Raw genomic sequence first — 57671 nt, 5'->3', positions numbered from 1 at the left:
TTCGCTTAATCGCATTTTATATGCCGCGGCTTCATCAATAAGAAGCAGCGGCACTTTTTACAGTAATAATCTCAACGGAGAATGTTGTAATGAGTTTTAAAAATTTCAAATGTGTACCAAAAATGATTTTTGGACGTGGATCTTTCGCACAATTAGATACCGTTCTTGCTGAAGAACGTAGCAGCGAAGATGATTTTGTCGTTTTCTTGGTAGACGATGTTCATCAAGAAAAGCCTCTCGGTGCACGTGTTCCAGCTAAAGCACACGATTTGGTGGTTTACGTTAACGTTGACGATGAGCCAACAACTAAACAAGTTGATGCATTAACTGAACAAGTACAAGCATTTAGCACTAAGCTACCTGTAAGTGTGATTGGTCTTGGTGGTGGTTCTACTCTTGATTTAGCCAAAGCAGTAGCTTTGATGCTAACCAACGAAGGTGGCAGTGCCGAGTATCAAGGTTGGGACTTAATCAAGAATCCAGCAGTTCACCATATTGGGATCCCAACTGTATCGGGAACCGGTGCTGAAGCGTCTCGTACTGCAGTACTATGTGGTCCAGTTCGTAAGCTAGGTCTAAACTCTGATTACACAGTATTTGATCAGATCATCATGGACTCTGAACTCATCGCTGGCGTACCGACAGACCAATGGTTCTACACGGGTATGGATTGCTACATCCACTGTGTTGAATCATTAGAAGGTACTTACCTTAATGAATTTGCTAAAGCCTTTGCTGAAAAGTCGATGGATCTTTGTCGTGAAGTCTTTATCGATAACCATGAAGAGAAAGATGACAAGTTGATGATGGCATCTTACATGGGCGGAATGAGCATTGCTTATAGCCAAGTTGGTGCATGTCACGCTGTTTCTTACGGCTTAGGCTACGTACTTGGTTACCATCACGGTATTGGTAACTGTTTAGCATTTGATGTACTTGAAGAGTTCTATCCAGAAGGCGTTGCAGAGTTCCGTAAGATGATGGAAACCCACAACATCGTACTTCCAAAGAACATCTGTCGTGACTTACCTGACGAAACTATCGCTAAGATGGTTGCTGTGACTAAGAGCATGGGCCCACTATGGGACAATGTTTATGGCGAAGGTTGGGAAGAAAAAGTCACCGACGAAATGCTAACTAAGCTATTCCGTCGTATCTAAACTCGCTTTTAGATGCTAAATGGGCTTCTATAAAGGAGCCCATTAATTTTATTATTAGGTAAATTGAATGAATGTAACCTTGTTAATCCCTGCTCGATACGGCTCAAGCCGTTTTCCTGGTAAGCCACTGGCTCCAATCAACGGCAAACCAATGATCCAGCATGTTTACGAGCGTGCATCGCTTGCAAAAGGGTTGACTGATATCTACGTCGCGACCGATGACGATCGCATCAAAGATGCCGTTGAAGGGTTTGGCGGAAAAGTTGTCATGACAAGTGCAGAAGCTGCATCAGGTACCGACCGCATTGAAGATGCGATTACCCAGCTAGGGTTAGCGGAAGATGACTTAGTCGTGAATCTGCAGGGCGATCAGCCGCTTATCGACCCTATTTCGATAGAACAAATTATTAGTCTTTTCGAACGTCATCCAGGTGAGTTCGGAATGGCAACACTCGGTTTTCAAATTACCGAAGAGGAAGAACTTAACGATCCTAAGCACGTAAAACTCGTGTTTGATAATGAGTTCAATGCGTTATATTTCTCACGTGCACGCATCCCTTTTGGCCGAGATACAGATGACTACCCAGTGTACAAGCACTTAGGTGTTTACGCTTATACACGAAAATTTGTACACACGTTTGCCAAGCTACCACTCGGTCGCCTAGAAGACCTAGAAAAACTTGAACAACTACGAGCATTAGAGCACGGTCATAAAATCAAAGTTGCCATCAGCGCATTTGATTCCCCAGAAGTTGATACACCAGAAGATATTCGCATCTGTGAATCTCGCTTAGCGGTTGATTAATTAAGGGGAAGTTTATGTCTGATCTTGAAGTTGGCCTCATTATTTTATTAGTTATTGGTGTTATTGCCAGCAACCTGGCCGTACTGAAATACAGTGCAAAGTTTAAAATGCCACAATTTGGTAAAGATCAGAAAAAAACTAGCAGTTCAAAAGCTCCTGAGTCTACAGATAAAGGTAAGGAAGATGGTTCAGATAAGCATGATGAAAGTAACAAAGAGCAGTAACATCTCACATAAACTTTTATCTAGATCATCTCGTAATTGTCATCCAATAAAAAAGGCGCATTTAGCGCCTTTTTTATTGTTTAATTAACCATGTCCTATAAACAAAATCATTCCGCTAACTCTTTTTCAAGCTGCTGGGCAACCAGTTCAGGTGAACCAGAGTTCTTAGCCAGCAATGAGTAAGCCACTGGAATAACAAACAAGGTAAAAAATGTCGCTAAGCTAATGCCTGACAACACCACAACACCAATAACAAAGCGGGTTTCCGCGCCAGCTCCTTGTGCCATCACTAAAGGAATAGCGCCTGCTGCGGTTGTAATGCCTGTCATTAAAATAGGGCGTAGTCGCTGACTTGAAGCTTGGATAATTGCATCTTTAAACTCTACGCCTTTATCACGTAACTGGTTAGCAAATTCAACAATTAAAATACCATTTTTGGCTGCAAGACCAACTAGCATAATGATCCCAATTTGGCTGTAAATGTTGAGGCTTTGACCTGTTACCCATAGTCCGATTAAGGCACCTAAAGTAGCTAGTGGCACCGTAAGCATTATCACTACCGGATGCACATAGCTTTCAAACTGGGCTGCCAATACCAAGAACACGATACCTAGCGCTAAGATAAACACAAAGTACATCGAATTGCCTGAGTCTTGATAATCTAATGATTGGCCTTTATAGCTCACTATCGCCTCAGCAGGCAGATACTCATGAGTTAAATCATTGAGGTAATCAAGCGCCTCACCTAAGCTATAGCCATCAGCAAGGTTCGCCTCAATGGTAATCGCTCGCATGCGGTTATAACGGTTTAACTGACTCGCATCGGCAAACTCTTCCACACTAACAAGGTTTGATAATGGAATAAGCTCCTGAGAACGATCTGAGCGCACATAGATATTTTCTAGATCGGTTGCAGTATTTTGGTTTTCTCGGTTACCTTCAATGATGACGTCGTACTCCTCACCGTCACGCATAAAGGTAGTGACTAATCGAGAACCAAGCATCGACTCCAAGGTGCGGCCAATATGAGAGATAGATACGCCAAGATCCGATGCCCTGTCTTTATCTATCACTACTCTTAATTGTGGCTTAGTCTCTTTGTAGTCATGATCTAATCCAACGAGATTTGGATTCTCTTTAGCCTTTTCTAGAATAGTATCGCGCCAGCGAGCTAGTTCATCATAACTTGGGCCACCTAATACAAACTGTACTGGTTTACCTACTCCACGACCAAATGCTTGCCGCATCACCGGGAACGCTCGCACTCCAGCGAGATCTGACAACCGACCACGAATATCGCCGATGATCTCAAATGCACTGCGTCTAACCGCCCAATCTTCCAATACAATAATCGCCATACCATTAGAAAAGTTTGCGCTACGACCAAATCCACGTGGCGCTCGGATAAGTAATCGCTTAATCTCACCGGCTTCAACTAACGGCATCAATCTGTTTTCAATCTCGTCCATGTAAGATTCGATGTATTCGAAACTCGCTCCTTGAGGGCCATTGACGATAAGGAACATCGATCCCCTGTCCTCTCTTGGCGCAAACTCTTGCGGCACTTCTTTAGCAAGGTATGCACTACTCACCAAAGCGATAAGAATCAGCGATGAAACCAAGAATGGGTGTGACATTGCTTTTCGAAGCCATGCTCGGTAACCCGCAGACAGTTTATCCATACCGCTGTCTATCTGTCTAACTAACCAAGATGACTGCCCAGCAGGTTTTAACACTTTAGAGCACATCATCGGACTTAGGGTTAATGCAACGATACTAGAAAAGATAACCGCCGCGCTCATGGCAACCGCAAACTCTTTGAACAGTTTACCCAAATCGCCTTCTAGGAAAGTGATCGGCATAAATACCGCTACCAGCACTAAGGTTGTAGCGACAACCGCAAAAGCAACTTCTCTTGCGCCTAAAAATGCTGCTTTAAGAGGGGAATCCCCCTCCTCGATGCGGCGGTGAATATTTTCTAAAACTACAATAGCGTCATCAACCACCATACCGATGGCTAAAATCATTGCCAGAAGTGTTAGCAAATTAATGGTATAACCCAATGCATAAAGTACGATAAATGTCGCCATTAACGACACGGGAACCGTTAACGCAGGGATCAACATCGCCCGAACGCTTCCCAAAAACAGATAGATCACCACGATAACCAAAAACATCGCAATAAACAGAGTTTGGTATACTTCTTTGACGGATGCTTCAATAAATACAGAGCTATCGTATGAGCGCTTAATCTCCATGCCAGCAGGCAAGGTTGGATTGATTTTATCAACCAATTCATTAGCAGCTCTGGCAACATCGAGAGTATTGGCTGTTGATTGCTTAGAAACACCGAGTCCAATCATCGCCTCACGGTTACCTCTAAAGGTAATACGTTCCTCTTCAGAACCAATCTCAACTTTAGCAACATCGCCTAGTTTAATAAGGTAACCATCATCTCCTTCAGCCAGCACCAAATTGGCAAAATCGTCCGAAGTTCTAAAGCTTCTTTCAAGTCTAACAGTAAAATGACGCTCCTTTGATTCAACGCTACCGGCAGGTAGTTCAACGTTTTCAGAGCGCAGTGCTTTTTCAATATCAGCCACGGTGAGATTACGTGCAGCGAGTGCTTGTCTATCGATCCACACTCGCATGGCATAAACTTTACCGCCACCGAGTCGCATATTCGCCACACCATCAATGACTGAAAAGCGATCAACCAAGTAGCGCCTTGCATAATCCGTTAACTGCAACGTGTTCATCTGATCAGAGACTAGGTTTAGCCACATAATCACTTCATCACCACCGTTGGCTTTTTGCACCTCTGGTGGTTCAGCTTCTTCCGGTAAATTATTCAATAAACCAGAAACTCTATCGCGTACATCGTTTGCCGCAGCCTCAATATCTCGACCAACATCAAACTCTAGGGTAACGCGTGAGCGACCATCACTGCTTGAGGAACTAATATGTTTAATGCCCTCTACACCACTAATGCGATCCTCAACCAGTTGAGTAATACGGCTTTCTACGACAGCTGCACTAGCACCTCGATAGTTGGTTTGAATTGAAACCACTGGAGGATCAATATTTGGATATTCTCGCAGCGGTAACTTTTCAAATGCTACAAGACCAAAGACGATTAACAGAATACTGATAACCGAAGCGAAAACCGGCCGCTTAACCGATATATCAGTTAAGATCATACTACTGGCCCCACATTGGCTTGTTTAAGAAAACTAAACCTTTCGCTAAAAGTCACCTTAACTGAATCACCGGGTCTAACTTTTAGGATCCCGCGGATCACCACTTGTTCATCAAGTTCAATGCCGTCTAGAATCTCAACCCAGCCACGTTTACGTAAACCAAGCGTCACCTGTTTTTGCTCCACCACACCTTCGTCATTAACCAGATAAACATAGTGCCTATCCTGTACAGGTATAATGGCCGATTCAGGCAGAATAAGCGCTTCTCGGCTTTGTTTGATAAGTTTTACCTTCATCAACATACCAGGTAGTAAACGATGTTTCGGATTTGGGATCTCTGCTCGAACAATTACGGCGCGGGTTTGTGGATTAATGCGGCTATCTATAGATGTCACCTTGCCAATGAACATTTCACCGTCGAAGGCTACAGCAGTTGCTTCTACTGTCTTTCCAATCTCTAATGATTGCAAGAAACGCTCAGGCACTGAGAAATCAAGTTTGATGACAGAGATATCATCGAGTGTTGTAATTGCTTTGCCGGGTGTGACTAACGCCCCGACACTCACTTGACGTAAACCTAACGCCCCTGAAAAGGGTGCACTAATACGTCTATCACTAAGCGCAGATTGAGATTGTACTAATTCAGCTTTAGCGGTATCGATAAGAGTTTGCAATCTATCTCTTTCAAGCTCTGCTATCGTTTGACTAGTGACGAGAGTCCGTATTCTATCTAACTCTCGCTGGTGATCTTTGACTTTGACTTTGGCAACCGTGACTCGTGCTCTTTGCTCACTATCTTGTAATTGTACCAGCAAGCGCCCCTTCTCAACTAAGTCACCATCGTCAAAATTAACCTTGGTAACCACTTCAGAAACTTTTGGGGTAACGGTAATCGATTCGTTGGCTTTACTGGTTCCTAACGCCTCAACTTCATCGCGTATAGGTTGAATAGCGGCTTTTGCTACGACAACATTGGGCGTAGGCCTGGACTTTTTGGCTTTGGTTACATTATCAGCTTTAAGATATTGGTAACCAAAGGCGGCAGCTAATGCAATTAGTATAATTATTGTTATTTTTTTCATGGTTTCCCTAACAAACTGCGTTATTCAATTGGGGGTAGTTTACCTAGCTAAAACCAAGCATCAATACGTTTTACCTTTTCTTACAATTAACACATTTCATTCACACACTTACACGCAGCAGATAATAGCGTTTTATCGGCTATTCAAGTCAATAACACATCAACCTACCTATATAACAGTTTTAGCTGTTTACATTTCAAAACAAACAAGCATAAACGTTTTGAACATCTAGATAAGAGGCATTCAAGCAATATACTGTGAAAAAATAGCTATCAAGCTAGTGGTATCAAAAAGGCAATAAAAAAGGAGCCGTATAGGCTCCTTTCGTTGCAACAGTTATCGACTAACGAACTTTACGATCTTCTTCCATTAGCTCTGAGAAACCTTCATAGACAGCGATAACAACTTCGCTTTCTAATGGTTGATTGTCAGCACCAAGTAGGTGGATCTGCGTTTTATCGTCAGCGCTATCATCTTTAAGCTCTATACGGTAAGAGCCTTCATCTAGACTCAGTTTTTTCTCACCCCATAAAGAGCTCCAAAATCCAGAATCATCAACCACGTTGATATAAAGCAGACCTTTGTTACTGTCCATATCTACAATTTCAAAGCCCATCTCAGGTAAAACGATACGTAAGCGATCCCACGTACGTTTGAACTTAGCATTGGCAAGCCAATAAGCTTGTTCATCTTGCTCAGAGATCAAGTCTACATCAATACCAAGACTTTGCTTAAGACGTTTAGCTTTCATCGCTTGAGCACGTTTGATACTCATGTAACTAATAGAATCGTTCAAGATGTCAATCGTATAACGACGCTTATCTTCACCACTGAGCACAATATCTTGTTGTTCACCGTCGTACGATTCTTCGTGCTCAATCAAATCAATTGTCACACTACCGCTACGACCATGTGGACGAATATCAATATTGTATTTGTAACGCTGACGTAGTGTATAGACTTTGTCGCTACCCCACAGGCTTGACTCTACGACTTCATTGCTTTCAATCCAATCTGTTTCAAAAGTACCAGCTTCATAGTCTTCAGCACGTATTTGTACTGACTCACTTGCAAAGTACTCTTTTAAAACATCAAAAATCTCTTGCTTTAGGTCAGAGTCATTATCAATCGACTCAACCATAATTTTGATATTGTCATCACCCTCTTCGACACGCGTTCCCGCCGCCATAGGCAATACTTGCAGCGGAGGACGAATATCTAAGTTGCTGCCGACCAGAGTCTTATCAACTTTAGCGCCAACCTCAGGGATATCATATTCTTTACTATATGTAGGTTGGTTAAGTCCATCAGGAATAACCAGTTTAGGCGCAGATGCTAGATCTTGATATTGCTGATCAACGTCATTCGCTTGCCTTCTATCAATTGGTGTACTGCACGCTGTTACAGCCGCAATCAGTATTAATGGTGATACTTGCTTTAGCATTTATTATTAAACCTCAATTCGGGCATTTTTCATTGCTTCTAGCAACAGACCATGAAACTCACTAGAAAGTTCAGTTAAAGGCAAACGAATTTCTCCTTTACTGATAAGTCCCATTTGATGAGCTGCCCATTTTACAGGGATTGGATTGGCTTCACAAAATAAAGCGCTGAATAAACTTTGCATCGACTTTTCAACAGCAATCGCTTCTTCTGTATTGCCAGCAAGTGCAGCATCACACATCGCTTTAAATGCTTTAGGGACGATGTTGTTAGCAACCGAAATGATACCATTACCACCCAAAGTTAAAAATTCGCGCGCTGTAGCGTCATCGCCACTGTAAAGCATAAAATCGTCGCCGCACAAACTTCGGAGCTTGTTAACACGAGAAAGATCGCCAGTGGCTTCTTTTACGCCAATAATGTTACTAACGCTTGCTAGCTCTGCTACCGTTTCAGGTAACATATCAACCGAGGTGCGCCCTGGTACATTGTACAGTATCTGCGGAATATCAGTGCTTTGCGCTACAGCTTTATAATGTGCTATCAAGCCTTTTGGAGACGGCTTATTGTAATACGGCGTGACGCCAAGCATGGCTTCAACACCAACACTAGAAAGACCTTTTGTTAATTCTATCGCTTCAGCGGTGGCATTTGCGCCATTACCACCAATAATTGGAATGCGGCCAGCGGCGAAACTTACTGTCTGTTGGACGACTTGAATATGCTCTTTCGCAGGCAGTGTTGCTGACTCACCAGTAGTGCCAACTGCAACGATGCCATCGGTACCTTGGGCGATATGGTACTCAACTAAGTTCTCAAGACTCTTATTATCTACTGTGCCATCACTATTCATTGGTGTGATTAAGGCAACGATGCTTCCGTTTATCATGTGTATTCCCCAAGGGTTCAGGACTGGCTATGGTACTGATGGAATCAGCTAAAGACAAGCACTAGTACACAACTCATTCCAGATTAATTATCAACTTGAAACATATTAAATATCTGAATTTGTAACTACGACAAGGATCGCAAATAGAGCAACATGTGGTAGCATTGCTGACCATGTAAAAAAAGCACCATGAAACAGCTGTTTTTTTGGGCTAATTGATATAAAAATGGGGTATTAAATGTCCAACCACTTGGTCGTTACTGCAATGGGGGCCGACCGTCCAGGTATTGTGAGTAAATTTGCTCGACTAGCAAGTGAGTGCGACTGTGACATAGTCGACAGTCGTATGGCGTTGTTCGGCAATGAATTCACTTTAATTATGATGTTATCTGGCTCATGGCCTTCTATCACCAAGATGGAATCAACCTTACCTAGTTTAAGTGTTGAGCTAGAACTGATGACAGTCATGAAACGGACAGCTAAACATACACCGAAAAATTACATTTCTCGCTTAGAAGTTAACTTCAGTGGTTTTGATCAACGTGGAACCATGAAGAAAATCACTCAGTTTCTTGCCGATCGTTCATTAGATTTGGGGGCAGTAAAGTCCCACGCAGAAGAAGACGACACTGGCGAACCGACTCAAAACATCTCATTGACCATAAATGTCCCTGAAAAAGTCGACCTCGAAAAGCTTGAAGTCAGTATTCATGAACTCGCGAAAGAATTGTCACTCGAGTGTACCTTGGAGCATATGCAAGGCATAGACAGCTAACATTATAAGGAAAGGATATGCATACCTTAACAGTAGGCGATAAAGCGCCGGAGTTTACTCTACAAAATCAAAATGATGAGGCAATCAGCTTATCAGAAGCATTACAGTCAGGCCCAGTGTTGGTTTATTTTTACCCAAAAGCGTCAACACCTGGGTGCACAGTGCAAGCCTGTGGCTTAAGAGATAGTCAGCCACAACTTAATGACCTATCTGTTACTGTATTTGGTGTTAGCCCGGATCCAGTCGCAAAGCTTGCGAAGTTCTCAGATAAGCAATCGCTCAACTTCTCTCTTCTAAGCGACGAAGACCACGCCATAGCCGATGCATTTGGTGTTTGGGGTGAGAAAAAATTTATGGGTAAAATTTATGACGGTATTCACCGTTTAAGTTTTTTAGTTGGGCAAGATGGAAATATTGCCCACGTATTCAATAAATTTAAAACCAAAGATCACCACGAAGTGGTACTTGCCTATTTAGCAGAGTAAACAACACTTACTCAATAAAAAGGAGCCTCGATGGCTCCTTTTTTATTGTTTTATAAGTATGGATATAATAACGCTAAAGCAATAGACCACATTGTCATACAGATGAAGCGGTCGAGATAGCACCACGCCTTAGGTTTCTGAAATATAGGACTTAGGTAACGAGCACCGATACTTAAACTAAAAAACCAGACGAATGATGCTAACACTGCTCCAGCTCCAAACCATTGTTTGGCCGTACCTTCAAACTGCACACTAATGCTTCCAAGCAGCACCACGGTATCTAAATACAAATGTGGATTAAGAAAGCTAATTGCTAATGTGGTAATGACTGCTTTTTTGAGACTATCAGCGGCCAACTCCTGCTCACCTTCCATTTTTTGCTCTGTAAAAGACGACTTCAGTGCGCCATAACCATATATAAACAGAAAAATAGCACCACCAAAACTGGCAATATCTTTGATCAGTGGAAAGGCAAGTATAAGGTGCCCTAGCCCAGCAACGCCTGCTGTAATCATAATTGCATCAATAAAAGAGCACAGCGCAGCAATGGGCAACGAATGTGATTGCTTCAAACCCTGTTTTAGTACAAATGCGTTCTGTGCCCCAACCGCCATGATGAGACTACCACCGATTGCCATTCCCTGAATGAATGCTGTTTGCATGAAATTACCTAAAATGTGAAGACGACGAATTAGCGTGCAGAATATTCTTCAAACAAAAATAAGTACAACTAATTTAATTTATGTATCATAAGTAAAACTTATCAAGGAGTGTATTGTAACCAATGTTTGATTACGCCCACCTAAAAGCATTATCGATAGTGGTTTCACAAGGGGGCTTTGATAAAGCAGCTAAACAGCTCTACATTAGCCAATCTGCAGTTTCACAGCGGATAAAACAGCTCGAAGACAAGGTAGGACAAGCTTTAGTAGTTCGAGCTTCCCCTGTTTATGCAACGGAATTGGGAAAGCGACTGCTGAGGCATTATGCTCAAGTTCAATTACTTGAGAGTGAACTGCGCACTGAAATGAATGTTGATGACCCGTCGCTGCCGACAATTGTGCGTATCGCCGTCAACGCAGATAGTTTAGCGACTTGGTTCTTACCCGCGTTGACAGAAGTTTTTAAACGTCACAAATGGTTATTAGAACTAGTCGTTGATGATGAAGCCTATACCCATCATTTGCTAAAAAGTGGTGATGCTGTTGGCTGTGTTACCACTAGTCAATCTCCAATGGCCGGCTGCAGTAGCGAATATCTTGGCAACATGGAATACATGTGTGTGGCGACGCCAGAATTTATAACTCACCACTTTAATCAATTATCTCCGCAGCCAGATTCAATACTTAAAGCACCAGCGGTAGTCTTTTCCACCAAGGATAAGCTTCACGATAAGTTTCTCAATTTCTATTTTGGCATCAATGAAGGCAGTACACGAGAACATAAGATACCGTCGTCAGAAAGTTTTCTCGAAGCGATAACAATGGGTTTAGGATATGGTTTGGTGGCTCATCTACAAGCAAGACCATTATTGGAAAGTGGAGACTTAATTGAAGTATTCCCTGGAAAACGGATGCAGGTGCCTCTTTACTGGCAACATTGGAACATCAAAGCTAAACAAACGACTATCGTTTATCGCTCGTTAGCAGCTACTGCACGCCACTTGCTTGTCAAGCCTGAATAAAAAAGGGGCATCAGCCCCTTTATTCTTTCGATGTAGCGCCGATTTATTTAGCCAATGGAGCAGGCTCGATTTTTTCTTCCACCGCAGCACCATGAACGGGCCATGCGTTAATAACCGCTTTTACTAATGATGCTAAAGGTATGGCAAAGAAAACGCCCCACACGCCCCACAGACCTCCAAACACTAATACAGCCGCGATAATAAACACTGGATGCAGATCAACGGCGTCAGAAAAGAGAATAGGCACAAGCAAATTTCCGTCCAATGCTTGGATAATACCGTAGCCGATCATCAAGTAACCAAACTCTGAACTGATCCCCCACTGGAAAAATGCAACTAATGCAATTGGCAGTGTTACAAGCGTAGCCCCAACATAAGGGATCAACACTGAAAGCCCAGTTAATACGCCAAGCAAAGCCGCGTATCTAAGATCCATCACAGCAAAAAAGGCATAACTCACGACGCCAATGATTACGATTTCGATGATCTTTCCGCGAATATAATTGAAGATCTGCTGATGCATTTCGTTCCAAACCTTGCGCGCCAAATCACGATTGGAAGGGAAGAATCGCTTGCTACCCCGCAGTAGCTCATCTTTATCTTTTAAGAAGAAAAACACCAATAGCGGTACTAAAATTGCGTATACCATTAGCACTAACAATGAAGCAGAATAACCGAGTAATTGCTTACCGATATCCAGTAAGTGCTGAGTATCGAGCATTTTTTTCAGTTCTGCGACCATGGTGTCTAACTGTGTTGGATTAACAAACTGCGGATATTGATTAATAAACTGCTGCGCTGTAAATAGCCCTTTATCTATCATGCTTGGCAAATCACCTATAAGACTAACACCCTGCTTCCAAAGGCTTGGGATCAAACCAAAACTAATCAATAACATCAAACCGATGAACAGAATTAACACTAGCGAAGCCGCCGTAGTACGGTTAATACCAATGCGCGCCATCTGAGCGACTGGCCACTCCAATAGAAAAGCGAGCACGAGCGCGACTAATAACGGTGCTAGTAGGCCTCCGGCGAAATAGATAGCAAGTGCTAAACCTACAAGAATAAGCACCAAAGTTACAGCTTGGGGATCACTAAAACGTTCTTTATACCAACGACTTAAGATTGTTAACATTCATTTACCCTAATGCGACAGCTAGTATTTTGTACCACTATCGATAAAAAAGATGTTCTACATCTATAATGCAAAACAGTTTAAAGTCACTTTACTTAGTGATCTCAAGTGCTAAAACTGACTCTTTCGATTGTATTATTTGGTGATGATAACCGACTTTTTTTAAAAAACGGGGAACATCTTGCCTAGAACCGGGGTCTGATAACAAAACCCTTAGTTTTTCGCCAGTGTCGATCTGCTTTAAAGCTAATTTAACTTTTACGAGTGGCAATGGACAGCGAAAGGCTGTTAAATCAATAATAATCATAATCAACTTGCTATAAACAATCTAAGGCTATTATCCTAATAAGCAGTGCAAACCACAAGCAAGCATTGTGGCCTTACAACAAGAAAAGCATAGCCCAATTTAAGGATCCGCTTGAGCAAATTAACTTTTTCGAAATCTATTATTGCAGGGACATTGGCATTCACCTTAGCAGCCTCACCTGTTACCTACGCCAATAACGACCTTCCTGACTTAGGTACAGCGGCAGTCAATACATTCAGTTTAGAAAAAGAAACCGAATATGGTGATGCGTATATGCGCGTTATTAGGTCATCGGCACCGATGCTCAATGATCCAGTTTTGAATCAGTATTTAACCGAGCTAGGTAATAAACTCGTTGCCCATGCAACTGGTGTTAAAACGCCCTTCTACTTTTTCTTACTTCGAAACGATGAGATCAACGCATTTGCATTTTTTGGCGGTCATGTCGGCGTACATACCGGTTTGTTTTTAAATGCTGATACTGAAAGTGAACTCGCTTCTGTTCTTGGACACGAAATTACTCACGTTACTCAGCGTCACTTAGCGCGCTCTTTAGAAGCACAGCAAAAAAGCTCAACCGCAACAATTGCTGGTATGCTTGGCGCCATTCTACTTACGATTGCGTCACCACAAGCGGGTATGGCAGCACTAGCAACTACCCAAGCGCTGTCCACGCAGGCTAAAATTAATTACACCCGAATGCATGAAAAAGAAGCAGACCGAATCGGCATGCAAATATTGGTTGATGCAGGCTTTGATCCCAACGGTGCGGCAAATTTCTTTGGTAAATTGGCTTCGCGCTACAGATTCACTACCAAACCACCACAGATGTTGTTGACTCACCCATTACCAGAATCACGAATTTCTGAAGCGAGAATTAGAGCACAGCAATATCCATTACGTCATGTACCGGACAATTTGAACTTCCAATTGGCAAAAGCACGGATCCAAGTTAGGTTCTCAGGCTACAGCGAGGCAGCCGTATTATCGTTGTTTGAGAAACAATTGAAGCACCATCGATATACGTTTAAAAGTGCAGCTGAGTACGGCAAAGCCCTTGCCTATTTTAGAATGGATAAATTTGAAGAGTCTGAGAAAATCATCGATGAGTTGCTGGCTAACGAACCCAACAATCTGTTTTTTATTGATACCAAAACCGATCTATTGACTCAAAAAGGCGATTACAAGTCTGCTATTGCTCTGTTGTTAAACCAGCAGAAAATCAAGCCGACCTCAAGCGTTGTTAACACCAATTTGGCAAACGTTTATATTGAGAATGATCAAACCGAAAAAGCGATACCACTACTTGAAGATCTGATTTTTCTCGACAAGCAAGATCAACTTGCTTATTTTCTGCTGACTGAAGCCTATAAAAAGAATGGCAACAAAGCGATGGAACACTTTGTAAAAGCAGAATCTTTAGCACTTGCGGCGGATTATAAGACCGCCATTGATCAGCTGAATTTTGCTTATAAACAGTCGAAAGAGAATCCACTGCAATTAGCACGCATTGAAGCAAGGATCAGACAGTTTAGGCAAGCAGATAGAGCGATGGAATCACTGCAGTAAATGTGACTCACGTCACCATTTAAAGTATGATACTGGCAAAATTAGCAGAAGTATAAAATAACTATGACAAACGTAAGCATTATTCACAACCCTAGATGCTCAAAAAGCAGACAAACCCTTGCGTTACTTGAAGAGCAAGGCTGCGAGATTACTATCATTGAATATTTAAAAACGCCACTTTCAGCCACTGAAATCTGCAACATTCAAGCAAAGCTTGGGCTGACGCCAAGAGAAATGATGCGAGTGAAAGAAGATGAATACAAGCAGCAAAATTTAGCAGATATAAATGTCACTGACGCACAGTTAATTCAAGCGATGGTTAATACACCTAAATTAATAGAGCGCCCTATTGTATTGGCAAATGATAAAGCTGCAATCGGTCGCCCACCAGAAAACGTACTAACCATTTTATAAGAGAGCAAGTAAATGGAGTCATCCACCCTTTTTAAACTATGCCGTATTGGGTATCTGCTTTTGGTCGTTATGCTGAGCTACTGGTTTATTCAGCAAGGTGTATCGGGTGAATACTCGATGCTTTTTAGCCTGTTATGGTTAATCCCATTGTTGCTACCTTTAAAAGGGATCTTAACGGGAAAACCTTATACCTATGCTTGGGCAAGTTTTATTTTATGTTTATACATGCTGCATGCGCTTACGTTAGTATATGTTACAGAGACAAGCTTAGCTTTCGCTGTTATGGAATCCTTGCTAATAGGCGTGCTACTGATTGCTTTTCCTTTTTACGCTCGCATCCGTGGCCGTGAATTGGGACTTGGACTAAAGAAAAAGAAAAAGTAATCGACCGCAATCATAGGCTGGTATCTGCCAGCCTGTCTATTTAGTCAATCAGCCCTTATCCTTTACTCTCTTTAAAAAGTACCTTCGCCAGTCTTTTGCACAATAAAAGAGATGCTCGTCAGTCTATATAACAGACAAATATGTAGAAAAAACAAACTGCATGCTATATTTGATTAGCAACAACAGAATAATAACAATAAAGATTTGAGGTTGGGCAATGTTAAGCAAGAATCAAATAATATTACTAAGTATATTCTCACTTACCGCATGTGGTGGTAGCAGCGACAATGCTGATAGTGATTTAATTCCCCCGCCGATTACCGATCAACTTGTAAGATGTGAAGTGCAATCTAATCTCATAGAAGTATCGAGTTCATCTAATATAAACTTTCATGTTGAGCCAAGTTATCAGTCGTTACAGCCTGCAGTAATAGCTGCAAGCATAAACGGTGCAGATAGTTCTAATTACACCTTTAGCTGGACTCAAAAATCAGGAGAGGCACTGGTATTAAAGTCGACTCATAGCCCAATGCTAGCTTTTACAGCTCCAACAAGTGGTCGTTATCAATTTGAGCTCAACGCTATTAGTGATAATAATTCATATAGTGCTATTGCTACAATTGACGTTGTTGAAGGCCAAACAAACCAATTAGCGATAAGAGTGGATCATCAAGTAACGATGGGTAACGGAGTCAGTTTTAGAATCGATACTCCACCTTCAGCTGCTCCTGAAGGGATCAGTTGGTGTTTAGCAGCCGGACCAGACATAAATGTTGACCTTTCGAATATAGAAAACCCGCTATTTACTGCACCAAATGTTGACCAAGATACTTTTTCTATTTTAAGAGCATCAGCGGCGATTAATGGTCAACAAAGCTCTGATGACGTACATATTCTCATCACCAAAGAAGCTGCAATTACTTCTCAATATTTCGATTCGCCAGTCGCTAGAACATTCAGTTATCAAGGCAATTCACCATACAAAACGGTATTACGTGACTGTGTTTATTCAAATCAATTAGAGCAAAGTTGTACCATAGAGCAATTACCACTTATCGGACAGGAATCAAACAGTGGTAAACAACAAATACTAGATAGACTGTTAGTTTCACACCAATGGATGGGAGAAAACTTTGAATATTTTCTGGATAACTTAGATGCAGATAGCGACTTTGCAACCTTACTTCAATCAGTTACCGCGATTGTTATTAGCTACGATGTACGGCCGTCATTCTATTGGGTCGCCACAGGCGCCATCTACCTTGATCCTAACGACTTGTGGCTGCTTGCAGAAGAGAGAGATACTATCAATGAAGCGCCAGATTATCGCAGTGGTTTTGGCGGTGAGTTACAATTTCTAATGCCATGGCGTTATGTGAAAAACAATCAATATACTTCCTATATTACCCCACGCAGTACACGCGTTAATCGGACACCGGCAGAGATGCAGCCCGACTTAGCTTCCCTGCTCTATCACGAACTCGCTCATGCTAATGATTTTTTCCCTCGTAGTATTCATCCATATCTTCAGGGTCCGACACTTTTGGATGATTATGAAACAAGAAATAGTCAACAACTGCTTATTTCTGATCAGTTAACAGTTAAATACCCATTAAACAGCACTGAAATGACGAGCTTGGCAGATGTCAGTTTTAGAGGTGAGTCCGCATCAGATCAACAAAAGGCATACATGCCGAGTGACATCAGTAGCTTTTTTTCAGCTGATACCGCATCTGATTACTACGCATATTCAACGCGCAGAGAAGATGCGGCGATGTTATTTGAAGAGGCGATGATGAGTCACAGACTCGGTATTCAAAGGGATGTTGGTGTAACAGATAAACCTGATGTTATTTCTGCAGATACCATTAGAGTTGATTGGGGACAAAGAGGAAGGATTGGCGATGACTCTCTGCAAAATAGAGCAGCCTTTGTCATTAATGAAATATTTCCTGAGCTTGATGGGATAACACTAGTAAATAACCTACCTCAGCCTATTCCTATGGCGCAAGGAGCGACTTGGTCTGAAAACCTTGCTATTTCTCCCGCTATGAAGAATTCAGTTAATCGAATATCCGCAGCAGCTACAGCAAATACCCCAGCAGTAATGTTTAGTGGTAGCAGACACCTCTCAGCCAAAGATTAAACTGTTATACCAATTGCATTAAGTATTTGAGCAGTTCAGAGCCCCTCAGTCTTTTCAATTCAAAGCACATTGGTAAAGAAATGGTTATTCCCTTTTAAGCCAATGCAAAGCAGAAGTGGAAAGACTGAGGGGCTCACGTAGTGCGACTTAGGTGAAACAAATTGGCAAAACGCTATATGCTTCGCTATCGGATTTGGATATACGACTAAATGGTCTATTTTGTTCCATACAAAATAAGACATTCCGTCCGTCCTTGGCGGTCAGATTTAGGAGATAGAGCGACGCAGGATGCCAGAGCCGAGAATAACTATTAGCTCAAACCCCACTACTTGCCTACAGCGTTTTGAATTCCCGCTGAATGGTCAAACTTTTAATGCAATTGGTATTATTTGAGCTACAATCCAAAACTTTACAACAAAAAGCCCAGCATAAACTGGGCTTTTTGTTGCAAGACACTTCCACCACTAAAGCCGCAGCACCTCTTTAATAAACGGTATAGTCAATTTTCGTTGATGAACCATAGAAGCTTTGTCTAAACGATCGAGCACATCAAACAGTGTTCTTAAGTCTCGAGCTAAACGATTCAATAAGAAACGACCAACATCTTCCGAAAGCTGCAAGCCTCGCATTGCTGCACGGCGTTGTAATGCAGCTAGCTTTTCATCATCTGCCATTGGTTGAAGTTGATAGTTAAGCCCCCATTGCATTCTAGATATTAGATCAGGTAAAGCGAAACCGGTTTCACTCGGCGAGACACTAGCGCTTAATACTAATGAACAAGTCTTTTGTTCTGAGATCCTGTTATAGAGATCAAATATCGCTTCTTCCCATACGGGATGGCCTGCAATGGCATGTACATCGTCAATACATACCAAATCTATTTTCTCTAAGCCTTCTAATAATGCAGGAGAGATACTGGCATGGATCCCAAGTGGAATATAAAAACTACTGCGATTAAGGTCGTTAGCGTGAGCACATGCAGCATGCATTAAGTGCGTGCGGCCAGATTTCTCTGGGCCCCAAATAAACACAGCCCCTTCAGCTCTACCCTCGGCACAAGCTTGTAAACTCTGGATGAGTTCATCATTACCTGCAGCAGGATAATAACTATTAAAGGTCTCATCATCAGGAAGATGAACGGGTAGTGATAATTGTAATGGTGAGTTTGATTTCACTCAGGAGTATCTCGACAACGCAGTATTCAATTTAGGTGCACATACTAGCATGTGCACCCGTGAATTGGGAGTTATTGACCCTTCCAATAGTAGATCTGTGTCGGTTTATTGGCATTGTTCTCGCTGCCAAAGTTAGCGTACTCTATATTGTCACTTGTGATATTACCTATAGATTCAATGCGGGGGTCGAGTTTCATTAAACGGTGTAAGTCCTCTTCATTACCAAAAAGGCCTAGATTAAACTCAACAGTCATTCCCTCAATACTCGCCACAGCTACTGTTTTGATAGCGCTTAATTGATTCAAATATTTTTCTATTTCAACCAATTGCTTCATCTCACTAACATCAGTAAAGGTAATTTTTGTTGTTAGCTTTTCACCGGAGTCAGCAATTGCGTATTGGCTAACATAGTATTCGCTTGCCGCTGCAGTAATATCAACTACAGCTTGCTCTACACTCGCAGACTCACCACTTTGACTCGTTGATGGAGTGTATTGACTGGCACCAGCGGTTAACTCTCTTGGATACAGCGACATCTGATAACGATAAACGGCACCTTGTGGAGAGATCGTTGCCATTATAAAGTAGTTAGCCTGATATCTGAGGGAAGCATTTGCCACATTAGCGGTAAATTGGCCACGAATATCGTTAACCCCAACCTGCATAGCATCATCTAGATCCATTAAAGGAAACAATAAAGGCACACCACGATTGGATGATTGAGTATCAAATGATGTTCGGGCGGCTGATGTAGAGGCATCATTTAAAATCTTTCTCTCGCCTTCAACTTCTTCCACTAACCATACCAGTGTCAATGGCCGTTGTTTACCCCAGACTGGTAAGCCAGCTTGGCGTAGTAAACTAATAAGACGTTTGTGATCAAAACTCACTTTAATGAACAGTTTTCCATCCAAATCTTGATAACCATACTGTGTCATCAATGCGCTCGCATTGGCTAATTGCTTCACCACATCAGGGTGGGTTAACGCACTTTGAGTCCCTGTATTTTTAAGAACAACCTCTCTTAAGCCTTGCTTTATTGCTTGGCTTCTCAAATTTTTAGCCCTTGAGTCCACTGGTACTAGGCTTTCGTCTAAATTGTACACTTCAGCAGAAATGGCTGAAAAACAAAATAACAAGGGGAACATCATCAAGTAACGACAGACAGCTTTAAGCATATTTTAGGCTTCAACAAACGACACAGTTATTCAAATTGTACCACAGTCGACAGAATTAGGAATTTTATAGAGTCAAGTTTTCTCTCTTAAGATCAGTGTTGTTTGAACAAAATCGCTGTAAATTTTGTTTCATAAAGATATGATTGTTAAGTTTATTAAAATAAGAGAATAATAATGAAAAACCTTACACTCCCTTTACAAGGAGCCCAAATGCTATTTGTAGCATTTGGTGCACTCGTATTAATGCCCTTGTTAACAGGTTTAGATACTAATGTGGCACTGTTTACTGCAGGTATCGGGACTCTTCTTTTCCAATTGATAACCAAGCGTCAAATTCCAATATTCCTCGCATCTTCCTTTGCCTTTATCGCGCCAATTATGTATGGCGTACAAACATGGGGGATCCCATCTACAATGGGCGGACTGATGGCGGCAGGTTGCGTGTATGTAGTACTTGCGACGATTGTTAAAGTCAGAGGAGCAGGCTTCATTAAACGCCTGCTACCGCCTGTGGTAGTCGGACCCGTTATCATTGTCATAGGATTAGGCTTAGCGCCAGTCGCCGTTAATATGGCAATAGGAAAAACTGGAGACGGTAGCTTAGTATTAATCGAGCAAAATACTGCATTGATTATCTCTTTAGCTTCACTATTTACTACCATAGCCGTCGCTATCTTTGCAAAAGGTATGCTAAAACTGATGCCTATTCTAGCCGGTATATCTGTTGGCTATGGTCTAAGTTTAGCTTTTGGAATTGTTGATTTCTCGCCTGTAGCAAATGCCAGTTGGATAGCTATGCCGAACTTTGTGGCACCAGAATTTAACTGGCATGCGATTCTATTTATGATCCCCGTCGCAATCGCACCTGCAGTTGAGCATATTGGCGATATTCTTGCGATATCGAATGTAACCGGAAAAGATTTCATCAAGAAACCAGGTCTACATAGAACATTAGCCGGTGATGGTGTCGCGACAATTGCGTCGTCAGCATTTGGTGGACCTCCAAATACCACCTATTCTGAAGTGACCGGCGCAGTCACACTGACAAAAGCATTCAACCCGGTGATCATGACATGGACTGCTATTACAGCCATTTTATTAGCTTTTGTTGGAAAGTTAGGCGCACTAATGCAGACAATTCCAGTACCTGTTATGGGTGGAATAATGTGCTTACTCTTCGGCTCAATTGCTGCAGTAGGTCTCAATTCATTAATTAAAAATCACGTCGATATGAACGAGCCACGTAACTTGAGTATTGTCGGTGTTACGTTAGTGTTTGGTATTGGTGGAATGGCCTTTGGTATTGGCTCATTTAGCCTTACAGGGATAAGCTTATGCGGCATTATTGCCATATTAATGAACCTTGTGCTTCCTGATAATGCAGCGGCTCATGAAAAGATTGTTAGTGACGATCTAGACCAGATCTAAATAGAGTCTCCATGATTAGATTAATGTAGCAAGCACTTTTATGGAGTTTGGTTTAAATCTAGCCTCAAATAAAAAGCCCTGAATATCAATGATATTCAGGGCTTTTTTATAGAAGCTATAGACTAGCTGCTCGCTTGCTCGTCTTCAGTTTTATATTTTGCAGCAGTTTCCTTGATAAGGGTCTTTAGCTCACCCTTTTGGAACATCTCAGTAAGGATATCGCAGCCACCGATTAACTCGCCTTCGATCCATAATTGTGGAAACGTTGGCCAGTTAGCATATTTAGGTAGCTCGGCACGAATATCCGGATGCTGGAGAATATCAACAAAAGCAAACTGCTCTTCACAGTTAATCATGATCTGTGCGACCTGAGATGAAAAACCACAGCTTGGTAACTTTGGTGAGCCTTTCATGTATACAATAATTGGGTTTTCGGCTATTTGCTGCTTGATTTTATCAACTGTTTCCATTTTTCGTTCCTGGGTTATACAACATTGCGTTACTCTATTGTACGCCAGTATAGGTCAGAACAAAAACCTACTTTTAGCATGGATATTTACTAATAGAATTAATCGATTGAGTTAATCGACTGTTTCGAATAAACAATGATACACTTCACAAGTTTATTAGGTAAAATGACCCGCAGTGAGCAAGAACGCATAATACTACAATCAAGAGTTAACGGAGAAAACTAATGGCTTTCGAATTACCAGCATTACCTTACGCAAAAAACGCACTTGAGCCACATATCTCAGAAGAAACAATCAACTACCATTACGGTAAGCATCACAACACATACGTGGTAAAGCTTAATGGTCTAGTTGAAGGAACTGAGCTTGCAGAGAAGAGCCTAGAAGAGATCATCAAGACCTCTACTGGTGGTATCTTTAACAATGCTGCACAGATCTGGAACCACACTTTTTACTGGAACTGTCTGTCGCCAAACGGTGGCGGTGAAGCAACTGGCCCAGTAGCTGACGCTATCGTTGCTGCATTCGGTTCTTTCGATGCTTTCAAAGCACAGTTCACTGACTCTGCAGTTAACAACTTCGGTAGTGCTTGGACTTGGTTAGTGAAGAAAGCAGACGGCACTGTTGCTATCGTTAACACTAGCAATGCTGCTACACCACTTACTGATGAGTCTGTTACGCCAATCATGACAGTAGATGTTTGGGAACATGCATACTACATTGATTACCGTAATGTTCGTCCAGATTACATGGCTCACTTCTGGGAACTAATTAACTGGGATTTTGTGAACGCAAACTTCGCTGGTTAATATAACATCTGCAACCACAGAAGTGGTTGAGGATATTGATGTAAAAATCCGGTCTCTTTTGAGCCGGATTTTTTTGTAGTTGAATAATACCAATTGCATTAAAAGTTTGACCATTCAGCGGAAATTCAAAACGTTGCAGGCAAGTCGTGGGATTTGAGCTAATAGTTATTCTCGGCTCTGGCATCCTGCTTCGCTCTCGATAATTGCTCCTGCATTATTCTACCTTCGACCATCCTTGGTCTCGTACCTCCTAAATCTGACCGCCAAGGAGGGCCGGAATGTCTTATTTTGTATGGAACAAAATAGACCATTTAGTCGTATATCCAAATCCCATAGCGAAGCATACAGCGTTTTGCCAATTTGTTTAACCTCAGCCGCACTACGTGAGCCCCTCAGTCTTTCCACTTCTGCTTTACATTGGCTTAAAAGGGAATAACCATTTCTTTACCAATGCGTTTTGAATTGAAAAGACTGAGGGGCTCTGAACTGCGCAAATACTTAATGCAATTGGTATAAACTCAAATATCAATAAAAAATGCCAATAAGCAAAACTTATTGGCATTTTAACTGGTTTAAATTGGGACTATTTTAGAATTTATAAATCACTGGAGCCATTGCAGGAGTTTGTGATTCCGTCGCTCGGCCAGAAAATATAGCCTTGAAATAAAACCCTTTACCAATTTCTTTCGCTACATCAGCGCCTATACGAAATTTTACATTTTGAGTTTTACCTGCTGGCATGACTGTTTCTCTTAATGCCTGGGTAAACATCATCTCATTTGACCAAGCCCATACTTTTCTGCCCGCAGAATCAAACAGCCACAGATCTGCAGTCATACCAGAATTGAACATTAATGGTACACCGTATGACTGAGTATTCCTGTATTGCAGTGTCACGTTCATCGCAGACCCAAAATTATCTTCTACGATGAGTTTGCCTTCAAACAATCCCTTTTGAGCTAACTTAGCCCTCGTTTCCGCATCACTTTTTACCGGAGTCACAACTGCAGGTGAAGCTTTTACATTGTTATTTTTAGTCATATCAGTAACCTCACCCACGTTGCTGTTGCTTTGTGAGCAACCAGTAACTGCGAGTATCACCATGGCAAGTGCTGTTTTACTTAACATTAAAATCCTCCGAATTTTTTAAATAAACTGTCTTTAAGCTTATTCGTTTCATCTTTTAGCTTCGAATCTAACAAAGCCTTTGTATCAAGAGCAAATTTCGGTTCAGACATTGTGCCAGTTATCGCAAAAGGTATCTCAACACCGTATAGCGCATCCCGTTCGTTACCGCCCTGACCTTCAAGCGAACCCACTACAGAAGTCGTTAACTTATAATTAAGCGCTTCGTTGATAACATTGGCCGTTCCAGCCCCTGTCAGGCGAATAAGTGGCGATGCCATATTCAGATCTGGATTTGTAACGACACCTTTAGCCACCTTAAATGAGCCAGTCATACTGGTGAAATCCGTCTTTTTCTCACTAGAGCTACTTGATGACATATCACCGCCTAGCTTAGCTTTTGCATCTCGGATCATTTGTGGAATATTTACCCCATGAATAGCTCCATCAGCTATTTCAAACTTTCCGTTGGCCAATAAGTTCTTTTTAAGTTTATCAGGCAACAAACTGCTACCTTTACCCGCTACATTAAAGTTAGCGGTACCATCAAGCATATCAACTTCAGCAGCATCGATAAGCAAGGCACGGATATCGACCCCTTTTAAACGCTTATCAAACTCATATTTAGCGACTTTACTGCGACCATCTAATTTCGCTGAGGCCTTAATCGTTCCCCCATAAAGCGCTGCTGACAATTGGCTCACGTTGGCCACGCCTTGTTTCATCGCCATTTTAAAGACCCAGTTCTGAGTCTTCATATTAGCAACTTTCACTGATTTCACTTTAACATTAACGTCCAGATTAACAGACTTCATCGCCGTTAAATCAGGTTCAACAGAAGCCACAGTAGCAGTATCTGTTTGCTTAGAGTCCTGAGTATTTGCTGACTTTTCTGGTAGGAAACGGTCTAAGTCTACGTCGCCAACCTCAAGCATCGCTGCGATACTAGGTACCTTGTTGCCATAGGCAATATCTAGCTTTCCAGAAGCATCTATATCAGCCGCACTAAAGCTTGCTAGCACTAAACTCATCGTTTGCTTGTCTAATGCCATTTCAAGTGATGTTGTTAACTCAGCTTTGAGTTCACCGTTTGGCATCCCTTTACCCTTCAGCTGATTTGCCACAACAAAGTCATTAATCACAATATTTTGTAAGTTTTGCGAAACTTTAATTTGCCCTTTACCTGAGCTAGTCACATTAAGATCGGGTAATGATGCTGACAACTCATACTCAAGAGGTGCAAATTTATCTAATTGAAATCGTCCAAGTGTCAGGGACTTTAACGAAAGTAGCTGTTTGGTGTTTGATTGACGGTCTAGGTTACTAATCTGTGTATTAGTGATTGAGATCCCACCAATATCTAGCTTTGATAAACTAACGCTCGATGCGTCATTGGCTGGTGTTTTTGAAACTTCACTTGCCTTAGCATCACCTGTAAGCCCATCAAAGCTACTTCTACCATCCTTTTGTGTTTCCAAAGATAATGTCAGCCCATCTAAATTTAGCTGAGAGATCTCGACCTCTTTCGTTAGCAACGGCATGAGTGCCACCTCAGCAACGACTTCATTAACAGATACCATTGCAGCGCTTTCAAACCCATCTGGGTTAGACAATGTAATCCCACCCAACTTAATGCCTAAACTAGGGAAAAAAGTCCAAGACAGATCACTATTAATCGCTAAGTTTCGTCCGGTCTTTTCTTTAACTACCTCTACGATTTGTGGCTTAAAATCATTAGGATCAAAAATCAAGGTGATATACAACACTACCGCTGCAACCAAACCTAACATTGCTATAAAAAACCATTTCAATAATTTCATGACAGATTCCATCTGAATAACAAAAGCGAATACTATAAATTTAGCACGGATAAATCTAAAGCTTGATTAGATATTGCGATACCGTTTAGATCAGCATACACATATGAGTGGGGGGAAATGATGACACCGTAGATTTCAACTGCAACATTAAGTTCACCAAGCCCTTTTTTGACGGTTTTAATCGGGTTGACACCGATAGCCTGGATACCTATTTTCATGGTTTTTAATGCTGAAATATCTCTTACACAACCAAAAATGACAACTCCTTGCCAACCATTAATTTCGGCATTTTTTGCTATCATATCGCCAAGGAGTGCGCAATCAGTCACTCCTTGTCCATCAACAACAAGTACTTTCCCTTTACCATTTTTCGACAGTTCTTCTTTAACTAAAGAGTTATCTTTAAAACACTTAACCGTGACGACTTCTCCCCAAAAACAATCTTCGCGGCCAAACGATTTAAACATAGGGGGGAGCAACGATAATCTACCAGGGTATGAGTCGAACAAATCCGGTAATAAATCAAGCATAAGCATCTCCTTGCTGTAACGACAAATAATTATATCAACTAGATTGACAGGTCGCAGGTCTAAACCCAAGCAAATAGTTGACTTTTTAGCCTAAAAAACATGTTTTTCCTTTTACAGTTCTAGATTACAAACTATAATCTAAACCAGTATCTGTTATTCATCCTTAATCTTCTTTACCTCGGACTCCTATGAAAGAAAATCTTGATTTAGAAAATGCCATTGCTGCATTAGACCAATATGGTTATGAAAAGAAAACCAGCAGCGATCTTGAGCAGGCTAGAAATAAGCCGCAAATGATTAAATATATTGATTCTCTCGATTTTAATTTACGTCGTTTACTTATTTTACAAGAGGCTGTAAATGAACTAGTAGAGAACGAGAAAAGATTACTCGCACAACAAGAAAATATTCAAACTTATAAGACTAAAATTATCAACTTGTCTCGTCAGTTTAATATCTCATACGATGAAGTTTTACAAGTGATGAAACAACAAGAAGAAAACGCTACAAAATAAAACGATAAATAACATTAAATAGTTAAATGAGATAACTCCTCGTCCCATTGAAACTGCCTACGGAAGGGCTATTCATTGTCAAGCTAACAGCGGAACAGCAAAAGTATGACGACCTTATACTCAATCATTTTTTCCAATTAATCCTATCCTACAAAGCCTCTATTACTTAATGTTTTAATTAAAATAGCCACTCAGATACTTATTATCTAGAGTGACCACATAATATAAAATTAAAATTGAGTCACTAAATCGTATAAAACAAAGTAACAATCATACCCTTTCTTGCTTTGTAAAATACTTTACCGAATTCTTCTTCCACCAATTTGACTTCTTTGCCCGAACACCGAGTAACAATGCAATGAAGACGAGATACAATAACGGCTCAATAATTTCCGACTTTACTGACCAATAAAAATGAATTGGGACCAGTATCGCAATGAGATAAACACCATTATGTAATTTCTGCCAGCGCCGGCCCATTTTACGCATGACCTTTTTAAAAGACGTTAACGCTAAGGCGCTCAACAAAACGTAAGCAGCAGCTCCTACAAGTATGTAGGGTCGCTTAACAACCTCTTCAAAAAACAGTGACCAAGCAAACAGCAGATCCAAACTGAAAAAGGCCAATATGTGTAGGCTGGCATACGCAAAAACATAAAGCCCAACAAGACGCCTTGTTTGTAGCAACAGCCCTTGCTTCAGCTTCTTGGCTACCGGTGAGATCAGTAATGTCGCGACTAAAGCGTTTAGGGCGCCAATTCCGGTGAAGTGAATAATATACTGGACTGGGTCCCCCCCTGCTCTGTCATTTAATACTAAAAGCACTAAATAGATAATCGGCAGTAACCCTATCGCGTGCATTAGGCATTTGAGCCAAAATAGAGACCTTGCGGTTAATTTAAACGACTTCTTTTTCATACTTTCCCTAAAAGTTTCTTTTTAGATTTAAGCCCTGATAAAGGCCAGCCACTGATTCTCCATATCCATTAAAAGGAAGAGTTGGGATCCGTTTAGCTGAAAATAACCCGCCCTCTGCAATTCGTCTTTCAGAGGCTTGTGACCATCTAGGGTGATCTACGGCAGGATTTACATTGGCATAGAAACCATATTCACTGGGTGCCAACTCGTTCCAAGAAGATTTTGGCTGCCTATCTGTTACCCGTATACGTACTATCGATTTAATACTCTTAAAGCCATACTTCCAAGGCACTACTAATCTGATTGGTGCGCCATTTTGTGGTGGTAACGTTTTTCCATATAAGCCCACTGACATAAAGGTCAGATCGGTCATCGCTTCAGCAATGGTTAGTCCTTCAACGTATGGATAATTAATACCTCCGCCACTATAGCGATTCCTTTGGCCTGGCATTTGGTTTGGGTCATAAAGCGTTTCAAAAGCCACATGTGTTGCATTACTCTTCACGCCAGCTTTTTTTAATAAGCTAGCCAAAGAGAAACCAAGCCACGGAATAACCATCGACCAAGCTTCAACGCATCTAAAGTTGTAAATCCGCTCCTCTAAAGGCAACATTTTTAGTATGTCGTCATAATCAAGCGTAAGTGGCTTGTCCACTTCGCCTTCTATAACCAATTGCCAAGGGTTGACTTTCAAAGCTTGTGAATTTTCGACTGGATCCGTTTTACTGGTACCGAATTCGTAGAAATTATTATGTGAAATAACTTTATTTTCAGGAGTAAGGTCGCCATACAGCAGGTGATCATACTCAGTTTGCTTTGAGTGAGGCAGTGCAACCCTTGCAAAAGCGGCCTTTTCTTCGTCACTGGAAAACAGGTCAAATACACCCGCATTCGCCTGAGACGACAATAATGCTCCAGCACCAACAAATCCCATCTGTTTAAGGATACGCCTTCTGTCGTGGTAAACCTCTTCAGGGGTTACATCGCAATCTTTAAATTTATCCCATGCAGCTTTGTTAATTATTTTCATTGGCCGCCTACCTCTTCAATTTATTAATTTGGACACCTAACTAGTCAGACCGAGTTACTCTTAAAAAGATTTCGTTCAAGGCTAACATTTACATCTCATTAACAGCTGATTATGTCTTCATCATTTACTATTAAGAAGACATTGTTAAGCTTGCAGTGTTTAAGCCAGCATGCCACTCTACCGTTTCATTCTCCATGTTAAGAGCCGTCTCACATGCCGTTAAATATCGCATTTTCTACACCTGAAATCATTATCTTAGTCGCAATCGCATTTCTCTCTATCTTAATAGGTGCTCTTTTTAATCAGCGTAAAACAAGGGTCAAATGGGAATACGTTCGTAAACAGCTTTTAGATGACATGGAGCAAACAAAAAATGAGTTAAACGGTGAGATTTTGGAACTGAAAGAATCACTTCACCAAAAAGACGCGCAACTTGCCCTTTCTCAGGAAAAACTTGAACAACGCATCGAGCTTCTTGGTAAAGCACAAGCGCAAGCAGAAAGAAGTGCTGAGCTCGAACAAACTTTAGCGGATAATCAGCGAAAGCAGATGGAAACTCAACTTGCGCTTTCTAAATCAAATGCAATGCAACAAACCATAACAGCACGCTACGATGCAGAACAACAAGCGCTGAACGACAAAATTGAGTTACTAGAAAAAGCAGAGCTCCGTTTAAATAATCAGTTCGAAAATCTCGCTACTAAAATTTTTGAAGCCCGTAGTGAACAATTGCAGAACCAAAACAACCAGCAACTAGACAGTGTTTTAGCGCCTTTCAAGCAGCAATTAGAGGGATTTAGAGCCCAAGTACAATCCTCTTATGCCCATGAGCAGAGCCAACGAAGTGCATTAAAACATCAACTAGATTCCTTAACAGAACTCAATCTAAAAATGAGTCAAGATGCAATTAATCTGACAAAGGCGTTGAAAGGAGATAACAAGCAACAGGGGAACTGGGGAGAGGTTATTTTAGAGCGGGTATTACAAGAAAGCGGCCTGCGAGAAGGACATGAATATGACACTCAAACAGATCTAAAAAATGATGATGGTAAACGCTTCAAACCCGATGTCGTCGTACATCTACCAGAAAATAAAGATGTTGTTATTGATGCGAAAATGTCACTCATTGCATATGAGCGATACTTCAATAGCGATGATGACGAGGTACGTGCTCAAGCAATAAAGGAGCATATCATATCTGTACGAGCTCATATTAAGGGTTTAAGTAACAAGGATTACCAAAAGCTTCATGGTTTAACTAGTTTAGATTATGTATTGATGTTTATTCCGTTGGAGCCAGCATTTTTACTCGCTTTGGAGCACGACCCGAGTCTAGTGAACTTTGCCCTTGAAAGTAACATCATGCTAGTCAGTCCAACAAATTTACTCGTTGCGCTTAGAACCATTAACAATATTTGGCGTTATGAGTACCAAAATCAAAATGCGCAGTTGATTGCCAAACAAGCAGGAAAAATATACGACAAGCTTTGCGGCTACCTAGAAGACATGGAAAAAATAGGTCGTGCAATTGAATCCGCAGACAAAAATTACCAAAACGCAATGAATAAACTGGCATCAGGAAAAGGTAACGTTATTCGTCAGGCGCACCAAATGCAGCAGTTGGGGGTAGAAACCAGTAAAAAAGTTGACTCCCAGTTACTGGATAAAGCGCTAAACTTATCTGAAGGTGAAATCATCTCACAATAATATCGTAAGCAAAACTCGCAATAGGGACATTGGTAGAGGACATTCATAGATGCACAAGCAGTTAAGTGGCATTTTATTCGCAATAGCGACATTCATATCGTACCCGATAGCTGCTCAGTCTTTGACGCCTGAGCAGCAGTTATACCTTGATGCAAGAAAATCACTCGATAAGCAAGATCTCAACACTTATTTACAACAGCGTAAAAAGCTCGGTGATTATCCATTGGCTATTTATTTGGATTTTCATCAAAATATTGATGAAATATTGAAGCTGCCAGGAAACGATGCCGTAAGCGCTTTTCTGCAGTTTCAGGGCAGCCCACTGTATAACAGCGCACGTTACCGCTATCTAAACAGCAGCGGCAAGCAGAAACGCTGGGACGATTTCTTAGCCGTCAGTCCAAAGCAACCTAATAATATTATTTTACAATGCTATTTCTTTAGAGCGCAGTTACAAAAAGGGGATAAACAACTGGCGTATAAAGGCGCCAGTGACTTATGGCTTTATGGACGCTCCCGCCCTAAAGAGTGTGATCCCCTTTTTAAAGAGTGGAAAAAAGCGGGCTTTCAAACTCAAGAGTTGATTTGGTCTAGAATGCTGCTCAGTTTTGAACAAGGCCAGTATGGATTATTAACTTATCTATCAAAAAAGGTCACCCGCAATAAACAATCCGCTGAACGCCTTTTGTCTGTTTATAAAGACCCTCGCCGACTGCGCAATACCTCTAAGTACAGCGGTAAAGCCAAGATAAACGCCACAATTGTCCATATAGGTTTAAGGCGCTTAGCGAAAAAAGATCTTAAGCAAGCAGTGAAATTGTATGCAAAATATCAAAAAGCAGATCGTTTTAGCGACTATAAAGGCCGATTACTTAGCCGTTATTTAGTACGAAGAGCGCTTATTTACCAAACTGAAGAGTTAAAGAGCTTTGTCGATACCATGCTGCCTCTTTTAGACAGTGATGACTTGATTGAAATGCGACTGCGTTGGGCACTGAGAACCAATGAACAGCAACAGTTTGAGCACTTTATAACCTTACTAACTAAAGAGAAACAAAACACTGCTCGTTGGACTTATTGGCGAGCGGTAGTATTACAAAAGAGCAATGATAAACAAGAACAACAAGCAGCGCTTGCACTACTAACTGACTTAAGTCAGCAACGCAATTTTTACGGATTTAAAGCAGCAAACCTAATAGACGGGCCCTATAACGTACAACACCAACCAACACAGAGCACCGCTAAACGTCAAAGTAAACTGGTTAATGATAAAGGCCTAGCGAGAGTTGCTGAACTATTGGCAATCGACAAGCAATCTGATGCCCGCGCTGAATGGGTAATGTTGCTAAATCGCCACGATAAAGAGATGCAAAGGGATTATGGTGTATACGCCGTAACACATAAATGGCATAGCTTAGGGGTGCAAGCCAGCATTCAAGCTAAGCTCTGGAACGATATGGATATGCGCTTTCCGTATGCGGCTCAAGCATCATTTAGCAACGCGAGTAAAAAATACAAGGTTGATATAGATGAAGTTCGGGCTATTGCAAGGCGTGAAAGTGCCTACTTTCCAAATGCAACATCAGGAGTGGGTGCTAGAGGTTATATGCAGCTGATGCCTGCGACGGCGAAACAAACAGCCAAAAAGGCCAAGCTCAATTATCGTGGTACTCCTAGTCTCTATGACGAAAAACTTAATATTGCGTTAGGCAGCGCCTATTACTCGAGTTTACTCGCACAATTTAACAACAACCGAGTCTTAGCAACCGCCTCCTATAACGCTGGTCCCCATAGAGTAAAATCCTGGCTCAAAAAGAGTGATGCCAAACTAGATGTTATGAGTTTTATTGAATCAATTCCTTATACAGAGACCAGAGAATACGTACAGGCGGTGCTCAGTTATCGAGTTATTTATCAAATAAAACAACAAAAGCAACCTGAATTGATGTCTAAGGAAGAACTCGTTTTTCAATACTAAACGATCCAATACTTTACCATTAAATACTAAGCCACTTGATCCGTCGCCCTATTCCGACTCAGTATCGAACTTACTTTGGGAGTAGAGCGACTTTTGCAAACCGCCTACTCTTTTCTCCATGAAAAAATCAATGTTGCATAATTCAAATCGTAGCAACTATCAGCAGTGTTTAAGCTTCAAGCAGTAAAACACACGCAAATTCATATGGTTCAAGATGATTTTTAGTCACAATGGCTATTAATAAAGCGCTTAACGGTTTTGATTGTTTTATCTTACTACTTTTATGGTAATGTTAATAATTATCATTACCTTGAAAATAAAACAGCTATGCTAGATCTAACCGGTCTTCGATTAACTGCAGAATATCAACCGCTACTTAACCCTCACACAAAAGAGATCTATGGTTACGAAGCTCTGTCACGATTTTATAATTTCGACGGCTTAGCTATCGCGCCTAATATTGTATTTGAAGAGCTACATGCTCACCATAAATTACTCAATGCCGTAGAAATGGCAGCTAAAGATTTTCAAATTCGACATGCGCCAAAAAGCAATAAGCTATTTCTCAACATTGATCCCCATGCGATAGAAGTAAATGCTAGTGCTATGTTGAAACTGCTACAAAAACAATCCAATATTTGTGTAGAGATCATAGAAAACACCTGCATTAATGACGCTCATCTGGCAGAAGAGTTTATTAAGCAGTTAGTAAAGCTGAATATTCCTGTGGGACTCGACGATGTCGGCGCCCCACACTCTATGCTTTCAATAGATTTAATAAGCCAAGTGAGCTGTCTTAAGTTTGATAAATACTGGCTAGACACAGCAAACGATCCACAGTATCAACATCTACTTACCGCACTGCTGCAGTTTGCAAAGAAAACTAATAAACTCACAGTCCTTGAAGGCATTGAAACTCAAGAACAACTTGCTTTTGCGCAGAATATTGGCGTAGATTTAGTACAGGGTTTTCTGTTTAAACCACTTTTTATAACAGCCAATAGTAGTAAACAATTAACCTCCATAGTCGCTCCTCCTGTTACACAATAGACTGTTTCCAATAGCATTAAACAGATTTAGCTGGCGAGCAAAGAGAATTTCCACCATAGTAATATGTTTCAATACCGTTATATTGCACTTAATCAGCCGCAAAAAGGAAGCTCATGCCCAATGAAGAGATAGCCGTGTTAGTTAGCCAGCTAGAGCAAGTCTTACTCGGCAAAAAGTTGCAGATTAAGTTAGCTTTGTGTTGTATTTTCGCCAAAGGTCATCTGCTTATTGAAGATCTGCCAGGTATGGGCAAGACCAGCCTTAGCCACGCTCTTGCCCAAGGTCTTAGCCTCAGTTATCAAAGGATCCAGTTTACCAGCGACATGTTACCTGCAGACATTCTTGGGGTCACAATATTCGATAACCAGCAAAACAAATTTGAATTTCATCCAGGCCCTATTTTTAAACAGATGTTGCTTGCCGATGAGATCAATCGTGCCAGCCCTAAAACACAAAGTGCTTTACTTGAAGCAATGGCAGAAAAACAGATTACTGTAGACGGTGAAACCTATCCGTTACCACAACCTTTCTTTGTTATTGCGACCCAAAACCCTAGCGATCAATCCGGCACCTTTCCCCTACCAGAATCGCAATTAGATCGGTTCATGATGCGGTTATCAATTGGCTATCCCGATCCTGATTCAGAAATGGCGATGCTAAAACAGCAGTCAGATGAAAGCGCAGCGTCAGTTCGTCACTGTTTAAATGCTTCCTCTTTACAAACTGTTCAGAGAAACGTTGAAAATGTTACGGCGTCAGACTCTTTACTCAAGTACATTTTGGCTTTGGTGAACGCTTCTCGCAATAAAAGTGAATCGGTCGGTTTATCTCCTAGAGCTAGCAAAGCTATCTTACAAGCTGCTAAAGCATGGGCATTGCTCAGTGGCCGTCAATACGTAGTGCCTGAGGATGTACAAATTGTGTTTCCTCATGTAGCAGAACACAGGATAAGGCAGAATATGCATCAACACGGACAGGTCTTGTCTACAGAGATTTTAACACAGGTTAACCCCATCCTTTAACCTGACATGGCTAGGGGGTAAGTTCTGTTAAGAAATAACCTAACTCATGATTTTAAGGGAGAAGTTCATATTAACTCTGTTGGCATATTCAATCGCTTCAAGCCAAAACTGAGCAGCTGGTTATCTCGACGAATACCCGCTGCAAGCGCTGTGACGTTAAGTCACAAGAGCATCTTTATCCTACCTACAGGCTTTGGTTTGGCTTGGTTGTTATTGTTGCTAATGCTATTTCTTCTTGGTACAAATTATCAGAATAATTTAGTGATGGGGTTGAGCTTTCTACTGTTAAGCATATTCAATACTTGTATCCTCTATAGTTATCGAAACCTTGCAGGACTCACCTTATCCCGTGCCCAAACCACGGCTAATACTTTTGCGGGTCAAGCCTGCTATGTCCCGGTACACATTGCTTCCAAGCACAATAGCTACGAGGTAAAACTTAACTTTAGCGAACAGCCCATTGAAATAGCTAAAAAGGTTTTCGGGCCGCCGCAATCAGCGCTATTGAACATCCTTCATACCCATAGAGGGCTCTTAAAGCCAGGCAGAGTAAAAGTTGAGTCAAGGTACCCTTTAGGACTCTGCCGTGCTTGGTCTTATGTCGATCTCGATATTGAACAAGTCATTTTTGCAACACCCATTCAAAACAATATCTCGTTAGCAATAAGCTCCCAAGACAGTTCAGAAATAGAAGATACAGGTCGGCTAGTGACAGGGGTTGATGAATTTAGTGGCTTAAAAGACTACGTAAAAGGAGAGTCACTTAAGCAAGTAGCTTGGAAACAAGTCGCTCAAGGACGCGGTATGCTGACTAAAGAGTTTCAACAGCCTCAAGGTACCCCGTTATGGTTGACACTCGATACTAGCAGCGACGATCTAGAGCTAAGTCTCAGTAAACTCGCCTGGCAAACAGAACAGCTCAGCAGCAAACAGCAAATATTTGGGCTTAAATTGGGCGCAAACTCAATCGAGCCAGCTAAAGGTGAAGTTCACCGAATTGCAGTACAAACTCAGATAGCCCTATATCCAAATAACCTGCGTGAAGTTAATCATGATTAGCGATAGCCTGTCGAGTAAAGCCAAAAGGACGGCTCAGATCAGCATCTCTCGGCACACTCTCATGTGGCTGTTAATTACCAATGTGGCCATTCTATCGCCTTTATACCAACAAGTGACAGTATGGTCGCTAGCAATTTGTACTATCTGCATCATCTGGCGTGTTGGTATTTATCTTGGCAAAGTGGCTAGGCCGCCACGCTGGTTAGTTACAGCCCTCGCATTTTTTTCCGCGATGACACTTGCCATGGTCGCCAATAAAATTGGCGTACTAACTGCACTCATTAATCTGTTGATCTTAGGCTATGCACTCAAATATATTGAGATGCGCAGTCGACGAGATGTACAAGTAGTCGTGCTTGCTGGCTACTTTCTTATTGCACTGACATTTCTACAACAGCAAAGTGTATGGTCGAGCCTGCATCTATTGCTCGTAACACTAATAAACACGTGCGTTTTGATCAGCCTTTATCATGACGAAAATAATTTTAAATATGCAGTAAAGTTAGGTACAAAAATCTTACTGCAGAGTGTTCCCCTTGCCATCATACTTTTTATTGTCCTACCGAGGCTGCCACCTCTTTGGATGGTGCCACCTCAAGGCGCGGCTAAAACCGGTTTATCAAACACCGTCAGCTTCAGTAATATTACCGAGCTTACCCGCTCCTCCGAACTTGCATTTAGAGCGACATTTGTAGGCGACTATCAACCTATTAATGCCAGTTTATATTGGCGCGCCCTTGTCATGGAAGATTATGATGGTAAGCAATGGCAACAAAATGCCAGTATAACTGCTGCCGAAAATGCATTTGCCGACAAAACTTCCTCAAAGGAACCAACAAGAACTCTTACAATGCCTAGTTTGAGAATGGAGAATTTAGATAGCGACACAGCACTGAGTTATTCAGTTATAGCGGAGCCAAGCGGACAACATTGGTTGTTTGGTTTAGACAGAGCCACCAGCCAAGACAGTGGGATTAAGATGCTAGCGGATTTTCGCTTGTATGCTTCTACGCCAATTGAGCAGCAAAAACTCTACAATGTCACCTCCTTCACTAATGCGAACCTGCAAGTTGAACTCCCATTAGCACAACAACAGCTAAATCTGCGCCTTCCAGAAGGACAAAATCCTCGTACGCTGGCACTGGCTCAACAATTTGCCAAGCGCTATCCAAATGCCGAAGATAGGTTAACGGCAATGATGCGTTATTTTACTGAGCAACCCTACTTTTACACCTTGCGCCCTCCGCCTGTCGGCAAGCAACAGATTGATGATTTTCTACTGAATAACAAAGCTGGATTTTGTGTGCATTATGCTAGTGCTTTTGCATTTATGGCACGGGCAACAGGACTGCCTGCCCGTTTGGTCAGTGGCTATCAAGGGGGCGAGTATAATCAAGCTGCGGGTTACTTCAGTATTTACCAGTACATGGCGCACGCTTGGGTAGAAGTTTGGCTTGTAGATCGTGGTTGGGTGCGATTTGATCCCACCGCGATGATAGCCCCTGAGCGCATCGAGCAGGGATTCGACGCATTTTTCGATCCACAGCAAAGCTACTTAGCCGACAGTCCATTTGGCTATCTCGGCCTACAATCAAGCGAGTTTATCAAACAGTTACGCATGCAATTTGCCAGTGTCGATTACTTCTGGAGTGTTTGGGTATTAGGCTTTAATACCAATAAGCAGCAGCGAGTATTAGAGGAGGTTTTAGGAGAGGTCACCCGCACTAAATTAGCAATATTCCTCATAGTGAGTCTTGGCATTGTCGGGCTTTCCATCGCTTATAGTGCTGGTTTAATTCAGTTCCACCGTTCAAGTGACAAACACCTTAATGCTTATTATGCTGTCTGTAAGTTACTTAAAAAAGACAACTTAGCAAGGGAATATAATGAAGGACCGCAGGCATATAATCAGCGAGTCGCGCTTGCCAATCCCTCGCTTGCCACAGATTTTAATAAATTCACCGATTATTACATCGCAATACAATATCAAGTGCTGAACAAAAAGGCGCAAAAGAGACTATCTCGGTTACTTATCAAGCAATCAAGACGGCTAAAATTCATTATCATCAAACAGAAATTGGCACTTAATAAAACAAACACATAGAATGGATAATCTCGCTTGATTATAGGCTCATTTAAGTGATCTTTTATTAAAGGAACGCCATGCTATACCTAGTACAATCTAACCAGATGGAAGCATTATCGCAGATCTTAGCCACAGAGCTAACAACACCACTGCCTGATGCACCATTACTTTTACCAGAGCATATATTGGTTCAAAGCCCTGGTATGTCAACCTGGTTAAGATTAGAGATAGCAAGGCAGAACAGTATTGCCGCAGCACTTGAGTTTCCGCTTCCTTCTAGTTTTATTTGGCAGCTTTGCCATACCTTATTAGATGATGTACCCAAGGAAAATGCCTTCACTAAAGCTGCAATGACCTGGAAGCTAATGGAGCTTTTACCCTCTCTTATCGACCAAGATGATTTTGCTCCTTTAGCCAATTATTTAAATAGCGGTAACCAAGGCCATAGCACAAATGACTTACAAGGCGAGCGCCCTGAAACTGATGCGTCTGCAACGATATCGGGTTCTCATCTGCAAAGCCCGCTAAAGCTCTATCAACTCAGTGGCCAAATAGCCGATATATTTGACCAATATTTAGTTTACAGACCAGATTGGATAGCAGCATGGGAAGCAAATGAGCCGACCTTACCACCCAAGGGAGACAAATTAGCACCAGCCCAAGCATGGCAACCTATATTATGGCGAGCGCTAATTGAGTTTAACGCTAATACGTTACACAAAAGCCAGTATCACCGCGCTAACTTACACCAAGCACTTTTTGATAAACTTGATGATCCAAATACCTCTATGGCATCTCTACCAAGGCGTCTATTCGTGTTTGGGATCTCATCAATGGCACCGCAAACGCTCGATGTTTTGCATCATTTAGCTAAGCGCATTGATGTGATCATGCTAAGCCTAAGTCCCTGTCAGCATTATTGGGGAGATATCGTTGACCCTCGTCTAAGAGCCCGCATGGCTCTGCAGTATGCCAACAAACAAAAACTTGAAGTTGAGTGGGAAGACAAGCTTGAGGTCGGAAATCCATTGCTTGCAAATAACGGTAAGATGGGCCGTGAGCTGTTAGATCTAATGCTTGAATTGCCAGAAGAGCATACCGCATTTAATTTAGATTGTTACCAAGATCCCGGTATTGATTGCATGCTACACGGCGTGCAACATGACATTTTACAGCTAAGTACTCGAGGGCAAAGTTTAGGCCCCGATGGCTCGCTTTATTTAACGGTTGATGGCAGAAGAATGCTGCAACAGGATGACCACTCGATCACAATTCGCAGTTGCCATAGTCCACTGCGAGAAGTAGAAACCCTGCATGATCATCTGCTAGAGATGCTATCCAAGCAAACAGATTCTAATGATCAAACACTAGCGCCTAAAGATATCGTTATAATGATGCCCGATGTGGCCGCATACGCACCTTATATTGATGCCGTTTTTAGCGCAAAGCAGGGCAGCCATTACATTCCTTACGCAATTGCCGATCGTGGTGCAGTACAGGAATCTCCGCTGATTGCCAGTTTTTTACACTTGCTTAATATCAATCAAAGCCGGTTTGGTCTCACCGATATCATTGGTATTTTGGAAGTGCCTAGTGTGTTAAGGCGATTTGAGTTAGACGATGACTCGCTAACAATCCTTAAGCGCTGGCTAGAGCAAGCGGGTGTACGATGGGGTCGAGATGGCGCTAGCCGAGCAGAACATCAGCTACCAGCCTTTGAGCAAAATGCTTGGTCGCTGGGGATTAAACGCCTTATATTAGGCTACAGTTTTGCCGACGACTCGCCGCTTTATCAGCAAACGCTAGCAGTCAACGGTATTGAAGGACAAACCGCGCAGGCGTTAGGTAAACTACTAGATTTTATTGAAGCTTTAGACGATGTGCACGCTGCTTTAGCACAAAGTTGCAGTTTAACAGAGCGTATCGAACAGCTCGAGCTGCTACTTGCTGCTTTTTATCTAGTCGATGACGATGAACAAGTACAATTACAAGAGATCCGTGACGCGATAGTCACACTTGCTGAAGAGTTAACCGAATCGGGTCATACGACCCCCCTTCCCATCGAAGTGTTGCAAAACTGGTTTAATAGTCGTTTATCAGAATCTCGAGTCGGGCAACGTTACCTCGCGGGAAGTGTTAACTTTTGTACTTTAATGCCTATGCGCTCAATTCCGTTTAAAGTTGTCTGTTTACTCGGTATGAATGATGGGATCTATCCAAGAGTACAGCATCCAGTCGGCTTCGACTTGGTGGCTCAAATGGGTCCTCGTAAAGGCGACCGCTCTCGCCGATTAGACGATAGATACCTTTTCCTTGAAGCAATTCTTTCGGCAAGGCAGCAGTTGTATATCAGTTACATAGGTAATAGTGAACGTGATGATTCAGAGCGGATCCCATCTATGCTTGTCTCTGAGTTAGTCGAATACTGTCAGTTAGCTTACCTGCCCGCAAAACTTGCTTTAGAGGCAAAAGCTAATAGCCAAAGTGAGCAAGAAGCGGCTCTGTTTGTTGATAAAATAGAGCAAGCAATCTCAACACAGTTAATCTGTAAGCAGCCACTACAGCCATTCGATGAACGCCTTTACCAAAGTGTTCATATTACTGATAGTTTACCGCTACAACAAAGTTACAGTGCGCAGTGGTGTCCTGTGTCTAAGGCACAAACAACTATTAATATCGACGATAAAAGTAGCAATGGCTTTATTAATTTAGACACTTCACTATTAAATACAGCTCTGCCAGATAGCAACGAAATAGAGGAGATAGAACTATCAGCCCTGATTCGATTTTTCCGAAACCCTGCACAGTACTTTTTTAATAGAACCCTTAAAGTTGACTTATCTATTGATGTTCGGGCTGATGACAACGATGAACCCTTTAGTTTAAATGCTTTAGAGCGTTATAAATTACAATCAGTCTTGATAGATCACGCCATAGAAAATCAAACAGAGCGCCCTGATGACAAACTGCTTGAGCGCCTTAAAGCGCAAGGTAATATCCCACTCAAACCCTTTGATGATCTATTACTCAGCCAATATCTGCATGATATCACCCCACTGATAGGCAGAAGCTTGTACCTTAAAGGAGAGTCAAGCCAATCCGTAGAAATTGCTATTGATCTACCACCGTTTGATGATAGCAGCACACTAACAACTCAATCTATTAAACTGGTTGGTCGCATAGATGATTTAAGCGCTAAAGGACTGGTTAACTACCGCCCAGGAACCGCTAATGGTCGAGATTTAGTGCGCGTTTACTTAAGGCACCTTTGCCTTTGCGCAATGCAAGGTAGCACTGATATTACTAGGCTCAAGCAGCCAATAAATAGCTACCTACTTGATATTGGCCATTTCCATGTGTTTGCGCCGATGACTGCCGCTCAAGCAATAAAACAATTAAGCCTGTGGATAGCTTTATTTAAACAGGGACAAGTACAACCTTTAATGTTTATGCCAAGAACCGCCCTAGCCTACGTTGAAGCAGAAGGTGACCATATTCAAAAATTGCGTGAGGCGCAGCCTCAATGGTTAGACGAACAGACCCAATTAGGCGAAGGCATGGAACCACATTTCCAGCGTTTATATCAATTCCCTGAAGACTTTAGTGAACAACGATTTGGCGATACAGCGCAAACATTATTGTCACCGTTAATTAGCTTGTATTACAAAGGCAGACTTGGCGAACTAGCCACTTATGTAGAAGCTGGAGCGCAACCCTCTCCCACCTCTAAAAGTGAGGAGCACTAACATGGAACATTCGTCATTAGCGGCTTGTAACGAACCCAAACCTAGTGAGCAAATCGACGGGCCAAGTCATATCGTCACAGAACCACTTAACACGCTCACTCTGCCCTTTGGTGGAAGTCGATTGATTGAAGCGAGTGCTGGAACAGGAAAGACATACACGATTGCAGGTCTTTATGTCCGTTTGCTTCTTGGTCATGGCACTGCTCAAGCGTTAAGCTGCGAACAGATCTTAGTGGTGACATTTACCAATGCCGCAACTGGCGAACTACGCGATCGGATCCGTAAAAAAATCCAGTTAGCCTATCGCTGTTTTATCGGCTTAAAGGTCGATGACGAGCTCATTAGCCAACTCTATAACGAAACCCCCGAATGCGACAAAGCACTGGCTCGTAAGCGTCTAGATTTAGCACTCAAATCTCTTGATGAAGCAGCGATTTTTACCATTCATGGATTTTGCCAACGTATTCTAGCCGACATGGCATTTGAGTCATCGCTGCTGTTTGAGTCTGAGTTTACCCTCGACGACAGCGAATTTCTGCACCACGCAGTGCGGGATTTTTGGAGAGAAAAGTGCTATCCGCTTAGTGAAAGTCTTGCAGGAGTCATACAAAAGAAGTTTGCCAGTCCAGATGAACTGTCACGGCAACTTCGACCTTTGCTTGGCGCAAGTAGCGCTATAGCACAACCTAAACCCGCTGCATTTGATAAAGTTGCAGCCAATTTAGTACAAAGTTTAAGTCGGCTCAAATTGATTTGGCCAAGAGAGCGCGAGCAAACAGAAGAGTTGTTGCACAGCCTTCCTCTTAATGGTGCTCGTTTTGGTAAAAAAGCTGATAGTTACCCTAAGCTTGCTGCCATGTTCGATGCACTCGATAACTGGGTCGCTTTCGGCACCGCGCTACCGCCACAGAAAGTATTAGAAGCATTATCGCTTAATAGTTTGAAACTCAATAAGGGCGGCGAGATCCCAAGTCGAGAACAAGCACCGATACTGGAGCATATAGAAAGACTTACAGCGCTTATAGTCGAATTAATTCCGAGCTTTCTTTATAGCGCAAGAGACGGGATCGCCAAACGGTTCGCCGAGCAAAAGTTAGAGCGTAACCTGTTAACGCCGGATGATCTGTTATTGACGCTGGCACAAGCGTTAAAAGACTCCCAAGCTCAGTTCTTATCCAGAACAATTGCTAAGCGTTTTCCCATAGCGTTAATCGATGAATTTCAAGACACAGATCCACTGCAGTTTGATATTTTTAATCAAATCTATCAAACGAATAAACAAGAAGATGACTCTACTACCTCTTCTACAGATATAGCACAGCCAGAATCGCTAAGTTTGTTGATGATTGGCGATCCTAAACAGGCTATTTATGCTTTTCGTGGCGCCGATATTCACACTTATATCCATGCACGTGAGCAAACAGCAAAACACTATAACCTGGATACAAACTATCGCTCCAATCGACAGATGGTTGAAGCCGTCAACTGTATATTCTCACATCGGGATGATCCTTTTATCAGTGACTCGATCCCTTTTGTGCCCGTAAAAGCTGCTAGTTTCTCAGATAAGAAAATACTCAAGGAATCGATAACGGATAATAGTGCTCTTAGGCTACGGCTTCTTAGTGAAGATCCAGAGAAAGGCCTTAATAAAACAACGGCAAGACAGTTATTGGCTAGTGATGCTGCCGATGAGATAGCGCGCTTGCTCATCGATGCCGAGCAAGGCTTATCTGCTATCGGTGCAACTCAGCTAAAAGCAAAAGACATTGCAGTCTTGGTCAGAGATAGACACGAAGCTAACGTCATTAAGCAAGCGTTAGAGCAGCGTAATGTTGGCTCAGTATTTTTAAGCCGAGATAGCGTATTTGATACCGTTGATGCACGAGAGATGCTGTTAATCTTGTACGCGATGTCAGATCCAAAAGATGAGCGTGCATTGCGTAGTGCACTTGCAACCTCTTTACTGGGTTACCGTGCAGAGGAGATCCACGCCTTTAATCAGGATGAAGACAAACGTCAACTGCTACTAGAGCAATTTGCCACTTTGCAGCAACAATGGTTAAAGCGCGGCATTATGCCAGCGCTGCTTAATCTCGCAAGCCAAACAAACATCATCGAGCGCTTACTTCACACCAATGAGGGCGAACGCCGCTTAACTGACTTTAGACATTTGAGTGAACTGCTTCAGCAAAAAGCCAGTGAACTTGATGGCATGAGTGCACTTATCAATTGGTTTGAACAGGCACTAATTGGTAATCAAGCCAATGAAGAGTCCCAATTAAAACTCGCTAGTGAGCAAAACCTAGTACAGATAGTCACCATTCATAAAAGTAAGGGACTCGAGTACCCTATCTGCTTTATTCCCTTTGTCAGCCTTAGTCGAGATAATCGTAAAAAACCAGCTCCTATGCTTTACCACGAGCACAATAAGCTAGTTTGGGATATCGAACAGACAGATGAAGGATGGGATAGACAAAAACGTGAAACGTTAGCTGAAGATTTACGATTATTGTATGTTGCGCTCACAAGGCCAGTACTAAAATGCTACCTGTACATCACCAACCACAGTCGTCTGACAAAAAGTAAAGGCATGACCAGTCAATTGCACGAAACGGCTATTGGTTATTTGCTTGGTATCGAAAATAAAATATGTGAATACAGCGAACTGCACAGTAAAGCTCAGCAGTTGGCCGATAAAGCGCCTATTGCCATTAGTCTAAAAGAGTTAACACCTGCAGGTGATAACAACTTCGAACAAGTACAACGTATACTGACGGTTGCGAGCAACCCTGACAATAAATTAGCCCCCAAAACACTCATTCGTCCACAACAAACACCGTGGAGAGTAGGAAGTTACTCTGGACTGGTAAAACATCTCGCTCACGAAAAAGTACAGCCAGGTGCTGATGACGAGCAGTTCCCTGAGGTTGATGTCATTATTGATGAGCTCGACCAACAGCCGTCACGTTTTACCTTCGAGCGCGGTGCAAATGCGGGTAGCTTTATGCACTTGGTACTTGAACTCATTGATTTTACCAATGCCAGCCCCGGTTTAGATGAACATCTACCCAACGCGATGAAAAAATATGGCATTGACGAGAGCTGGACTTCGCTGCTTAAAGATTGGTATCTGGATCTACTGTATGCACCACTGGCAACTGACAACACATTGTCACTCGCCCAATTATCCGATAACCAGAAGTTGGTAGAGATGGAGTTTTACCTGCCAATTAGTAAGCTAAATGCAAATAAACTCAATCAACTGCTTATCGATTTTGGTTATAGCGCTGGGCTTTTATTTGATGATCTACAAGGAATGCTCAAGGGTTTTATCGACTTAACCTTTGAACATAACCAGCAGTATTTTATTGCCGATTACAAATCTAACCATTTAGGCGATAACCTCGATTTATATAACTACCAATCAATGAAGACCGCCATTAGCAGCCATCGATACGATCTGCAGTACATCATCTACACCTTAGCCTTACATCGATATTTAAGCCTTAGAATGACCGACTACGATTACGACCAACACATTGGCGGCAGTTTTTATCTGTTTTTACGTGGTATGTCAGTAAGCGCGCCTCAGGCGGGGGTGTATTACGATAAGCCGCCAAAAGCATTAATAGAAAAGCTCGATCTATTGTTCGGCAATATACCAACAACTTCATCAATTGAGGCTAACTAATGTTAACAACTTCAGCTTCATTGGATATTTTACTTAAAGAGTGGCAAAACGACCGTTTATTAACACCGCTTGATAGACATTTTGCACTACAGATGGCGCAGCTTCATCAGCAGCAATCTCCGCTGTTTATTTTGATCTGTACTTTGCTCAGTCAGCATCTTTCGAGCCAGCACTCCTGCCTGCCCCTTGAACAAATAGACTTTGGCAACCCACTCAAAGAGCAAAAAAGCCAATGTCAGATTAATATGACAGTTGATGAGCTTACAACTGAATTACTTAATTTTGATGCCGTCAGCACACCTGATAGCGCCATATTAGCACCATTGATCTTAGACAAGGGTAACCTGTATTTACAGCGATATTACCATTATGAGTGTGAAGTGGCTGCACACCTGATCCGTTTGGCACAATCGCCAATGCTCAAACAATCTTCATCAGATCTGTTAGATGACGCGAAGATATTACTCGATCAGCTATTTACTTCAAATGAACAGCAGTATGACTGGCAGAAGATATCAACAGCAACAGCGTTAACCAAACGCTTAGCGGTTATCACTGGAGGACCAGGCACTGGTAAAACGACCACAGTCACTAAGCTTTTGTATCTGCTGACTTCACAGCAAGAACTGACTATTCGCTTGGTGGCTCCGACGGGGAAAGCGGCAGCGCGTTTAAGTGAATCAATCAAAGCATCTAAGCAGCGGCTTGCCAGCGAGCTACTGCATCTTCCAGAAGACACGCTTAAATCGACTATGGCGCAGATCCCAGAAGAGGCCGCCACTTTGCATCGACTACTTGGTGTTATCCCTAACTCCCACCAATTTAGGCACCATAAAGATAACCCTTTACGACTGGATCTGTTAATTATCGATGAAGCATCTATGGTTGATTTGCCAATGATGCACAAATTATTATCTGCCCTGCCCGCACAGGCAAGCCTTATCCTCCTAGGAGATCAAGACCAACTGGCCTCGGTAGAAGCAGGTGCAGTCCTTGCAGATATCTGCAGTGGTTTAAGAGTAAATTTAGCTGATGGGACAAATGGATGGCAGATGCGCTATTCAAAACAACAGGCGAAATTGTTAAGCCAACTAACCCATGATCCGCTAGATAACTTTATCAGTGATGACCCACAGATTGGGGATAGCCTATGTATGCTAATGCACAGTCACCGCTTTATTGGCGATGCTGGTATTGGTCAATTGGCCGAAGCGGTAAACCAAGCTAACCTTGAAAGGATTGCTCAGGTGTGGCAAACGGGCTATAAAGAGCTGCTTTGGTTAGAGCATAGCAATACTAACAGTAGCAGCAATCACTCAAACCTCGGCCTAGAAGCTATGTTAGCGCAGTCTGTTGACAAATATGGCGCTTATCTTGAATTGATGAATAATAAAGCTGTGTCTGCCATTGATATTATCGATAGCTTCAATCAATACCGTATATTGTGCGCCATGCGCGCCGGCGAATATGGCGTAGAGGGGATCAACCAAAGTGTCAGCCAGAGCCTTGCAACCGCAGCTCTTATTAATCCCGAGCAAGAATTCTATGCTGGTCGCCCGGTAATCATTCAGAGCAATGACTATAACCTTGGCCTTTTTAACGGTGACATAGGGCTAATTTTGCCAGATGAGAGCAGTGATTCAAGGCGACTAATGGCGCACTTTATTCAAGCCGATGGTGGACTGCTAAAAGTACTACCAGCACGCTTGCCAAGCCATGAAACTTGCTATGCGATGACTGTTCATAAGAGCCAAGGAAGTGAATTTAGTCACGTCTCGTTAGTCATGCCGATTAGGCCAAGCCTTGCCCAACAGCAGCTTTTATCAAAAGAGTTGGTTTATACCGCAATTACTCGCGCTAAACATCATTTTACTTGTCTGGGCAGTCAGCGAATATTTGAGCAAGCAAGCTCGCGTTTAACTCAGCGCTCTTCAGGCCTATCTGAACGTCTTTGGAGCAAAATAGCTGACACTGACGAGTAAACAGATGATAAAAGCAGCTACTGGCTTTAAAATCAACTTGAACAGTTGCATTACTAAGTGATTGCGCCATAGTTGAGCCTTGCAAAATTTTAACCAGTTACAAGTGGGGATTAGATGAGTACAACGAATATTTTATTACTTTGCGGTGGTGGTGGAGACGAACATGCAATATCCCTTTTATCAGCAAACTATTTTGAAACTTCGCTAGCGACTCTTCCTCAATTTAATGTGCTACGCGTCGAATTAGATGTAAATGGTCATTATCGAACCGCGGCTGGCGAAAATTGCGAGCTAACTAGCCGCAGACAGATCCGCTTTGACGGCGATAATAGAGCTCCCTGGGAAGTCGATTTTGCCATTCCTTGTATTCACGGTTTTCCTGGTGAAACTGGCGATATCCAATCTTACTTTGAACTGATCAATCTACCCTACTTCGGCTGCAAAGCGGAGGCTAGCCGGAATTGTTTTAATAAAATTACCGCAAAAATGTGGTTTAGCGCGCTCAACATCCCCAATACTCCCTATCTGTTTCTCAATGAGATGAGTAACGTTTCAATAGAACAAGCAACTAACGCACTTGAAAATTGGGGCAGTATTTTTGTTAAGGCAGCGTCTCAAGGGTCATCAGTTGGCTGTTATCGCATCGATAATCAAGAAGATGTAGCATCGACATTAGCACAAGCCTTTACTTTTTCAGATTATGTCATTGTCGAGAAAACCATTAGTGCTAGAGAGCTAGAAGTTGCTGTCTACGAGATTGACGATGAAATTGTCGCAACCGTTCCTGGTGAAGTGATCTGTTCCAGTAATAACTTTTATACTTTCGACGAAAAATACGCAGCTAATAGCCAAGCACAAACTCAGGTCGTGGCTGATATTTCAAAAGAGGTCAGCGACTTGATCCGCCAATATGCAATCAATGCTTTTAAAGGAATGAAGTTACGGCATTTATCACGTATCGATTTCTTTTTAACTGATGATGGCGAAGTACTGCTCAATGAGATCAATACCTTTCCAGGACTCACACCTATCTCTATGTTCCCTAAAATGTTACAAAACCATGGCCATAGCTTCCCGAACTATTTGTTAAGCAACATTAAAAGCTCGGATTAACTAAATTAGCTAAGAGACAAGCAGCAAAAGCGACAGCTCTGAGTCTGTTGAGGTTTTCATTTTAGTGCTACTTGCCAATGCTTCAGTAAAGAATCCAGAACAAAAAAGCCTGACTTAATTTAAGTCAGGCTTTTTAATCTATCACTATGGCAAATTACTTATCAGCGGTTTTAGACAAAATCCAAACCGAAGCGACTGCTACAACAGTAAAACCTGCAAGTATAATCACGGGCATGGCGGTATAGCCAAGGACATGCCATATAACACTCTCTAATGTACTCATAATGGCTCCTTATTGCCAGCCTTCAACTTTGTGCATATCTGGTAGATTATGGGCAATACCTTTATGACAATCTACACAGGTGTTTTCACCATTCGCAAGTGCTGTAGAATGCTGCCTAACACTACGCGGACTCTGCTCAGAGAAATCCATAAACTCAAAGTTATGACAGTTACGACACTCTAAAGAGTCGTTCTTCTTCATTCTTGCCCACTCCCTTTCAGCTAAATGAGCACGACGCTCTTTAAACTTTTCAGGTGTATTAATGGTTTGAGTCACAAAATATGCAAAAAGCTCTTTTGAAGCCTGAACTTTACGCACGATTTTATCCGTCCAAGCATGAGGTACGTGACAATCTGAACAGATAGCACGAACACCCGATCGGTTTGCATAATGAATCGTTTCTTGAATTTCAGCCACAATAGGTGCATGGCATCCAGAACAAAACTCTTCAGTGTTAGTCGCTTCCATGCCGGTGTTAAATGCACCCCAGAACATGAGTCCGCCAGCGAACCCCATAAATAGCACAATACCTACAGCAGCCTTACTAGGGCTTTTTAATATGCCCCAGAAGCCTTTTAAGGCGTTAATAATCCATTTCATATTATTACCTGCCTTTATTGTTATTGCAGTGACTTAACACGTTCAAACGAGTTACCTACTAACGGTTTTGCATCTGCTTGTGTTACGTGGCACTGCAAGCAAAAGTAGCGTCTTGGAGATACATCAGCCAATACTTCGTCATTTCGATTTATGAAGTGTGTCACACTGATTTTAGTTGCTCCCATCTGCTTCGCTTTTGTCCAGCTATGACATGACAAACACTTGTTAGCATTCAATGAGACTTCATAGTGTCGAATGTGATGTGGGATCAATGGAGGCTGAAACACATAACTGCTTTCAATATCCACCTGATCGCGAGGCACTTTCTTCATAGGGTCTGCAGGTCTTGTGGTTTCTAGCTCAGTGTCGCCGCGTAGCGATTCAACACCACCAATACCTCTGTCCAGCCCCGTTGCTGGTTCCTCACTGAAAGTAAAACCACTGATAAGAGTTAAGGTAATACTCAATGTTAATAAAATTGATTTTTTCATCGTAACCCTGCCTTATACTATTTTCGTGATTTTAACAGGACACTTTTTATAGTCTGTCTGTTTTGATAGTGGATCAGTTGCATCTAAAATTAGTTTATTAATCAAGATACGAGCATCGAAAAATGGCACGAATACCAAGCCTTTTGGTGGACGGTTACGCCCGCGAGTCTCAACACGCACACGAATATCACCACGTTTATTACTCATTAGCACTTCATCACCACGACGAACACCATGAGCTTTAGCATCGTCTGGATGCATGTAACAAAGCCCATCAGGAACTGCCTTGTAAAGTTCAGGTACACGACGTGTCATGGTGCCTGTATGCCAATGTTCTAATACTCGGCCGGTACATAACCACAGGTTGTACTCTTCATCAGGCGACTCTGGTGGCGCTTCATATGGCGCAGAAATAATCCATGCTTTACCATCTGGCTTACCATAGAACTCAAAGCCCTTACCTTTACCTACATAAGGATCTGATCCTTCTTTAAAGCGCCATTTTGTCTCTTTACCATCAACAACTGGCCAGCGTAATCCACGCTCTTTATGGTAGCGATCATAGGGTGCTAAATCATGACCATGACCACGACCGAAGCTCGCATACTCTTCAAATAGGCCTTTTTGTACGTAGTAACCTTGGTCTTTAGCATCATCATTTAGCTCTTGTGCTTCTGATAAAGGAAACTTATTGACTTGGCCGTTCTCAAATAGTACTTCACACATATTTTTACCACGTACTTCTGGCATCTGTGCGATTAGCTCTTCACTCCACACCTCTTCAATTTTGAAGCGCTTTGCGAATTCCATAATTTGCCATAGATCTGATTTAGCCTCACCAGGTGCTTTAACCTGCTGATACCAAACTTGAGTGCGGCGTTCAGCATTACCATAAGCGCCCTCTTTCTCTACCCACATCGCTGTAGGCAAGATTAAGTCGGCAGCTTGTGCTGTTGCGGTTGGGTACGGATCTGAACAGACGATAAAGTTTTCCGGATTGCGGTAGCCCGGTAAACGCTCTTGATTGATGTTAGGACCGGCCTGCATGTTGTTATTACACATGGTCCAATAAGCATTCAGCACACCATCATTAAGCTTGCGATCTTGCAATACCGCATGGAAGCCTGGTTTTGGTGGAATAGTACCTTCAGGTATTTTCCACAAATGCTCAGCATGCTTACGGTGCTCAGGATTAGCAACTACCATGTCTGCAGGTAAACGGTGTGAGAATGTTCCTACTTCACGCGCAGTACCACACGCAGATGGTTGACCTGTTAGCGAGAACGGGCCATTACCAGGAGTCGATATTTTACCCACTAGCAAGTGGATATTATAAACAAGCGAGTTCATCCATACGCCGCGAGTATGTTGGTTCATACCCATAGTCCATAGAGACATAACCTTTATCTTAGGATCAGCGAATTGCTTAGCAAGCGTAACCAGTTGCTCTTCATTTAGACCGGTCATTTCTACTGCTTTTTCAAGCGTATATGGCGCTACCGACTTTTTATACTCTTCAAAATCAATAGAGTACATCTTACCGACATTTGGATTAGCCGCTGCTTGCTGCAGAGGATGCTCATCCCTTAAACCATAACCAATATCTGTAGTTGCCTGCTTGAAATGGGTATGCTTACTGACAAAATCCCAATTGACAGCATCATTTTCAATAATGTAATTAGCAATAAAGTTTGCAATTACTAGGTCGGTTTGTGGCTTAAAAATGTAGCCTTTATCAGCGAGCTCGAAAGAACGGTGATAGTAAGTAGACAGCACGTTTACTTTAACATGTGGAAAGCTCAAGCGACGATCGGTGATGCGACTCCATAAAATTGGGTGCATCTCTGCCATATTAGAACCCCAAAGCACAAATGCATCAGCTTCTTCGAAGTCATCATAACAGCCCATTGGTTCATCGATACCAAAGCTTCGCATAAAGCCACCAACAGCAGAAGCCATACAGTGGCGAGCATTCGGGTCGATGTTGTTAGAGCGGAAACCCGCTTTCATCATCTTAGAAGCGGCATAACCTTCCATGACTGTCCATTGTCCAGAACCAAACATACCTACGCTAGTCGGGCCTTTCGCTTTCAATGCCGTTTTCCACTTATCAGCCATGATATCAAATGCTTGATCCCAGCTTACAGGGGCAAAATCACCATCTTTATCAAACTTGCCATTTGTTTGGCGTAGTAACGGCTGAGTTAAGCGGTCATCGCCATACATGATTTTGGAAAGAAAATACCCCTTAATACAGTTAAGGCCCTTATTGACGGGTGCTTCAGGGTCACCTTGGGTCGCAACAACTTTACCTTCTTGCGTTCCAACAAGTACCGAGCAACCAGTACCACAGAAACGACAAGGGGCTTTATCCCAATGAATTTTTGACTCATCACTTAATGCGATTAAGTTCGTTGCTGTGGCTGGAAGAGTAACACCAGCAAGTGCTGCAGCAGACGCTGCTGCATTTGCTTTGATAAACTCACGTCTAGACATTTTCATACTTGTTCCTCGCTAACACACTCTTTTTTATAAGGGGGTAAATTGGTGGATTCAGCACTTTCAATCGGTTCATTATCGATTTGGTGATACACCATGGTTGCACCAAGCACACCAGGCATATCACTTATTTTCCCAATAATGTCGCTAATAAAACCTTCAGTTTGTGTTTCTAACACTACGACGATTTTTCCGACTTCGCTGACACCATAAATCTCGGCTTCTTTAAACTCTAAAATGAGTTCTTGAGTTTGGCTTAAGTGCTCTGGACTAACTTGAACCAACAAGCTAGAAATATGAGCCTCAGGTAACGACATGGTTGCGTTCCTTATCTATCTGAGTAATAAAGCTGAAAGGATATTTTGTGGGTAAACTAATCATGTCTCCCCTCATCCACTACAGTCGTGTTTTGTTATTGTTATTGTTGATTTGTACAGTGCTCCAGTAGAAAGTCTGAATGTCGAAAACCGACTAACACTCTCACTAGGGCTATATTTTATGGCTGGGAAATTGACAAAAGCGTCAGATACCCACTTTTCATATCCTGTTGTCATCACTAAAAGCATCAACTCTAAATTACGTTTTATACTCACTAAGTACGATTCTAACAGTGCCTATTTTTGCTGAATCCACATGAGGTTCAGAGCCAATATCAACATATAGTTAACTTGGCGCAGAGAGTAACAGTTGTCTATCTAACTGTTATATACCTACTTTTGGTAAAGCCTGCCCTAGGTTGATCTAGATCATCTTTTTTATGCAATATTTAACTTGATCACGTATTTAAGCCGGTTTATTCGATGAAAAAATGACCTAACAAGTCAAGCGCTTAGTTAAGTAATGACTTAACAGGTCATTCAATAATGGCTGTTTATTTTGGGGTTTACAAACTTTTATAACACAATGGCAACAAAATTTTTAAAGGAAGGCAAAGAAATGGTATTAGTAGGGATTGTGCAAAATGATAAACCCTACTGCCCGTATCAAACGTTTAGGCAGTAGAGCTGTGTTTAAATTATCTTGGTAATTGGTTTAAGGTTTAGCTTTGTAATTGATTTAGAATTCGTTTCTCAGAAATCGGATAAGCAGTCCCCAGCACTTGTGCAAAGCAAGAGACTCTATACTCCTCAATCATCCATCGAGCCTCTGTTAACACATCAGGAATAGGCATAGATTTAGGCAGCTTTGCCAGCTGGCCTTTTAACACTTCTTGAACTTTGTTAATACTATGCATATGCAAACGATCACGGTTAGGATCAACGGGCAGCTTATCTAAACGATTTTCGATACCTTTTAAGTAACGAATAATATCGCTAAGTCGATTCCAACCGCACTGCTCTACGAAGCCTTTGAATACTAATTGATCAAGTTGGCTTTGAATATCACTCATAGCAAAGGCAATATCTAAGCTTATCTTACCTTTTAAACGCTTCTTTATACGATTGTAAATAGTGAGCACTTCTTCGACTTTGAGTGCAATTTTTTCCGCTGTAGGGTTAAGCTCTTGTCTCACCCACTCTCTGGCTTCATTAAACTGCTGTTCAGCGCGAATATCGATCCCTTTCTCATCAATAAGCTGCTGTACAGCAGCCGATAAGATATCATCAATCAGCACTTGTACTTGCCCAAATGGGTTAAAGTACATAGCCAGTTTAGCTTTATTAGGCAGTGATTTTTGTAAATGCTTTACCGGCGAAGGAATATTGATGAGCAGCAACCTCTGCAGACCGATTCGATGCTGTTTTTCCGCCTCAAACTCGTCATCAAATAATTTGATCGAAACACTGGTTTTATCATCCACCAGCGCGGGAAAGGCTTTAACTTCAAAATTACCTTTCTTTTGTTCAAATCGTTTTGGTAGGTCACCGAAGGTCCATTTTTCAATCCCTTTTTGCTCAATACCAGAATCAGCAACTTCTCGAATGGCTTGTACAACTTGACCTTGCATACTCGACTTTAATGGTTCAAGAATGCGTCCTTGGGTCAGTAACTTCCCTTTATCACCTTCAACTTTAAAATTAACAAGCAGATGCTGTGCTAGTTGTGATTCATCAAAATCTTCAGCTGAAATCCGCACACCACTCATTCTAAGAAGCTGTTTACACATCGCTTCTATCAGGGGTAATTCAAAGGGTGTGATCGCTTGTAAACAGGCTTTTGCATAATCTGGTGCAGGGACAAAATTTCTACGTAGCGCTTTGGGCAGAGACTTTATCAAAGCAATACACTTTTCCTCGCGAAGCCCTGGGACTATCCAATCAAAATCAATATCATCGACTTGATTGATCAATGCAACAGGAATATGAACCGACACTCCATCATCCGCGGCTGATGGTTCAAAGTGGTAACTGATCTTAAGTTTTAAATTACCTTTATGCCACTTTTCAGGAAAGTCCAACGCTGACACATGGTCACTACTGCGCTGCATTAACGCTTCACGTTCAAAATCAAGTAAATCAGGATTTTTTTGTTTAGCTTTTTTCCACCATTTTATAAACGTCGGTGCGTTATAAATATCTGCGGGTATTTTAGGTTCATAGAAATGAAACAATGCTTGCTCGTCGACTAAAATATCCCGTCGGCGAGACTTATGTTCAAGTGATTCGATATCGAGTAATAACTTCTGGTTATTGATGAAAAACGCTTCATTAGTTCTAAGTTCGCCTTCAGCTAACGCTGAACGAATAAAGATGTCTCGTGCTTCTACGGGTTCAATCGGCCCATATTGCACCTTGCGTCGATTTACGATCTGCAAGCCATACAGCACTTGATTTTCTAATGCGACCACCGAGCCCTGCTTTGACTCAAAATGTGGTTCTACATAGTTCTTCTTCACCAAATGTGCCGCAAGCGGCTCAATCCATTCTGGTTGGATCTTAGCGCAGCAGCGTGCAAATAAACGTGATGTTTCAGTGAGCTCTGCCGCCATTAACCATTTGGGGCCTTTCTTAGCTAGAGGCGAACCTGGAAACACATAAAACTTGCGATTACGGGCACCAAGGTACTCTTTGTCTTTATCTTTAAAACCAATATGGCTTAACAAACCTGTTAATAAAGACTTATGTAACAGCTCATAATTTAATTCAGCATTCGTGTCGTTAAGCTTCCACTTTAGCTCATGGGTAGCTTGCCTCAGCTGGGCATAGAGATCTTGCCATTCGCGTACTCTAAGATAAGCTAAAAATTCAGCCTTACACTGCTTTCTAAACTGATTGCTCGATAGTTCCTTTTGGCTCTGTTTTAAGAAATCCCAAAGATTTAAATATGAGACAAAATCAGAGTCTTTATCGCTAAAACGGTTGTGAGCTTGATCGGCAGCTTGCTTCTTATCCATTGGCCGTTCACGCGGATCTTGGATAGACAGCGCAGAGGTTATCACTAGCGCTTCATGCAAGCAGCCATTTTGCTGTGCCTGTATGACCATCCTTGCCAGGCGTGGATCAACAGGGATATGCGCAAGCTGCTTTCCTAGTGCAGTTAAATTTAATTGCCCCTTTTTCTGGCTGACTGCTTGGAGTTCTTCAAGCAACATAAAGCCATCTCGGATATAACGTGCGTCAGGTGGCTGAATAAACGGGAAGCCTTCGATATCACCTAAGCCAATAGCCAGCATTTTCAAAATTACCGACGCAAGGTTTGTTCGTAAAATCTCCGGATCAGTAAACTCTGGGCGAGAAGTAAAATCATCTTCGCTATATAGTCTTATACAGATCCCAGGTGCGACGCGTCCACAACGGCCTTGACGCTGATTAGCACTTGCTTGTGAAATAGGTTCAATCGGTAACCGCTGTACTTTGGTGCGATAGCTGTAACGACTAATTCTCGCTGTTCCTGGGTCTATCACATAGCGAATACCCGGCACTGTTAAAGAAGTCTCCGCCACGTTTGTTGCCAATACGATACGCCTACCGACATGACTCTTAAATACTTTTGACTGCTCACCATAAGAGAGTCTTGCATATAAGGGGAGAATTTCCGTGTCTCGATACTGCCTTCGATTCAGTTGCTCTGCTACATCGCGAATTTCTCGTTCGCCATTCATAAATATAAGAATGTCGCCAAGGCCTTCGTTGATCAGCTCATCTGTTGCGGCAAAAATGCCATCCACCAGATCTAAATCTTCATCGCTGTCTTTAACTAACGGACGATAACGAGTCTCTACTGGATAAGTACGGCCAGAAACCTCAATCACTGGCGCGCCATTAAAATGTTGTGAGAAACGCTCAACATCAATAGTAGCCGAGGTGATAATCACTTTAAGATCAGGGCGCTTTTTTAAAACATTTTTCAAATAACCCAATATAAAATCAATGTTAAGACTACGCTCGTGCGCTTCATCAATAATGATGGTGTCATACTGGTTTAAGAACTTATCTGAGGTTAGTTCTGCCAATAAAATACCGTCAGTCATTAATTTGATATAGGACTCTGGCTTTATAGCATCAGCAAAACGTACTTTAAAACCAACCGCCTCCCCAAGAGGCGTATTCATCTCTTCAGCAATACGCGTCGCAACACTGCGGGCAGCAAGTCTACGAGGCTGTGTATGACCTATTAGGCCACGAGTGCCTAAGCCCAATTCAAGACAAATTTTAGGTAACTGCGTGGTTTTACCTGAACCAGTTTCACCGGCAATAATAACAACCTGATTCCCTGCGATAGCCGTCGCTATTTCATCTCGTTTTTGCGATACAGGTAGATTTTCAGGAAAGGTTACCTTTGGACGATTTGCTAAACGCAGCTCAACTTTCTTACGAGACGCTAGTGCCAACTGCTCAAGAGAATCTAACGTTGCACTTTTTTTCTCAGATTCCGGCTCTTTGCGAAGCCTAAAAAGACGACGCCTTATTTTAGCGGCATCGGCTTCATAACAGTGTTTTAAAAATGCGTTAGATAAATGGTGCTGTTGCGAACTCAAGTGCAAATTCCATAGCCAAAATCAAAGAGGCCGATCCTAACAAGGAACGCACTTCAGTGGTATAGCAGATATAAAATATCTTTAATTTTAAGCGGGCGTTAAATAACATTGCTGCATATAAGTATTAATGGCGGCAAGCACATTAGTTCGGTTAATCGTGCCGACGACTTTGCCGTCATCAACCACAGGATAAACCTTAGGTTTTGGGCCTAACATCTGCTCGGCTAAAGCAAGTACACTGGTATTGGGCTGTACAGATAATACATCGGTGCGCATGCAATCCTTAACGATTGCGGTTAAATCACAGTGATAACTGCTTTTTAGCATCACGGCTAAACAATCTTGCTGTGACAAAAAGCCAACAAGATGACCGTCATTATCAACAACTGGAGCCCCTAATTTTTTGTTCTTCAGTAAGTTTTCAACTGCGGTCGCTAAAGACATTGTCGGTGTTAACATTACCGGTTGGCGATCCATATGCTCTTTTACGTGTATTGAATCCATAACATTCCCCTAATAATTTACCTCAATTTCAGTTTAGCTAATATTTAACGATTGGGGAGTAGATTAAAACGATAGGCTTAAACGAGTGAGTCGAACCAGGCAATCTAATACCAATTGCATTAAGCATTTGGCCAGTTCAGAGCCCCTCAGTCTTTTCAATTCAAAGCGCATTGGTAAAGAAATGGTTGTTCCCTTTTAAGCCAATGCAAAGCAGAAGTGGAAAGACTGAGGAACTC

General features: G+C 42.0%; 46 protein-coding genes (1 of these 46 running past the window's edge). 24 read left to right on the top strand and 22 right to left on the bottom strand.

Annotation, left to right across the window (positions count from 1 at the left end):
• From kdnA to L2730_RS15965, 4 genes are all read left to right on the top strand, one after another.
• A protein-coding gene (kdnA, locus tag L2730_RS15980) for an 8-amino-3,8-dideoxy-alpha-D-manno-octulosonate transaminase KdnA (RefSeq protein ID WP_220736473.1) crosses the window boundary here: on the top strand, positions 1–9 show its 3' portion. 1176 nt of this gene lie to the left of the window's left edge; only the last 9 of its 1185 coding nucleotides appear in the window; its start codon lies beyond the left edge, outside the window; its stop codon occupies positions 7–9.
• A gap of 80 nt (positions 10–89) precedes the next feature.
• Positions 90–1160 (top strand): 3-deoxy-alpha-D-manno-octulosonate 8-oxidase KdnB, encoded by a 1071-nt coding sequence (kdnB, locus tag L2730_RS15975; RefSeq protein ID WP_220736474.1) that lies wholly within the window; start codon positions 90–92, stop codon positions 1158–1160.
• Positions 1161–1227: 67 nt separating this feature from the next.
• A complete protein-coding gene (gene kdsB / locus L2730_RS15970) occupies positions 1228–1965 on the top strand; it encodes an 8-amino-3,8-dideoxy-manno-octulosonate cytidylyltransferase KdsB (protein ID WP_248975500.1) in 738 nt (245 codons plus the stop codon).
• 14 nt (positions 1966–1979) lie between these two features.
• The gene (locus tag L2730_RS15965) at positions 1980–2189 is read left to right on the top strand and encodes a DUF2897 family protein (RefSeq protein WP_248975499.1); all 210 of its coding nucleotides are present in this window, start codon (positions 1980–1982) and stop codon (positions 2187–2189) included.
• A 107-nt stretch (positions 2190–2296) separates the two neighbouring features.
• Here L2730_RS15965 and L2730_RS15960 read toward each other — a convergent pair whose 3' ends face one another.
• From L2730_RS15960 to dapA, 4 genes are all read right to left on the bottom strand, one after another.
• Complete coding sequence (locus tag L2730_RS15960) at positions 2297–5389, bottom strand: efflux RND transporter permease subunit (protein ID WP_248975498.1); 3093 nt, start codon at positions 5387–5389, stop codon at positions 2297–2299.
• On the bottom strand, positions 5386–6471 hold the full coding sequence (locus tag L2730_RS15955) for an efflux RND transporter periplasmic adaptor subunit (RefSeq protein WP_248975497.1): 1086 nt from the start codon (positions 6469–6471) through the stop codon (positions 5386–5388). The genes L2730_RS15960 and L2730_RS15955 overlap by 4 nt, the downstream gene beginning before the upstream one ends.
• Before the next feature lie 343 nt (positions 6472–6814).
• A complete protein-coding gene (gene bamC / locus L2730_RS15950) occupies positions 6815–7915 on the bottom strand; it encodes an NlpB/DapX family lipoprotein (RefSeq protein WP_248975496.1) in 1101 nt (366 codons plus the stop codon).
• Between the two features lie 6 nt (positions 7916–7921).
• Positions 7922–8803 (bottom strand): 4-hydroxy-tetrahydrodipicolinate synthase, encoded by an 882-nt coding sequence (dapA, locus tag L2730_RS15945; RefSeq protein WP_248975495.1) that lies wholly within the window; start codon positions 8801–8803, stop codon positions 7922–7924.
• 238 nt (positions 8804–9041) lie between these two features.
• On the opposite strand from dapA, the gene L2730_RS15940 reads away from it, so the two are divergent.
• Positions 9042–9578, top strand: coding sequence for a glycine cleavage system transcriptional repressor (locus L2730_RS15940; protein ID WP_020912820.1), 537 nt, complete (start codon positions 9042–9044; stop codon positions 9576–9578).
• A 17-nt stretch (positions 9579–9595) separates the two neighbouring features.
• The gene (gene bcp, locus L2730_RS15935) at positions 9596–10063 is read left to right on the top strand and encodes a thioredoxin-dependent thiol peroxidase (RefSeq protein ID WP_248975494.1); all 468 of its coding nucleotides are present in this window, start codon (positions 9596–9598) and stop codon (positions 10061–10063) included.
• Positions 10064–10113: 50 nt separating this feature from the next.
• Here bcp and L2730_RS15930 read toward each other — a convergent pair whose 3' ends face one another.
• Positions 10114–10725 carry a LysE/ArgO family amino acid transporter gene (locus tag L2730_RS15930; protein ID WP_248975493.1) on the bottom strand — a complete coding sequence of 204 codons (612 nt, stop codon included), beginning with the start codon at positions 10723–10725 and terminating at the stop codon, positions 10114–10116.
• A 122-nt stretch (positions 10726–10847) separates the two neighbouring features.
• On the opposite strand from L2730_RS15930, the gene L2730_RS15925 reads away from it, so the two are divergent.
• On the top strand, positions 10848–11747 hold the full coding sequence (locus tag L2730_RS15925) for a LysR family transcriptional regulator ArgP (protein ID WP_248975492.1): 900 nt from the start codon (positions 10848–10850) through the stop codon (positions 11745–11747).
• 43 nt (positions 11748–11790) lie between these two features.
• Here the strand turns inward: L2730_RS15925 and L2730_RS15920 are convergent, their stop codons facing one another.
• Positions 11791–12885 carry an AI-2E family transporter gene (locus L2730_RS15920; protein ID WP_248975491.1) on the bottom strand — a complete coding sequence of 365 codons (1095 nt, stop codon included), beginning with the start codon at positions 12883–12885 and terminating at the stop codon, positions 11791–11793.
• 91 nt (positions 12886–12976) lie between these two features.
• Positions 12977–13192 carry a sulfurtransferase TusA family protein gene (locus L2730_RS15915; RefSeq protein ID WP_044555895.1) on the bottom strand — a complete coding sequence of 72 codons (216 nt, stop codon included), beginning with the start codon at positions 13190–13192 and terminating at the stop codon, positions 12977–12979.
• 111 nt (positions 13193–13303) lie between these two features.
• Between L2730_RS15915 and bepA the strand changes: the two genes are divergently transcribed.
• The 4 genes from bepA to L2730_RS15895 all read left to right on the top strand — a co-directional run bounded on the left by bepA (position 13304) and on the right by L2730_RS15895 (position 17705).
• The gene (gene bepA / locus L2730_RS15910) at positions 13304–14761 is read left to right on the top strand and encodes a beta-barrel assembly-enhancing protease (RefSeq protein WP_248975490.1); all 1458 of its coding nucleotides are present in this window, start codon (positions 13304–13306) and stop codon (positions 14759–14761) included.
• A 63-nt stretch (positions 14762–14824) separates the two neighbouring features.
• Complete coding sequence (gene arsC, locus L2730_RS15905; protein WP_248975489.1) at positions 14825–15175, top strand: arsenate reductase (glutaredoxin); 351 nt, start codon at positions 14825–14827, stop codon at positions 15173–15175.
• 12 nt (positions 15176–15187) lie between these two features.
• Positions 15188–15559 carry a DUF2069 domain-containing protein gene (locus tag L2730_RS15900; protein ID WP_248975488.1) on the top strand — a complete coding sequence of 124 codons (372 nt, stop codon included), beginning with the start codon at positions 15188–15190 and terminating at the stop codon, positions 15557–15559.
• Between the two features lie 217 nt (positions 15560–15776).
• Positions 15777–17705 carry a PKD domain-containing protein gene (locus L2730_RS15895; protein ID WP_248975487.1) on the top strand — a complete coding sequence of 643 codons (1929 nt, stop codon included), beginning with the start codon at positions 15777–15779 and terminating at the stop codon, positions 17703–17705.
• Between the two features lie 464 nt (positions 17706–18169).
• On the opposite strand, the gene hda is transcribed toward L2730_RS15895, so the two are convergent.
• Both hda and L2730_RS15885 read right to left on the bottom strand, forming a co-directional pair.
• A complete protein-coding gene (gene hda / locus L2730_RS15890) occupies positions 18170–18880 on the bottom strand; it encodes a DnaA inactivator Hda (RefSeq protein ID WP_248975486.1) in 711 nt (236 codons plus the stop codon).
• A gap of 71 nt (positions 18881–18951) precedes the next feature.
• A complete protein-coding gene (locus L2730_RS15885; RefSeq protein WP_283105760.1) occupies positions 18952–20028 on the bottom strand; it encodes a DUF2066 domain-containing protein in 1077 nt (358 codons plus the stop codon).
• Between the two features lie 204 nt (positions 20029–20232).
• Here L2730_RS15885 and L2730_RS15880 point away from each other — a divergent pair, with 204 nt between their 5' ends.
• Entirely contained in the window at positions 20233–21486 is a 1254-nt protein-coding gene (locus L2730_RS15880; protein WP_248975484.1) for a uracil-xanthine permease family protein, read from the top strand.
• Between the two features lie 122 nt (positions 21487–21608).
• On the opposite strand, the gene L2730_RS15875 is transcribed toward L2730_RS15880, so the two are convergent.
• Positions 21609–21956: a Grx4 family monothiol glutaredoxin gene (locus tag L2730_RS15875; protein ID WP_020912835.1), complete on the bottom strand. Its 348-nt coding sequence runs from the start codon at positions 21954–21956 to the stop codon at positions 21609–21611.
• Positions 21957–22180: 224 nt separating this feature from the next.
• Between L2730_RS15875 and sodB the strand changes: the two genes are divergently transcribed.
• The gene (gene sodB / locus L2730_RS15870) at positions 22181–22765 is read left to right on the top strand and encodes a superoxide dismutase [Fe] (protein ID WP_220736495.1); all 585 of its coding nucleotides are present in this window, start codon (positions 22181–22183) and stop codon (positions 22763–22765) included.
• A 588-nt stretch (positions 22766–23353) separates the two neighbouring features.
• On the opposite strand, the gene L2730_RS15865 is transcribed toward sodB, so the two are convergent.
• From L2730_RS15865 to L2730_RS15855, 3 genes are read right to left on the bottom strand one after another with little or no spacing between them, the layout of a single operon-like run.
• The gene (locus L2730_RS15865) at positions 23354–23893 is read right to left on the bottom strand and encodes a BsuPI-related putative proteinase inhibitor (RefSeq protein ID WP_248975483.1); all 540 of its coding nucleotides are present in this window, start codon (positions 23891–23893) and stop codon (positions 23354–23356) included.
• Complete coding sequence (locus L2730_RS15860) at positions 23893–25710, bottom strand: AsmA family protein (RefSeq protein ID WP_248975482.1); 1818 nt, start codon at positions 25708–25710, stop codon at positions 23893–23895. Before L2730_RS15860 ends, L2730_RS15865 begins: the two co-directional genes overlap by 1 nt.
• A 32-nt stretch (positions 25711–25742) precedes the next feature.
• Positions 25743–26240 carry a putative 4-hydroxy-4-methyl-2-oxoglutarate aldolase gene (locus L2730_RS15855; protein ID WP_248975481.1) on the bottom strand — a complete coding sequence of 166 codons (498 nt, stop codon included), beginning with the start codon at positions 26238–26240 and terminating at the stop codon, positions 25743–25745.
• A 188-nt stretch (positions 26241–26428) separates the two neighbouring features.
• Here L2730_RS15855 and L2730_RS15850 point away from each other — a divergent pair, with 188 nt between their 5' ends.
• The gene (locus L2730_RS15850) at positions 26429–26755 is read left to right on the top strand and encodes a hypothetical protein (protein WP_248975480.1); all 327 of its coding nucleotides are present in this window, start codon (positions 26429–26431) and stop codon (positions 26753–26755) included.
• Positions 26756–27025: 270 nt separating this feature from the next.
• Here L2730_RS15850 and msrQ read toward each other — a convergent pair whose 3' ends face one another.
• Together msrQ and msrP are read right to left on the bottom strand one after the other, a co-directional pair.
• Positions 27026–27673, bottom strand: coding sequence for a protein-methionine-sulfoxide reductase heme-binding subunit MsrQ (gene msrQ / locus L2730_RS15845; protein ID WP_248975479.1), 648 nt, complete (start codon positions 27671–27673; stop codon positions 27026–27028).
• 7 nt (positions 27674–27680) lie between these two features.
• The gene (gene msrP, locus L2730_RS15840) at positions 27681–28703 is read right to left on the bottom strand and encodes a protein-methionine-sulfoxide reductase catalytic subunit MsrP (RefSeq protein WP_248975478.1); all 1023 of its coding nucleotides are present in this window, start codon (positions 28701–28703) and stop codon (positions 27681–27683) included.
• Between the two features lie 213 nt (positions 28704–28916).
• Between msrP and rmuC the strand changes: the two genes are divergently transcribed.
• The 10 genes from rmuC (at position 28917) to L2730_RS15790 (ending at position 48140) form a co-directional block, all read left to right on the top strand.
• A complete protein-coding gene (rmuC, locus tag L2730_RS15835) occupies positions 28917–30410 on the top strand; it encodes a DNA recombination protein RmuC (RefSeq protein ID WP_248975477.1) in 1494 nt (497 codons plus the stop codon).
• A 49-nt stretch (positions 30411–30459) separates the two neighbouring features.
• Positions 30460–32388 (top strand): transglycosylase SLT domain-containing protein, encoded by a 1929-nt coding sequence (locus L2730_RS15830; RefSeq protein WP_248975476.1) that lies wholly within the window; start codon positions 30460–30462, stop codon positions 32386–32388.
• A 327-nt stretch (positions 32389–32715) separates the two neighbouring features.
• Complete coding sequence (locus L2730_RS15825; protein ID WP_248975475.1) at positions 32716–33438, top strand: EAL domain-containing protein; 723 nt, start codon at positions 32716–32718, stop codon at positions 33436–33438.
• A gap of 113 nt (positions 33439–33551) precedes the next feature.
• Complete coding sequence (locus L2730_RS15820; protein WP_248975474.1) at positions 33552–34460, top strand: AAA family ATPase; 909 nt, start codon at positions 33552–33554, stop codon at positions 34458–34460.
• A 150-nt stretch (positions 34461–34610) separates the two neighbouring features.
• Complete coding sequence (locus tag L2730_RS15815) at positions 34611–35519, top strand: DUF58 domain-containing protein (RefSeq protein WP_248975473.1); 909 nt, start codon at positions 34611–34613, stop codon at positions 35517–35519.
• A 61-nt stretch (positions 35520–35580) separates the two neighbouring features.
• A complete protein-coding gene (locus L2730_RS15810) occupies positions 35581–37623 on the top strand; it encodes a transglutaminase TgpA family protein (RefSeq protein WP_248975472.1) in 2043 nt (680 codons plus the stop codon).
• Positions 37624–37682: 59 nt separating this feature from the next.
• A complete protein-coding gene (gene recC, locus L2730_RS15805; RefSeq protein ID WP_248975471.1) occupies positions 37683–41351 on the top strand; it encodes an exodeoxyribonuclease V subunit gamma in 3669 nt (1222 codons plus the stop codon).
• A 1-nt stretch (position 41352) separates the two neighbouring features.
• Entirely contained in the window at positions 41353–45045 is a 3693-nt protein-coding gene (gene recB / locus L2730_RS15800; protein WP_248975470.1) for an exodeoxyribonuclease V subunit beta, read from the top strand.
• Entirely contained in the window at positions 45045–47027 is a 1983-nt protein-coding gene (gene recD, locus L2730_RS15795) for an exodeoxyribonuclease V subunit alpha (protein WP_248975469.1), read from the top strand. The genes recB and recD overlap by 1 nt, the downstream gene beginning before the upstream one ends.
• 114 nt (positions 47028–47141) lie before the next feature.
• On the top strand, positions 47142–48140 hold the full coding sequence (locus L2730_RS15790; RefSeq protein ID WP_248975468.1) for a D-alanine--D-alanine ligase: 999 nt from the start codon (positions 47142–47144) through the stop codon (positions 48138–48140).
• A gap of 154 nt (positions 48141–48294) precedes the next feature.
• Here the strand turns inward: L2730_RS15790 and L2730_RS15785 are convergent, their stop codons facing one another.
• From L2730_RS15785 to L2730_RS15755, 7 genes are all read right to left on the bottom strand, one after another.
• Positions 48295–48423: a TIGR02808 family protein gene (locus L2730_RS15785; protein ID WP_248975467.1), complete on the bottom strand. Its 129-nt coding sequence runs from the start codon at positions 48421–48423 to the stop codon at positions 48295–48297.
• 9 nt (positions 48424–48432) lie between these two features.
• The gene (locus L2730_RS15780; RefSeq protein WP_220739228.1) at positions 48433–49023 is read right to left on the bottom strand and encodes a NapC/NirT family cytochrome c; all 591 of its coding nucleotides are present in this window, start codon (positions 49021–49023) and stop codon (positions 48433–48435) included.
• Between the two features lie 20 nt (positions 49024–49043).
• Positions 49044–49514 (bottom strand): nitrate reductase cytochrome c-type subunit, encoded by a 471-nt coding sequence (locus L2730_RS15775; RefSeq protein WP_248975466.1) that lies wholly within the window; start codon positions 49512–49514, stop codon positions 49044–49046.
• Positions 49515–49526: 12 nt separating this feature from the next.
• Positions 49527–52016 (bottom strand): nitrate reductase catalytic subunit NapA, encoded by a 2490-nt coding sequence (gene napA / locus L2730_RS15770; RefSeq protein WP_248975465.1) that lies wholly within the window; start codon positions 52014–52016, stop codon positions 49527–49529.
• Positions 52013–52330, bottom strand: a complete 318-nt coding sequence (locus L2730_RS15765; RefSeq protein WP_248975464.1) for a chaperone NapD — start codon at positions 52328–52330, stop codon at positions 52013–52015. Before L2730_RS15765 ends, napA begins: the two co-directional genes overlap by 4 nt.
• Before the next feature lie 722 nt (positions 52331–53052).
• Complete coding sequence (gene hrpA, locus L2730_RS15760; protein WP_428848463.1) at positions 53053–56931, bottom strand: ATP-dependent RNA helicase HrpA; 3879 nt, start codon at positions 56929–56931, stop codon at positions 53053–53055.
• A gap of 87 nt (positions 56932–57018) precedes the next feature.
• A complete protein-coding gene (locus L2730_RS15755) occupies positions 57019–57435 on the bottom strand; it encodes a CBS domain-containing protein (protein ID WP_248975462.1) in 417 nt (138 codons plus the stop codon).
• Between the last annotated feature and the right edge of the window lie 236 nt (positions 57436–57671).

The organism is Shewanella kaireitica, from assembly GCF_023284045.1.
Lineage (GTDB): Bacteria > Pseudomonadota > Gammaproteobacteria > Enterobacterales > Shewanellaceae > Shewanella > Shewanella kaireitica.
This window is presented reverse-complemented; position numbering and strand designations above follow the sequence as displayed.

Excerpts from the sequence above, each read along its gene's own strand:
- L2730_RS15780 (WP_220739228.1), bottom strand. The coding sequence starts at position 49,023 with ATGAAATGGATTATTAACGCCTTAAAAGGCTTCTGGGGCATATTAAAA.
- L2730_RS15830 (WP_248975476.1), top strand. The coding sequence starts at position 30,460 with ATGCACAAGCAGTTAAGTGGCATTTTATTCGCAATAGCGACATTCATA.
- L2730_RS15855 (WP_248975481.1), bottom strand. The coding sequence starts at position 26,240 with ATGCTTGATTTATTACCGGATTTGTTCGACTCATACCCTGGTAGATTA.
- recB (WP_248975470.1), top strand. The coding sequence starts at position 41,353 with ATGGAACATTCGTCATTAGCGGCTTGTAACGAACCCAAACCTAGTGAG.
- rmuC (WP_248975477.1), top strand. The coding sequence starts at position 28,917 with ATGCCGTTAAATATCGCATTTTCTACACCTGAAATCATTATCTTAGTC.
- L2730_RS15895 (WP_248975487.1), top strand. The coding sequence starts at position 15,777 with ATGTTAAGCAAGAATCAAATAATATTACTAAGTATATTCTCACTTACC.
- L2730_RS15965 (WP_248975499.1), top strand. The coding sequence starts at position 1,980 with ATGTCTGATCTTGAAGTTGGCCTCATTATTTTATTAGTTATTGGTGTT.
- L2730_RS15755 (WP_248975462.1), bottom strand. The coding sequence starts at position 57,435 with ATGGATTCAATACACGTAAAAGAGCATATGGATCGCCAACCGGTAATG.
- msrQ (WP_248975479.1), bottom strand. The coding sequence starts at position 27,673 with ATGAAAAAGAAGTCGTTTAAATTAACCGCAAGGTCTCTATTTTGGCTC.
- L2730_RS15925 (WP_248975492.1), top strand. The coding sequence starts at position 10,848 with ATGTTTGATTACGCCCACCTAAAAGCATTATCGATAGTGGTTTCACAA.
- L2730_RS15960 (WP_248975498.1), bottom strand. The coding sequence starts at position 5,389 with ATGATCTTAACTGATATATCGGTTAAGCGGCCGGTTTTCGCTTCGGTT.
- bamC (WP_248975496.1), bottom strand. The coding sequence starts at position 7,915 with ATGCTAAAGCAAGTATCACCATTAATACTGATTGCGGCTGTAACAGCG.
- bcp (WP_248975494.1), top strand. The coding sequence starts at position 9,596 with ATGCATACCTTAACAGTAGGCGATAAAGCGCCGGAGTTTACTCTACAA.
- L2730_RS15900 (WP_248975488.1), top strand. The coding sequence starts at position 15,188 with ATGGAGTCATCCACCCTTTTTAAACTATGCCGTATTGGGTATCTGCTT.
- L2730_RS15915 (WP_044555895.1), bottom strand. The coding sequence starts at position 13,192 with ATGATTATTATTGATTTAACAGCCTTTCGCTGTCCATTGCCACTCGTA.
- napA (WP_248975465.1), bottom strand. The coding sequence starts at position 52,016 with ATGAAAATGTCTAGACGTGAGTTTATCAAAGCAAATGCAGCAGCGTCT.
- L2730_RS15865 (WP_248975483.1), bottom strand. The coding sequence starts at position 23,893 with ATGTTAAGTAAAACAGCACTTGCCATGGTGATACTCGCAGTTACTGGT.
- dapA (WP_248975495.1), bottom strand. The coding sequence starts at position 8,803 with ATGATAAACGGAAGCATCGTTGCCTTAATCACACCAATGAATAGTGAT.
- L2730_RS15785 (WP_248975467.1), bottom strand. The coding sequence starts at position 48,423 with ATGAGTACATTAGAGAGTGTTATATGGCATGTCCTTGGCTATACCGCC.
- L2730_RS15810 (WP_248975472.1), top strand. The coding sequence starts at position 35,581 with ATGTGGCTGTTAATTACCAATGTGGCCATTCTATCGCCTTTATACCAA.
- msrP (WP_248975478.1), bottom strand. The coding sequence starts at position 28,703 with ATGAAAATAATTAACAAAGCTGCATGGGATAAATTTAAAGATTGCGAT.
- recC (WP_248975471.1), top strand. The coding sequence starts at position 37,683 with ATGCTATACCTAGTACAATCTAACCAGATGGAAGCATTATCGCAGATC.
- L2730_RS15825 (WP_248975475.1), top strand. The coding sequence starts at position 32,716 with ATGCTAGATCTAACCGGTCTTCGATTAACTGCAGAATATCAACCGCTA.
- L2730_RS15940 (WP_020912820.1), top strand. The coding sequence starts at position 9,042 with ATGTCCAACCACTTGGTCGTTACTGCAATGGGGGCCGACCGTCCAGGT.
- L2730_RS15920 (WP_248975491.1), bottom strand. The coding sequence starts at position 12,885 with ATGTTAACAATCTTAAGTCGTTGGTATAAAGAACGTTTTAGTGATCCC.
- L2730_RS15875 (WP_020912835.1), bottom strand. The coding sequence starts at position 21,956 with ATGGAAACAGTTGATAAAATCAAGCAGCAAATAGCCGAAAACCCAATT.
- L2730_RS15930 (WP_248975493.1), bottom strand. The coding sequence starts at position 10,725 with ATGCAAACAGCATTCATTCAGGGAATGGCAATCGGTGGTAGTCTCATC.
- L2730_RS15820 (WP_248975474.1), top strand. The coding sequence starts at position 33,552 with ATGCCCAATGAAGAGATAGCCGTGTTAGTTAGCCAGCTAGAGCAAGTC.
- L2730_RS15860 (WP_248975482.1), bottom strand. The coding sequence starts at position 25,710 with ATGAAATTATTGAAATGGTTTTTTATAGCAATGTTAGGTTTGGTTGCA.
- kdnB (WP_220736474.1), top strand. The coding sequence starts at position 90 with ATGAGTTTTAAAAATTTCAAATGTGTACCAAAAATGATTTTTGGACGT.
- kdsB (WP_248975500.1), top strand. The coding sequence starts at position 1,228 with ATGAATGTAACCTTGTTAATCCCTGCTCGATACGGCTCAAGCCGTTTT.
- L2730_RS15790 (WP_248975468.1), top strand. The coding sequence starts at position 47,142 with ATGAGTACAACGAATATTTTATTACTTTGCGGTGGTGGTGGAGACGAA.
- arsC (WP_248975489.1), top strand. The coding sequence starts at position 14,825 with ATGACAAACGTAAGCATTATTCACAACCCTAGATGCTCAAAAAGCAGA.
- sodB (WP_220736495.1), top strand. The coding sequence starts at position 22,181 with ATGGCTTTCGAATTACCAGCATTACCTTACGCAAAAAACGCACTTGAG.
- L2730_RS15955 (WP_248975497.1), bottom strand. The coding sequence starts at position 6,471 with ATGAAAAAAATAACAATAATTATACTAATTGCATTAGCTGCCGCCTTT.
- L2730_RS15765 (WP_248975464.1), bottom strand. The coding sequence starts at position 52,330 with ATGTCGTTACCTGAGGCTCATATTTCTAGCTTGTTGGTTCAAGTTAGT.
- L2730_RS15775 (WP_248975466.1), bottom strand. The coding sequence starts at position 49,514 with ATGAAAAAATCAATTTTATTAACATTGAGTATTACCTTAACTCTTATC.
- L2730_RS15880 (WP_248975484.1), top strand. The coding sequence starts at position 20,233 with ATGAAAAACCTTACACTCCCTTTACAAGGAGCCCAAATGCTATTTGTA.
- recD (WP_248975469.1), top strand. The coding sequence starts at position 45,045 with ATGTTAACAACTTCAGCTTCATTGGATATTTTACTTAAAGAGTGGCAA.
- L2730_RS15885 (WP_283105760.1), bottom strand. The coding sequence starts at position 20,028 with ATGTTCCCCTTGTTATTTTGTTTTTCAGCCATTTCTGCTGAAGTGTAC.
- L2730_RS15850 (WP_248975480.1), top strand. The coding sequence starts at position 26,429 with ATGAAAGAAAATCTTGATTTAGAAAATGCCATTGCTGCATTAGACCAA.